This is a genomic window from Streptomyces sp. NPDC001393, assembly GCF_053597455.1.
In genome coordinates, this window is the sequence record NZ_JBSFIH010000020.1 from 1 (window position 1) to 56695 (window position 56695).

44 protein-coding genes and 8 pseudogenes (1 of these 52 cut by a window edge) are annotated in these 56695 nt (G+C 71.9%); 21 read left to right on the forward strand and 31 right to left on the reverse strand.

Annotated elements, in window-relative coordinates; genetic code table 11:
* Window positions 1-635: 635 nt before the first annotated feature.
* Window positions 636-803 (reverse strand): hypothetical protein, encoded by a 168-nt coding sequence (locus tag ACWC2T_RS21845; RefSeq protein WP_450672006.1) that lies wholly within the window; start codon window positions 801-803, stop codon window positions 636-638.
* Window positions 804-900: 97 nt separating this feature from the next.
* Between ACWC2T_RS21845 and ACWC2T_RS21850 the strand changes: the two genes are divergently transcribed.
* Window positions 901-1233, forward strand: coding sequence for a hypothetical protein (locus tag ACWC2T_RS21850; protein ID WP_450672007.1), 333 nt, complete (start codon window positions 901-903; stop codon window positions 1231-1233).
* Here the strand turns inward: ACWC2T_RS21850 and ACWC2T_RS21855 are convergent.
* A complete protein-coding gene (locus ACWC2T_RS21855) occupies window positions 1230-1667 on the reverse strand; it encodes a hypothetical protein (protein WP_450672008.1) in 438 nt (145 codons plus the stop codon). The two genes, ACWC2T_RS21850 and ACWC2T_RS21855, sit on opposite strands and share 4 nt — an antisense overlap.
* A gap of 85 nt (window positions 1668-1752) precedes the next feature.
* Here ACWC2T_RS21855 and ACWC2T_RS21860 point away from each other — a divergent pair, with 85 nt between their 5' ends.
* Together ACWC2T_RS21860 and ACWC2T_RS21865 are read left to right on the forward strand one after the other, a co-directional pair.
* Window positions 1753-2526 carry an MBL fold metallo-hydrolase gene (locus tag ACWC2T_RS21860; RefSeq protein ID WP_450672111.1) on the forward strand — a complete coding sequence of 258 codons (774 nt, stop codon included), beginning with the start codon at window positions 1753-1755 and terminating at the stop codon, window positions 2524-2526.
* The gene (locus tag ACWC2T_RS21865) at window positions 2523-3134 is read left to right on the forward strand and encodes a DedA family protein (protein ID WP_450672009.1); all 612 of its coding nucleotides are present in this window, start codon (window positions 2523-2525) and stop codon (window positions 3132-3134) included. The genes ACWC2T_RS21860 and ACWC2T_RS21865 overlap by 4 nt, the downstream gene beginning before the upstream one ends.
* A 91-nt stretch (window positions 3135-3225) precedes the next feature.
* Here the strand turns inward: ACWC2T_RS21865 and ACWC2T_RS21870 are convergent, their stop codons facing one another.
* The 3 genes from ACWC2T_RS21870 to ACWC2T_RS21880 all read right to left on the reverse strand — a co-directional run bounded on the left by ACWC2T_RS21870 (window position 3226) and on the right by ACWC2T_RS21880 (window position 6653).
* Window positions 3226-4509: an MBL fold metallo-hydrolase gene (locus ACWC2T_RS21870; protein WP_450672010.1), complete on the reverse strand. Its 1284-nt coding sequence runs from the start codon at window positions 4507-4509 to the stop codon at window positions 3226-3228.
* Window positions 4392-5648, reverse strand: coding sequence for an aminotransferase class I/II-fold pyridoxal phosphate-dependent enzyme (locus tag ACWC2T_RS21875; protein ID WP_450672011.1), 1257 nt, complete (start codon window positions 5646-5648; stop codon window positions 4392-4394). The genes ACWC2T_RS21870 and ACWC2T_RS21875 overlap by 118 nt, the downstream gene beginning before the upstream one ends.
* 189 nt (window positions 5649-5837) lie before the next feature.
* A complete protein-coding gene (locus ACWC2T_RS21880; protein ID WP_450672012.1) occupies window positions 5838-6653 on the reverse strand; it encodes a hypothetical protein in 816 nt (271 codons plus the stop codon).
* A gap of 529 nt (window positions 6654-7182) precedes the next feature.
* Here ACWC2T_RS21880 and ACWC2T_RS21885 point away from each other — a divergent pair.
* Both ACWC2T_RS21885 and ACWC2T_RS21890 read left to right on the forward strand, forming a co-directional pair.
* Window positions 7183-8979: pseudogene (locus ACWC2T_RS21885) on the forward strand (thiamine pyrophosphate-requiring protein).
* A 9-nt stretch (window positions 8980-8988) separates the two neighbouring features.
* Window positions 8989-9225 (forward strand): annotated as a pseudogene (locus ACWC2T_RS21890) (IS630 family transposase); the annotation flags it as partial.
* A 221-nt stretch (window positions 9226-9446) separates the two neighbouring features.
* Here ACWC2T_RS21890 and ACWC2T_RS21895 read toward each other — a convergent pair.
* Window positions 9447-9590: a hypothetical protein gene (locus tag ACWC2T_RS21895; protein WP_450672013.1), complete on the reverse strand. Its 144-nt coding sequence runs from the start codon at window positions 9588-9590 to the stop codon at window positions 9447-9449.
* 67 nt (window positions 9591-9657) lie between these two features.
* Between ACWC2T_RS21895 and ACWC2T_RS21900 the strand changes: the two genes are divergently transcribed.
* On the forward strand, window positions 9658-9957 hold the full coding sequence (locus tag ACWC2T_RS21900; protein WP_450672119.1) for a hypothetical protein: 300 nt from the start codon (window positions 9658-9660) through the stop codon (window positions 9955-9957).
* Between the two features lie 147 nt (window positions 9958-10104).
* On the opposite strand, the pseudogene ACWC2T_RS21905 reads toward ACWC2T_RS21900, so the two are convergent.
* Window positions 10105-10287: pseudogene (locus ACWC2T_RS21905) on the reverse strand (PAS domain-containing protein); the annotation flags it as partial.
* A 242-nt stretch (window positions 10288-10529) separates the two neighbouring features.
* On the opposite strand from ACWC2T_RS21905, the gene ACWC2T_RS21910 reads away from it, so the two are divergent.
* Complete coding sequence (locus ACWC2T_RS21910) at window positions 10530-11579, forward strand: alpha/beta fold hydrolase (protein WP_450672014.1); 1050 nt, start codon at window positions 10530-10532, stop codon at window positions 11577-11579.
* A gap of 451 nt (window positions 11580-12030) precedes the next feature.
* On the opposite strand, the gene ACWC2T_RS21915 is transcribed toward ACWC2T_RS21910, so the two are convergent.
* Both ACWC2T_RS21915 and ACWC2T_RS21920 read right to left on the reverse strand, forming a co-directional pair.
* The gene (locus tag ACWC2T_RS21915) at window positions 12031-12795 is read right to left on the reverse strand and encodes an SDR family NAD(P)-dependent oxidoreductase (protein ID WP_450672015.1); all 765 of its coding nucleotides are present in this window, start codon (window positions 12793-12795) and stop codon (window positions 12031-12033) included.
* A gap of 366 nt (window positions 12796-13161) precedes the next feature.
* Window positions 13162-14121 carry an SDR family NAD(P)-dependent oxidoreductase gene (locus ACWC2T_RS21920; RefSeq protein ID WP_450672016.1) on the reverse strand — a complete coding sequence of 320 codons (960 nt, stop codon included), beginning with the start codon at window positions 14119-14121 and terminating at the stop codon, window positions 13162-13164.
* A gap of 161 nt (window positions 14122-14282) precedes the next feature.
* Between ACWC2T_RS21920 and ACWC2T_RS21925 the strand changes: the two genes are divergently transcribed.
* The 5 genes from ACWC2T_RS21925 (at window position 14283) to ACWC2T_RS21945 (ending at window position 20058) form a co-directional block, all read left to right on the forward strand.
* Window positions 14283-14867: a TetR/AcrR family transcriptional regulator gene (locus ACWC2T_RS21925; protein WP_450672017.1), complete on the forward strand. Its 585-nt coding sequence runs from the start codon at window positions 14283-14285 to the stop codon at window positions 14865-14867.
* 648 nt (window positions 14868-15515) lie between these two features.
* Window positions 15516-17189 carry an NAD-dependent malic enzyme gene (locus tag ACWC2T_RS21930; protein ID WP_450672018.1) on the forward strand — a complete coding sequence of 558 codons (1674 nt, stop codon included), beginning with the start codon at window positions 15516-15518 and terminating at the stop codon, window positions 17187-17189.
* Window positions 17186-18667, forward strand: coding sequence for a class II fumarate hydratase (gene fumC / locus ACWC2T_RS21935; RefSeq protein ID WP_450672019.1), 1482 nt, complete (start codon window positions 17186-17188; stop codon window positions 18665-18667). Before ACWC2T_RS21930 ends, fumC begins: the two co-directional genes overlap by 4 nt.
* A 255-nt stretch (window positions 18668-18922) precedes the next feature.
* Window positions 18923-19300 carry a DUF2795 domain-containing protein gene (locus ACWC2T_RS21940; protein ID WP_450672020.1) on the forward strand — a complete coding sequence of 126 codons (378 nt, stop codon included), beginning with the start codon at window positions 18923-18925 and terminating at the stop codon, window positions 19298-19300.
* A gap of 215 nt (window positions 19301-19515) precedes the next feature.
* Window positions 19516-20058, forward strand: a complete 543-nt coding sequence (locus ACWC2T_RS21945; RefSeq protein WP_450672021.1) for a type 1 glutamine amidotransferase domain-containing protein — start codon at window positions 19516-19518, stop codon at window positions 20056-20058.
* Window positions 20059-20122: 64 nt separating this feature from the next.
* On the opposite strand, the pseudogene ACWC2T_RS21950 reads toward ACWC2T_RS21945, so the two are convergent.
* Together ACWC2T_RS21950 and ACWC2T_RS21955 are read right to left on the reverse strand one after the other, a co-directional pair.
* Window positions 20123-20466 (reverse strand): annotated as a pseudogene (locus tag ACWC2T_RS21950) (DUF6158 family protein).
* Between the two features lie 357 nt (window positions 20467-20823).
* Window positions 20824-21462: a hypothetical protein gene (locus ACWC2T_RS21955; RefSeq protein WP_450672022.1), complete on the reverse strand. Its 639-nt coding sequence runs from the start codon at window positions 21460-21462 to the stop codon at window positions 20824-20826.
* 141 nt (window positions 21463-21603) lie between these two features.
* On the opposite strand from ACWC2T_RS21955, the pseudogene ACWC2T_RS21960 reads away from it, so the two are divergent.
* Window positions 21604-21954: pseudogene (locus ACWC2T_RS21960) on the forward strand (transposase); the annotation flags it as partial.
* Window positions 21955-21983: 29 nt separating this feature from the next.
* On the opposite strand, the pseudogene ACWC2T_RS21965 reads toward ACWC2T_RS21960, so the two are convergent.
* A pseudogene (locus ACWC2T_RS21965) lies at window positions 21984-23145 on the reverse strand (IS3 family transposase).
* A gap of 375 nt (window positions 23146-23520) precedes the next feature.
* Here ACWC2T_RS21965 and ACWC2T_RS21970 point away from each other — a divergent pair.
* On the forward strand, window positions 23521-24189 hold the full coding sequence (locus ACWC2T_RS21970; protein WP_450672023.1) for a hypothetical protein: 669 nt from the start codon (window positions 23521-23523) through the stop codon (window positions 24187-24189).
* A 291-nt stretch (window positions 24190-24480) separates the two neighbouring features.
* Here ACWC2T_RS21970 and ACWC2T_RS21975 read toward each other — a convergent pair.
* Together ACWC2T_RS21975 and ACWC2T_RS21980 are read right to left on the reverse strand one after the other, a co-directional pair.
* Window positions 24481-24881, reverse strand: a pseudogene (locus tag ACWC2T_RS21975) (transposase family protein); the annotation flags it as partial.
* Window positions 24882-25081: 200 nt separating this feature from the next.
* Window positions 25082-26701 (reverse strand): ABC-F family ATP-binding cassette domain-containing protein, encoded by a 1620-nt coding sequence (locus ACWC2T_RS21980; RefSeq protein WP_450672024.1) that lies wholly within the window; start codon window positions 26699-26701, stop codon window positions 25082-25084.
* Window positions 26702-26797: 96 nt separating this feature from the next.
* Between ACWC2T_RS21980 and ACWC2T_RS21985 the strand changes: the two genes are divergently transcribed.
* Window positions 26798-27583, forward strand: a complete 786-nt coding sequence (locus ACWC2T_RS21985) for an alpha/beta fold hydrolase (RefSeq protein WP_450672025.1) — start codon at window positions 26798-26800, stop codon at window positions 27581-27583.
* 30 nt (window positions 27584-27613) lie between these two features.
* Here the strand turns inward: ACWC2T_RS21985 and ACWC2T_RS21990 are convergent, their stop codons facing one another.
* Window positions 27614-28270, reverse strand: a complete 657-nt coding sequence (locus tag ACWC2T_RS21990) for a histidine phosphatase family protein (RefSeq protein WP_450672026.1) — start codon at window positions 28268-28270, stop codon at window positions 27614-27616.
* Window positions 28271-28352: 82 nt separating this feature from the next.
* On the opposite strand from ACWC2T_RS21990, the gene ACWC2T_RS21995 reads away from it, so the two are divergent.
* The 3 genes from ACWC2T_RS21995 to ACWC2T_RS22005 all read left to right on the forward strand — a co-directional run bounded on the left by ACWC2T_RS21995 (window position 28353) and on the right by ACWC2T_RS22005 (window position 31048).
* The gene (locus ACWC2T_RS21995; protein WP_450672027.1) at window positions 28353-29882 is read left to right on the forward strand and encodes a phosphatase PAP2 family protein; all 1530 of its coding nucleotides are present in this window, start codon (window positions 28353-28355) and stop codon (window positions 29880-29882) included.
* A gap of 131 nt (window positions 29883-30013) precedes the next feature.
* The gene (locus tag ACWC2T_RS22000) at window positions 30014-30835 is read left to right on the forward strand and encodes a class I SAM-dependent methyltransferase (RefSeq protein ID WP_450672028.1); all 822 of its coding nucleotides are present in this window, start codon (window positions 30014-30016) and stop codon (window positions 30833-30835) included.
* A gap of 42 nt (window positions 30836-30877) precedes the next feature.
* A complete protein-coding gene (locus ACWC2T_RS22005; protein WP_450672029.1) occupies window positions 30878-31048 on the forward strand; it encodes a hydrophobic protein in 171 nt (56 codons plus the stop codon).
* 79 nt (window positions 31049-31127) lie between these two features.
* Here ACWC2T_RS22005 and ACWC2T_RS22010 read toward each other — a convergent pair whose 3' ends face one another.
* From ACWC2T_RS22010 to ACWC2T_RS22030, 5 genes are all read right to left on the reverse strand, one after another.
* Window positions 31128-31889 (reverse strand): GvpL/GvpF family gas vesicle protein, encoded by a 762-nt coding sequence (locus ACWC2T_RS22010; RefSeq protein ID WP_450672030.1) that lies wholly within the window; start codon window positions 31887-31889, stop codon window positions 31128-31130.
* Window positions 31886-32062, reverse strand: a complete 177-nt coding sequence (locus ACWC2T_RS22015; RefSeq protein ID WP_450672031.1) for a hypothetical protein — start codon at window positions 32060-32062, stop codon at window positions 31886-31888. Before ACWC2T_RS22015 ends, ACWC2T_RS22010 begins: the two co-directional genes overlap by 4 nt.
* A 228-nt stretch (window positions 32063-32290) precedes the next feature.
* Window positions 32291-33226 (reverse strand): non-homologous end-joining DNA ligase, encoded by a 936-nt coding sequence (ligD, locus tag ACWC2T_RS22020; RefSeq protein WP_450672032.1) that lies wholly within the window; start codon window positions 33224-33226, stop codon window positions 32291-32293.
* Window positions 33223-35070, reverse strand: a complete 1848-nt coding sequence (locus ACWC2T_RS22025; protein WP_450672033.1) for a transketolase — start codon at window positions 35068-35070, stop codon at window positions 33223-33225. Before ACWC2T_RS22025 ends, ligD begins: the two co-directional genes overlap by 4 nt.
* Window positions 35071-35110: 40 nt before the next feature.
* Window positions 35111-36559 (reverse strand): NAD(P)/FAD-dependent oxidoreductase, encoded by a 1449-nt coding sequence (locus ACWC2T_RS22030; RefSeq protein WP_450672034.1) that lies wholly within the window; start codon window positions 36557-36559, stop codon window positions 35111-35113.
* Between the two features lie 487 nt (window positions 36560-37046).
* Here ACWC2T_RS22030 and ACWC2T_RS22035 point away from each other — a divergent pair, with 487 nt between their 5' ends.
* Window positions 37047-37394, forward strand: coding sequence for a VOC family protein (locus ACWC2T_RS22035; RefSeq protein WP_388765936.1), 348 nt, complete (start codon window positions 37047-37049; stop codon window positions 37392-37394).
* 5 nt (window positions 37395-37399) lie between these two features.
* Here the strand turns inward: ACWC2T_RS22035 and ACWC2T_RS22040 are convergent, their stop codons facing one another.
* From ACWC2T_RS22040 to ACWC2T_RS22090, 11 genes and pseudogenes are all read right to left on the reverse strand, one after another.
* On the reverse strand, window positions 37400-39352 hold the full coding sequence (locus tag ACWC2T_RS22040; protein WP_450672035.1) for a DUF5107 domain-containing protein: 1953 nt from the start codon (window positions 39350-39352) through the stop codon (window positions 37400-37402).
* 73 nt (window positions 39353-39425) lie between these two features.
* A complete protein-coding gene (locus tag ACWC2T_RS22045; protein WP_450672036.1) occupies window positions 39426-39980 on the reverse strand; it encodes a GNAT family N-acetyltransferase in 555 nt (184 codons plus the stop codon).
* Between the two features lie 391 nt (window positions 39981-40371).
* The gene (locus ACWC2T_RS22050) at window positions 40372-42156 is read right to left on the reverse strand and encodes a CocE/NonD family hydrolase (RefSeq protein ID WP_450672112.1); all 1785 of its coding nucleotides are present in this window, start codon (window positions 42154-42156) and stop codon (window positions 40372-40374) included.
* Window positions 42157-42309: 153 nt separating this feature from the next.
* Window positions 42310-43233 carry a S66 peptidase family protein gene (locus ACWC2T_RS22055; protein WP_450672037.1) on the reverse strand — a complete coding sequence of 308 codons (924 nt, stop codon included), beginning with the start codon at window positions 43231-43233 and terminating at the stop codon, window positions 42310-42312.
* Window positions 43230-45193 (reverse strand): annotated as a pseudogene (locus ACWC2T_RS22060) (dipeptidyl-peptidase 5). Before ACWC2T_RS22060 ends, ACWC2T_RS22055 begins: the two are co-directional and overlap by 4 nt.
* Window positions 45194-45196: 3 nt before the next feature.
* Complete coding sequence (locus ACWC2T_RS22065) at window positions 45197-46501, reverse strand: M20/M25/M40 family metallo-hydrolase (protein WP_450672038.1); 1305 nt, start codon at window positions 46499-46501, stop codon at window positions 45197-45199.
* Window positions 46494-47327 carry a M55 family metallopeptidase gene (locus ACWC2T_RS22070; RefSeq protein WP_450672039.1) on the reverse strand — a complete coding sequence of 278 codons (834 nt, stop codon included), beginning with the start codon at window positions 47325-47327 and terminating at the stop codon, window positions 46494-46496. The genes ACWC2T_RS22065 and ACWC2T_RS22070 overlap by 8 nt, the downstream gene beginning before the upstream one ends.
* A gap of 186 nt (window positions 47328-47513) precedes the next feature.
* Complete coding sequence (locus ACWC2T_RS22075) at window positions 47514-48233, reverse strand: class I SAM-dependent methyltransferase (RefSeq protein ID WP_450672040.1); 720 nt, start codon at window positions 48231-48233, stop codon at window positions 47514-47516.
* 142 nt (window positions 48234-48375) lie between these two features.
* Window positions 48376-50826, reverse strand: coding sequence for a SpoIIE family protein phosphatase (locus ACWC2T_RS22080; protein ID WP_450672041.1), 2451 nt, complete (start codon window positions 50824-50826; stop codon window positions 48376-48378).
* A gap of 166 nt (window positions 50827-50992) precedes the next feature.
* A complete protein-coding gene (locus tag ACWC2T_RS22085) occupies window positions 50993-53380 on the reverse strand; it encodes an MFS transporter (protein WP_450672042.1) in 2388 nt (795 codons plus the stop codon).
* A gap of 175 nt (window positions 53381-53555) precedes the next feature.
* Window positions 53556-53999, reverse strand: coding sequence for an SRPBCC family protein (locus tag ACWC2T_RS22090; protein WP_450672043.1), 444 nt, complete (start codon window positions 53997-53999; stop codon window positions 53556-53558).
* A 190-nt stretch (window positions 54000-54189) separates the two neighbouring features.
* Between ACWC2T_RS22090 and ACWC2T_RS22095 the strand changes: the two genes are divergently transcribed.
* Window positions 54190-55233, forward strand: a complete 1044-nt coding sequence (locus ACWC2T_RS22095) for an Rv2578c family radical SAM protein (RefSeq protein ID WP_450672044.1) — start codon at window positions 54190-54192, stop codon at window positions 55231-55233.
* A gap of 116 nt (window positions 55234-55349) precedes the next feature.
* A protein-coding gene (locus tag ACWC2T_RS22100; protein WP_450672045.1) for an alpha/beta hydrolase crosses the window boundary here: on the forward strand, window positions 55350-56695 show its 5' portion. Its footprint extends 214 nt past the window's final position; the window shows 1346 of its 1560 coding nt (coding positions 1-1346); the start codon lies at window positions 55350-55352; its stop codon lies beyond the right edge, outside the window.

Below are 56695 nucleotides of genomic sequence, written 5' to 3' on the forward strand. Positions count from 1 at the left end.
ATCGCCAGTCCGACCCGAAAGCAGCGGGCGCCCAGCCACTTCCACGCCCTCTGCACCGCCACCAGCTGACCCTCACAAGATCGCCAACAGAGTCCCGGTATTGAGGCTAGTACAGCCCCGTCCCGGACTCCGGTGCGCATCCTTGCCGTGCTGGGTCCTCCCAGGGGCCGTAGCGCTTCAGGGCCGTCTGTTCTGGTAGCCCGAGCCGCTTGGACGCCCAGCATCGCTCCCGGACTTCTGCAGTCGACCGCGGCCGGTAGCAGGGACCGCCGCAACCGCATGAGTGGAAGGTGAAGCCCGCCCGCAGCGTGGCCCCAAGTGCTTCCCAAGCGTTCTTGTCTCTACGGCGAGGGATGGCAAGGTCGAACCCAGCGTTGATCATCGGGGTGCAGCAGCGCGGGCACGGATGCGCTCGCGGCGGTAGCGGGCTCTGCTTGAACGACGACCGGCAGGCCAGACACACGAAGTGCGGCTTGTAAGGGGTCGCACTATCGGCACATGCCGACAGAGTAGAGAGGGGCCCCGACACGACCACTGCTTTAGGAGTTCGATCAGCAACCGCTCCGCTGGCTGCTGTCCTGTGACTCGAACTGATGCACGCCGCCGTCCGGCCTTGTTGATGTCAGCCGTGGATGTCAGAAGTCGCCCGGTGAGCGCCGGCCGGCGTTGGTGGCGTCGCCGCCTTCCAGCAGCGCTTTCAATGCGGCCAGGTCCTTGACGTTCGCTCGCCGCACAGCCGCGGACATCATCGGAGCACTCACTTTGGCAAAGCCCGATGGCTCGCTGCGGTTGCACAGCGTCATCCGGGTATGGTCGGCGTCCACCAGGGGCAAGCGACTTTAGAGCCACACCCCACTCTTCCGGACCGCCAAACATCTTACGGAGCGGCTTTTCCGGTCCATGGGCCCCATCGTCGCGGACGAGATGGCCGTCCTCGCCGGCCTCACCGTCACCGAACGCACACCGCTGAACGGGATCGGCCGCGGTCACCCGTCCATCGCGCCGCCCCCGCACGCATGGCGCACGCCGGCGGAGAACCCGGCCTACGTGGCGTTCGCGCGTCACGCGCTGGTCTGGGAGCGCCAGGCCGAGATCGCCGAACGCGCCTTCGCGGCCAACGGGTTCTTCGTGCCGGCCGACGCTCGCCAGGTCGAGGAACTCGACAAGGTCGTGGATCTCACCGTCGATCCCGACCTGGTCTTCATCAAGCTGGTCGCCCTGGTGGGCGGCTAGCGGCCGTCGTAGCCGGCCGTCGGCATGGACAGCCGGCGATGCACGCGGGCTTTCATCTGCGCGTCGTACGACGGCTCGGCCCGCCCGACGGTCTCCACGCGCACGCCCCGGCGCGCGCACTCGGCGGTGAACGCCTCGACCGAGGAGAGGGCGCGCCGGAGCACGCGCAGGCTGGGCGCGACGAACACGTCCACTCCCGGCCGGACACCGTCCCACAGCGCGCCGTGGTCGAAGCGCACTCCGCCGACGAGGAGTTCGCGGGCGATGACGTATCCGCGTTCGGCGGCCCAGCGGGCGCACATGGCGTGCTGGCTGCGGGAGTCGACGAGGAAGGGGTCCTTCTCCAGTTCCTCCAGCGGGGCCAGGCTGGCGATCGCGATGACCCGCACCGGCGCGGGCGCAGGCGTGTCGGAGGTACCCCGCAGCTGTCCCATGGCGTCCCCCCTCACCTCCGGGTTTCGCCGCCGACCCTACTCCTGCCCGTAGGCTTCGGGGAGTCGCGTGAAGGAGGCGAAGAGGGTGCCGGTGGAGATCACCTGGTGGGGTCACGCCACCTGCACGATCCAGGACGCGAACATACGGGTGCTCACCGATCCCCTGTTCGCCCGCCGGCTGGCGCATCTGCGGCGGCGCCGGGGTGCCCCGCCGCCGGCCGAGGCCCGCCGGGCGGACGTGGTGCTCGTCTCCCATCTGCACGCCGACCATCTCCATCCGCCCTCGCTCGCGGAGCTCGCCCCGGGCACGCGCCTGCTCGTGCCCCGGGGCGCACCTCGGGCGGTGCCCGCTCTGCGCCGGCTGCGCGGGCCGCGGGTCATGGAGGTGGTGCCCGGGGACGTGGTGCGGCTCGGTGAGCTGCTGGTGCGGGTGGTGCCGGCGCTGCACGACGGTCGGCGGCTGCCGGTGGGTCCGCACCGCTCGCCCGCGCTCGGCTACGTGGTGGAGGGCGAGGCGCGGACGTACTTCGCCGGGGACACCGGGTTGTTCGACGCGATGGCCGAGCGGGTCGGTCCGGTGGACGTGGCGCTGCTGCCGGTGGGCGGCTGGGGGCCGTATCTCGGTGCGGGGCATCTGGACGCGGCACGGGCGGCGCGGGCGCTGGCCCGGCTGGCGCCGCGGGCGGCCGTGCCGGTGCACTACGGGACGTACTGGCCGATCGGGATGGACGCGGTGCGCCCACACGAGTTCCATGCGCCGGGGGACGAGTTCGTGCGGCTGGCGGCCGTGGCGGCGCCGGGGGTGGCGGTGCACAAGCTGGGGCACGGCGAGAGCGTGCGGCTGGAGGTCGCGCGGTGACGTGGCTCGCCGATGCGTCGAGAGCCGTGACGACCGAGTCCACCCAGCAGGCGGTGGGCTATCCGTCGCTGTTTCTGCTGGTGCTGATCGGGGCGTTGGTGCCGGTGGTGCCGACGGGCGCGCTGGTGAGTTCGGCCGCGGTGGTGGCCTTCCACCAGTCCGCGCCGTTCGCGCTCGCCTGGGTGTTCCTGACGGCCTCCTTGGCCGCGTTCCTGGGCGATGCGGCGCTGTACTGGCTGGGGCGGCGCGGGATGCGGTCGCGGAACGGGTCGCGGTGGCTGGAGGCGATACGGTCGCGGGCGCCGGAGGAACGGGCCGCGCGGGCGCGGGGGAAGCTGGCCGAGCACGGGGTCACGGTGCTGGTGTTGTCCCGGCTGGTGCCGGCGGGTCGCATACCGGTGATGTTGGCCTGTCTGATGGCGGATTGGCCGCTCAGGCGGTTCTCGCAGGGGAACCTGCCTGCGTGTCTGGCCTGGGCGGCCACGTATCAGGTCATCGGGATTCTGGGTGGGTCGTTGTTCAAGGAGCCGTGGGAGGGGGTCGTGGTGGCGGTGGGGCTGACCGTGGCAATCAGCGCGACGCCGAGCGTGGTGCGGTGGTTTCGGTAGCGGGTGGTTTCGGTAGCGTCGTCGGGGTCGGTCGAGGGGCATTGGAGGGGGTCGGTCGAGGGGGGTCGGTCGAGGGGGCAGTCAAGGGGGGTCAGTCGAGCACCTTTGAAGCACCGATCGGCAGATCCCACAGGTCGTCTCGCTCCAACCCCGCCTTCTCCCACGCCGCCCGCACCCTCGTGAGCGGTTCCAGGACCGGCTCGGCCGAGAGGATGAAGGTGCCCCAGTGCATGGGGGCCATGCGGCGCGCCCCCAGATCCACGGTGGCCTGTACGGCCTCCTCGGGGTCGCAGTGGACGTCGCTGAGCCACCAGCGGGGGTCGTAGGCGCCGATGGGCATGAGGGCGACGTCGATGCCGGGGTAGCGGCGGCCGATGCGGGAGAACCAGTGGCCGTACCCGGTGTCGCCGGCGAAGTAGAGGCGCTGTCCGTGGGCGTCGGTCAGCACCCAGCCGCCCCACAGGCTGTGACAGGTGTCGGTGAGGGTGCGCTTGGACCAGTGGTGGGCGGGGACGAAGTCGAAGCGGACGCCGCGCAGTTCGGCGCCCTCCCACCAGTCCAGCTCGGTGACGCAGGTGAAGCGGCGCCGGCGGAACCAGCGGCCGAGGCCGGCCGGTGCGAACACCGGTACGGTCCGCGGGAGTTGGCGCAGGGTGGGGGCGTCGAGGTGGTCGTAGTGGTTGTGGCTGATGACGACGGCGTCGACGCCGGGCAGGGCGTCCCAGGGCACGCCGACGGGGGTGATGCGGGCCGGGGTGCCGAGGATGCGACGCGACCAGACGGGGTCGGTGAGCACGGTCAGGCCGCCGATCCGCACGACCCAGCTCGCGTGTCCGGCCCAGGTGACGGCGAGGGTGCGGGTGTCGACGCGGGGCAGCGGGGCGGGGGCGCAGGGCAGGCGGGGGACGTCTGCGAGGCCGTCGGATCCTGGCCGTACGGTGCCTTCGCGGGCGAAGCGGGCGAGGGCCTTGAGGCCGGGCAGGGGCGCGGTGAGCCGGTCGTGGAAGGTGCGTGGCCACACGCGGTGTTCGCCGAGGGGGCGGGGCTCGGCCAGCGGGGGGAACGGGGGTGCCAGGAGGGCGGCTGCGGCGGTGTGGCGAGTGGGTGCGGTCGTCGGGTGCGCGGTGGTGGCCGTGGTCGTCGTGGTCGTGGTGGCCGATCCGCACTCGTGCGTGTCGTGCTCGTGCGTGTCGTGCTCGTGCGTGTCGTGCTCGTGCGTTTCGGGCTCATGCGTCTCGGGCTCGTGCGTCTGCTGCGTCATCGATGAGGCTCCCATCGCTGAGCGTCGTCGCGGAGATCGTCGAGGACCGACGTCAAGGAGATCAACGCGCGTTGCACATGCGGCAGTTCCAACGGCTCGGGTGTGGTGAGGCATTCCGCGCGTTCCTCGTCGGTGCCGCCCAGCAGGGGGCCCGTGCTGAGTCGTACGCGCAGCGCCCCGAGGTCGTCGCCGAAACGGTGGCCGCCGGGCGCGGGCATGCCGAGCCGGGCGGTGAGCAGGTCCTCCAACTCCTGTGCGTCGCCGACGCCTCGTTCGGCGAGAGGTTCGCGCAGCGGGCCGAGGTCGGCGTACAGGTGGCGGCCGGCCTGCGGGGGGCGGACGAGCGCACCGGCGGCGACGACGGCGGCGTGCGCGGCGGCGGCCACGCGCGCGTGCAGCCGTACGACGGCCTCGCGGCGCTCGGTGACGGGCGGGGGTTCGTCGAGGGCGTAGCAGGCCGCAGCGGCGACGGGCGCGGCGATGCGGGCGTCGAGCCCGGTGAGGATGTCGAGCACGCGCGCGTGGAGGTGCCGTCCGGGTTCGCCGGCCGGGAAGCGGGCGACGGCGGCGGGCCAGCCGGCCGGCAGCAGGGATCCGGCGAGGTCGGTGACGACGGTGACCCGGTCGGGCTGCATCTCGGCGGGGCTGAGCAGCACGGTGTCGTGGGGGTGGTGCAGGGTGTCGCGCCAGGTCTCGTCGCTGACCAGGTGCAGTCCTTCGGCGGTGGCGGCCTCGATGGTCTCGTGCAGCAGTTCCGGCGGGGCGACGGTGGCGGTCGGGTCGTCGGCGACGGACAGCACGAGCAGCCGCGGGTCACCGCCTTCGGCGCGGACCCGGCGGACCGTCTCCAGAAAGGCGTAGGGGTCGGGCACGCCACCGCTCTCGGCGGGGGTGGGCACGTGGTAGGCGGGCCGGCCGAGCACCCGGGCGTACGGCGCCCACCAGGCGGCGCAGGGGCGCGGTACGAGGACGTCGGCGCCGTCGCCGGCGAGTGCGGCGGTCAGGGCGAGCAGCAGCGCGGGGGCACCGGGTCCGGCGGCCACCTGATCGGGGACGGTGGGCAGTCCGCGCCGGGTCCAGTAGCCGCAGGCCGCTTCGAGGAGGGCGGGGGCGCCGCCGACGGGCTGGGCATCGGCGCGGCTCGCCGCCGCGGCGAGTACGGCGGTGAGTTCGGGGAGCACCGGGAGGCCGTCGCCCGGCAGGGGCGGGCCGTAGCGGACGGGGCCGTGGCCCTCGGGGTCCGTCCGCCGCATGTCCGCCTCCGCGCGGTCCTGGTGCCGGGTGCCGCCGGTCCGGGCCGGGTGGCCGGGACGGGCGGGCTGTGTCGTCGTGGGCTGCTGGGTGGGGCGTGGGGAGTGGTTGGGGTCAGGTGCGTCTGGGGCTGCCGTGTCGTTTGCGTTGCCCGAGGCTCGTGTTTTCGATCGTTCCCGCCATGAAGGTGACTACACGTCCGTGGACCGGCCCGCCGCGGGGCGCAGGCGGCCGTACAGCCGGTAGCCGGCTCCGCCGCAGGCCGCGGCGATGAGGGTGGCGCCGGCGGCGAGGGCCGGGACCGAGTCGGTGAAGCTGCCTCCCGCGCCGGCCTCGACGCCGTGCTGGACGGTGGCCGGGTCGCAGCCGTCGGTGTAGGAAGCCGGCCGGCCGTCGGGGTTGCCACAGGCGTGACCGGCGAGGCAGGGCTCGTCGCGCGCCTGTGTGCACCGCCGACCGTCGTCGGCACACGCTCCGGCGGCGGGGCAGTCACCCCCGTCACCGCGACACTGACCGGCGTCACGGCACGGCGTCGGTCCGGGGCACGCTTCCCCCGGCTTACACGCGGCCCCGCCGCCCTGACATGCCTCTCCCGGCTTACACGTCGCGCCGCTCTGGCACGCCTCCCCCGGCTTACACGTCGCGCCGCTCTGGCACGCCTCCCCCGGCTTACAAGTCGCACCGCCCGTGCACGCCTCCCCCGGCTTGCACGTCGCGCCACCCTGGCACGCCTCCCCCGGCTTGCAGGCCGTGGCGTCGGGGCGCGGGCAGGACTCGAGGCTGTGGCAGCCGCCGCTGTCCTGGCAGGGGCCGCCGGACCAGCAGGGGGCGGGGCTGTCGTGGGAGTCGCCGCACTGCTGTGGTGCGGCGCACGGGCTGGGGACGGCTGTCGGCGCGACGGTGCGGGTCGGGGACGGGGGGTCGGCTGCGGAGGCGGCGGGCCCGGCCAGGGCGAGCACGGCACCGGCGAAGAAGGCGACGGACAGGGCACGAGCGGTGCGGCGCATGGAACGGACTCCTCGGCGGGCACGGCGGATCGGTCGGTGACGGTGGTACGCCGGATGCCGGTACGGCGGTACGTCGGGCACCGGTACTGCGGCGCGGGGCGCTGCCCCCACGGCGTCACGGGTACGCGGCGCGGGTCGTGCCCTCGCTGCCATGACAGCCCGCGCGGCGGCGCGGCGCGCGCGGCCGGACCCCATTCGCGGGACGGGAACGCCCGGCCGGGTGACAAACAGCGGACGCGTGGTTTCCGGCACCGCCTGCTGCGCCCGGCTTCGCGCACGCCACTGCGGCGGCCATATCCATACCCTCGGCCCCTGACCGTCCGACGGCCCTCCAGCACCCCATCGGACGGCACCCCGCCTGTCCGCCACCGGCCCCGCACCCGCCACCCCGGCGGCCACGCGTCCACTCCCCAGGAGGTTTTCCGTCCCCTGTGCAGGTGACTCGGTATGCGCTGACCGGAGCGTCCGCGTCGTACGCACCGGATTCGTACGCATCGCCTGCGTACTCACCGCACCGGGGAGGTCATCCATGAGCACCAAGGTCGCCGACCACGTCCTCGAGCGCCTGCGCGCCTGGGGTGTGGAAGAGGTCTTCGGCTAGCCGGGCGACGGCATCAACGGGCTGCTCGCCGCGTGGGGCCGGGCCGAGGACAGGCTGCGGTTCATCCAGTCCCGGCACGAGGAGATGTCCGCGTTCGAGGCGGTCGGGTACGCGAAGTTCGGCGGCCGTGTCGGGGTGTGCGCGGCGACGTCGGGACCGGGTGCCATCCACCTGCTCAACGGTCTGTACGACGCCAAGCTCGACCACGTGCCGGTGCTGGCGGTCGTCGGCCAGACCAACCGGTCCGCGATGGGCGGCTCCTACAAGCAGGAAGTCGATCTGCACACGCTGTTCAAGGACGTCGCCTCGGACTTCCTGGAGACGGTCACGGTGCCCGAGCAGCTGCCGAACGTGCTGGACCGGGCGATGCGCACCGCCTACGCCCGGCGCTGCCCGACCGCCCTGATCATCCCCGCCGACGTCCAGGACCTGGACTACTCGCCGCCGACGCACGAGTTCAAGATGGTGCCCTCCAGCATGGGCATGAGCGAGTACACCATGACCCCGACCGATGAGGCGCTGCGCCGGGCGGCGGACGTGCTGAACGCGGGCGAGAAGGTGGCGATCCTGGTGGGCCAGGGCGCGGCCGGCGCGGTCGCCGAGGTGCAGGAGATCGCCGAGCTGCTCGGCGCGGGCGTGGCGAAGGCGCTGCTCGGCAAGGACGTGCTCAGCGACGAACTGCCGTACGTCACCGGGCCGATCGGGCTGCTGGGGAGCCGGCCGTCGTACGAACTGATGCGGGACTGCGACACCCTGCTCACGATCGGGTCGTCGTTCCCGTACACGCAGTTCATGCCGGACTTCGGCAAGGCGCGCGGGGTGCAGATCGACATAGACGCGCACATGATCGGGATGCGCTTCCCGTACGAGGTGAACCTCGTCGGGGACGCGCAGGCGACGCTGCGCCGGCTGATCCCGCTGCTGGACGGCGGCCGGGGCGGGCGCGAGTGGCACGACACGGTGTGCGCGAACGTACGGCGCTGGCGCGAGGTGATGGAGCGGCGGGCCGGTCTGTCGGCCGATCCGATCAATCCGGAGTACGTGGCCCGGGCGCTGGACCCGCTGCTGCCGGAGAACGCGATCCTGACCTCCGACTCCGGTTCGGTCGCCAACTGGTACGCGCGGCACATCACGATGCGGCCCGGCATGCGCGGTTCGCTGTCCGGGACGCTGGCGACGATGGGGCCGGGCGTGCCGTACGCGATCGGCGCGAAGTTCGCGCATCCGGACCGGCCCGTGTTCGCGCTGGTCGGCGATGGCGCGATGCAGATGAACGGCCTGGCGGAGATGATCACCGCGGCCAAGTACCGGGACCGCTGGTCGGATCCGCGGCTGGTGGTGGGCGTGTGGAACAACCAGGACCTGAACCAGGTGACCTGGGAGATGCGCGCCATGGAAGGCGCCCCGTCGTTCCTGCCGTCGCAGGCGATCCCGGACGTGCAGTACGCGGCGTTCGCCCGCTCGCTGGGTCTGACCGGCGTCCGGGTGGAGAAGCCGGGGGAGGTGGAGGCGGGCTGGCGTGCGGCTCTGGAGGCCGACGGGCCGAGCGTGATCGAGTTCCTCACCGATCCCGCCGTACCGCCGATCCCGCCGCACGCGACCTGGGAGCAGATGGAGGCGACGGCGGCGTCGATCCTGAAGGGGGATGCCGACCGTGGATCGATGGTCAAGCAGGGCCTGAAGGCGAAGGTGCAGGAGTTCCTGCCCGGCAGGGACAAGAGCTAGCCCCCTGTGGACCTGATCGAAGCCGGGGCCAGTGGCCGGGAGGGGCCCGGCGGTTCGGGGTGGCCCGGATGCCGGCGAACCGGTGGCGGCGGGCGATGGCTTCAGGAGGGTGACGGGCCCCGCTTCCAGGGGCACCGGCGGTGCCGTTGCACGCTCGACGCGGGACGACTGCGTGCGTTGGAGGCGGTGTCGCATGCCGGCCCGGCCGCCTCCTGCTCGCCTGACCGGTGCCGGACGGTGGCGAGGACGCCGCCTGGAGGGCCGAGCAATGGCCGGCGTACCACCCGGTCGACAGCCTCTCGGGCTCACCCGGTACGGCTGTCGGGCCGTGGCTTGAGGACTTGTTCCGTCCAGACGGTCTTGCCGTCGGCGCTGTAGCGAGTTCCCCAGCGCTGCGCGAGTTGCGAGCAGATGAGGAGGCCGCGTCCGCCTTCGTCCACGGTGCGCGCGTGGCGCAGGTGCGGTGCCTAGCTGCTGCTGTCGTGGACCTCGCAGGTGAGGGCGCGGTCCTTGATGATCGGCAGGAGTAGGGGCGGGGCTCCGTACCGTACGGCGTTGGTGACCAGTTCACTGACGATCACTTCGGTGGCGTAGGCGGTGTCGTCGTCCACTTCCCATGCGCTGAGCCGGCGTTGAGCATGTGCGCGCGGTCCCGGCCGCTGACCGGTGGTGGTCGAGATGCCAGGTACCGACGTGGTCGGCGGCCAGGCCGTAGGTGCGTGCGAGGAGGAGGACGCGGTCGCCCGGGCGCGGATGGTCATGGAGCCGGTAGAGGACGTCGTGGCATATCTCCTCCAGGGGCCGGCCGGAGGCGGTGAGTCCCTGCCCGAGCGGGCCGGGGTCGCCGGGGAGAACAGCGCGGGAGCCGGGCAGCAGGGAGTTGGTGTGGAAGGCCAGGACACTGCTCTCGGCCAGCGGGAGGGTGCCCTGGGCGAAAGGTGGCCCCTCGGCGCTGCCCAGAGGCGGTCCGTCGGTTAGTCCGGCAACCCCGTCGTGTCGCAGCAGTGGCCGAACCCGCAGGTCGCCAGTGGCCACGCGGCCGCTGGCGTCGTGAAGCACCATCTCCTCGGGCAATGGCCCTGTAGCCGGAGCAGTCGCATCTGCAAGCCGGGACAACAGTGACGTGACCGACCTCCCGACCACCTCATCCGCCGGCCGCCCCAGCAACGTCTCCGCCTGGCTGCTCCACCGCAGCATGACGCCCGCACCGTCCACGACCATCAGCGGAACGCCTGCCATCCCAACCACCTCCACCTCCCAGCCTGCCCCTGCCAGCAGGGGCCCGCCTCGGCGGGACAGCCGTGTCATCCGCACCAAGCGTTGCCGCCGGTACGACCGGGAGGTCGCGCATCTTCGGCTCCGGTTCCCGTGGTTCGGCTCCGTGGTCGGGCACTGACGTGCCGGGGGCTCGTATCACTCCGGCGGAGCAGTGCGTGATGCGCCACCACTGTGGCGCGTGTTGCATGGCAGGGAGGAAGCGTCAGTACGAGGGTGCCGCCGTGAGGACCCTGGGTGGCCTGCCAGCGCCGCCTCAACGAGGAGATGCGTCGATGGAGATACCCGGGCTCACCCACAGTCGTCGCCACTTTCTTGGCGCCGCTGCCGCCGCCGCTGCGGCGACGGCGCAGTTCGGAATGGCCGGCAGCGCGCGGTCCGATTCGGAAGGACACGTGACTCACCCCGCAGACAACTCCGCCACACGCACATCATTCGGTCCCGTGAAACAGATCAACGCCGGCGATCTGAACGTGGGGTATGTCGAGGCCGGACCTGCGCACGGGCAGCCGGTCATACTTCTGCATGGCTGGCCCTACGACATTCACAGCTACGTCGCGGTCGCGCCTTTGCTCGCGGCGAAGGGATACAGGGTGGTTGTCCCTTATCTGCGAGGTCACGGCACGACGCGATTCCTTTCAAGCAGCACGCCCAGGAATGCCCAACAGTCGGCGTTCGCCGTTGACATCATCGCCCTGATGGACGCGCTCAGGATCGAGAGGGCCATCCTCGCCGGATATGACTGGGGATCACGGACTGGTGACATCATCGCGGCCCTCTGGCCAGAGCGTTGCAAGGCACTGATATCCGTGACCGGCTACCTGATCGTGAATGTCCAAGCCAATAAGATGCCGTCGCCGCCGAAGAGCGAATGGGCCTGGTGGTATCAATACTACTTCGCCACCGAAAGAGGCGTGCTCGGCCTCGAGAAGTACCGACACGACTTGGCCGAACTGGTGTGGCGGTTCAACTCTCCGACATGGAATTTCAGCGAAGCCACCTTCGACCGCACGGCAGCGGCCTTCCAGAACCCGGATTACGTCAGCATCGTGATCGACAATTATCGCTGGCGGCTTGGCCTCACAAAAGGTGAGCCCCGGTACGACGCCCTCGAAAAGCGTCTTGCCATCGCACCTGTCATCGGGGTGCCTACGATCACCATTGACGGAGCGCACGACCCGTTCACCCCGCCGGGAAACGGATCGGCTTATCGTAAGAAATTCACGGGAAAGTACGCACACCGGACCCTGCCCGTAGGACACAACGTTCCACAGGAGGCCCCGCAGGCCTTCGCGGCGGCTGTCGTAGAAGTCGATGGATTGTGAGCGCGTTGACGCCGAAGTCCAGGCGCCCCGAGGTACCGACGGCCACCTGGGCGGCGCGTGCGACCGAATCCTCGTCGCCGACGTCACACTGGACGTAGCGGGACGCACCGCCGGCCTGGTCGATCACGCGTACGGTCTCTTCGAGTGTCGCCACCGTACGTCCGCGACGGTCACGGTGCAGCCCGCTGCGGCCAGGGCGAGTGCGCAGGCCCGGCCGATTCCTGTGCCGCCGTCGGTGACAGGTGCCGTAGTGCTTTCGAATTCCTGTTCCATATGTCTGTCTGTTCCTTCCGACGGGCCGCCCTGATCTCCTCAAGGGCGGCCCGTCGCCGGGTCGTTCGGTGGGAGGAATGGTGGGGCGGCGCCGTCGGACGGCTGTCGCGGCGGTCGCGGGCACGCCGAGGGAGATCTGCCGCCCGGGGGGGGGTGCGCCGTAACGGGTTTCACCATTTCACCAGGTCTGATCGGCAGCGCGTACGAGGACCTCGTTGACCGACACCCGGCGGTCGCGCGTGACGACGAAGGCGACCGCGTCGGCGATGTCCTCGGGACGCAGCATCTCCATCCCGGCCAGCTGCTGGTCCAGTGACGCCCTGATCTCGTCCCGCGTGTGGGTGACGAACTCGGTGTCCACCGTCCCCGGTTCGACCACGCTCACGCGCACTCGCTGTCGCATGACCTCCTGGCGCAGGGCCTCGGTGAACCCGTTCACGCCGAACTTCGTCATGCTGTAGACCGCCGTGCCCGGCCGGGCCACACGCCCGGCGGTGGAGCTGATGTTGACCAGGTCGGCGACGCGGCGGGGGGAGTCCTCGGCGGCGCGCAGCAGATGCGGCAGCGCCGCGTGGGTGACATGCAGCAGGCCCCGCAGGTTCACCGTCAGCATGCGCTCCCATTCCTCGGCCGGGGCGTTCAGGACCGGTCCGGGCATGCCCACTCCGGCGTTGTTCACCAGGACGTCCAGGCGGCCGAGTTGTGCCACCACACGTTCAACCGCGGCCGCCGCCCGGTCCTGTTCCGTGATGTCGGCCTCCACCGCGAGCGCCGTCCCGCCCTCGGCGCGGATCTTCTCGGCGAGCTCTTCGAGCCGGTCACGGCGCCGGGCGACGAGCGCGACGGCAGCGCCCTCCGCGGCCAGGCTCAGGGCGGTCGCCGCGCCGATGCCGCTGCTGGCGCCGGTCACCAGAGCAACGGTGTCCTGCAGACTTGTGGACATGACTGTCTCCTTGGTTCAGGTCGAGTTGATGCGAACCGAGTCGGATCGGAACGAGTTGAACGGGGTCGGAACGGATTCGAGCCGGTGACTTCACGGACGGAAGATCCGGGCAAGCGGTGGCTCGGGCATGAAGGGCCACGCGGCGGTGTCACGGACGTGGTCGGTCAGGGTGCTGCGGCGAGCACCGAGGGCCTCACTCGGCCCGCTGCGGCGCCGAACGGTCCCTGCGGACACTGTGCTCGGTGCCGGGGTCGAGGGGTGGAGTCGCGACGGGCTCGTAGGTCCGGCCGGAAGGCGTGGTGGGGGATCGCCCGGGAAGCATGCCAGGCGCGGCGGTGCTCGTGGTGGTGGCGGGTGACGGCGTCGTCAGACCTTCGCGGCGGCGGCCTCGACCATGTCGAGGGAGATCCGCCACAGGCGGGCCGCGCTCCGCGGGTCCACGGCGTGAGCGGCCACTCCCCGGCGCACACCGGGCCGGTGCGGGCCGGCCTCGTTGCAGTCCTCGAAGTACCGGCCGGTCACACCCTCGACCAACGGGGAGGCGGCGAGCAGCACCGAGGTCGCCGCACCCTGCTCGATGTCCTTCCAGGACACGTCGGTGCTGGTGGCATCGAACGAGGACGGGCTGTTGGAGATGTCCCCGATGTGGCGGCCGAGCCGGGTGCTGGTGATGCGGCCCGGATTCAGGGCGTTGACCGTGATCGAGTCGGACGCCCAGCGGCTGCCCGCCTCGACCGCGAACAGAACGTTGGCGGTCTTGGACTGACTGTAGGCCGCCCAGGGGTCGTAAGGGTGCTGTTCGAAGTGGATGTCGTCGAAGAGCACGTCGCCGTTGACGTGGCCGACCGAGCTCACGGCGACCACGCGTGCGCCGCGGGCCGCCGCCAGGGCGCCGTGCAGGCCGGTGGCGAGGGCGAAGTGGCCGAGGTGGTTGGTGGCGAACTGCGTCTCCCAGCCCTCCTTCGTCCGCTCCAGCGGCGAAGCCATCACGCCGGCGTTGAGGACCAGGATGTGCAGTGGTCCTTGCCATGCTTCCAGGAAGGCGCGCACGGAGGCCTGGTCGGCGAGGTCGAGCAGCGCGGCGCGCACCGTTCCCGGGCCGCCTGCCGGCGTGATCTCCTCGGCGGCCGTCGCGCCCGTGGCCAGGTCGCGTACGCCGATGGTCACCTCGGCGCCGGCGGCGGCGAGGATGCGCGCGGTCTCCCGTCCGATACCGGAGGCGCCCCCGGTGACGATGGCTCGCCGGCCGCTCAGGTCGATGCCGGCCAGTATCTCGGCGGCTGTCGTCTGTGCGCCGAACGGGGTCGTGACGAGGTTGTCGGGCATGGGATTCTCCAGCAAGAGGGTGGAATGGTGCGTTCGAGTACACGGCCGGTGGCGCGGGGGCAGGGGCCGTCATACCCTCATATCCGGAACTGGTTCCGGTTCGCCTTCGAGGCTAAGCGGAACCGGTTCCGGTTGCAAGTGTGGCAGGAAGGGAGTCGAAAGTGACTGGCCACGAGGGGGACACGGTGCGGCCCCGCAGGCCGCTGCGCGCGGACGCGCAGCGCAATGAGGACCGGCTGCTGGAGGCGGCAGCGGCCGCCTTCGCCCGCGAGGGGGCCGGCGCTTCGGTCAAGGACATCGCCCGCGTGGCCGGCGTCGGCGTCGGCACGCTCTACCGCCGGTTCCCGTCCAAGGAACTGCTGATCGAGGCGGTCTATCGGCAAGAAGTACAGCGCCTGTGCGAGGTGGCACCGCACCTCACCGCCACGCGGTCACCGGTGGACGCTCTGCGGACCTGGATGGAGCGATTCATCGACTTCATGGCTGCCAAGCAGGGCATGGCCGACGCGCTGGCCGTGGTGCTGACCGACGAGAGCGAGCGTCTGCAGACCCGGGCCCTGCTCGCCGACGCCATCGCCCACCTCCTCGCCGCCGCACAAGCCGAGTCCGCGGCGCGGCCGGGCGTCGATGCCCGGGATGTACTGATGGCCCTCGGCGGAATCAGCCTCATGGCCGCCACTGAGGAGCAGCGCGACCTGGCCACCAGGCTCATCGACCTGCTCCTGCACGGCATCGTGAGGAACTGACGCGATCAGGCGGCCGCCGGGCAGGTCGCCCCCAGATTCGCCAGGCGTGGAGCGCGCCTCTCGGCCGCTGCCCTTTCGCGGGATCGCCCGTCGCCCCATTCCCGCCTTCGGCCGATGCAGCCGGTCCTGGTCCGGGCATACGACGCCTCTCCTTCGCGCACACGGGCACGCGAGATCGCTGCGCGGGGGAGGCGGTGGTGGGGGTCATGGCGGCGGCATCCGGGCTGAGGCCCGCGACGGCCGGCGGTGCTCTCACCGTTGCCTTCCAGTTCAACTACCCACGGGAAGTCGCGCAGTCCGTCGGCCGGTAGTTAGCCTGAACTCAGACCCTGGCACCCACGAGGCGTCTATCGCGATGTGCGGCGAGCCCGCCGGGCGGCGCAGGTGCCGGCACCGCCCGGGTGGGGACGCCAGCCTCAGACCTCCATATTCCGCCGGCCCGGAGCCATTCAGACCTCCGCTGGTTCCGATCGAGGCGCGCTCTCGCCTGACTTTCGTGGCGATGGCCGCACCTGCTGTCTGTGTGACGGGCTTCGCACGTCCGCGTCCCCGGCCCCTCTTCGACCCGCCGGTGGCCGCGGCATGGAGCGTGTCGACGCAGTCACCCCGGTCAGAACCGGCTCGGCATGCGCACACAGGGAGCTTCCCATGACCGAGAGCCACGTGCAGACCCCGGCGACGCCGAGCGTCCTCGTCGATCCGCTGCGCAATCGCGGCGTGGCCTTCACGCCCGAGGAAAGGGACGCGCTCGGCCTCACCGGGCGCCTGCCCTCGGGAGTACTCACGCTCGAGCGGCAGGCACAACGTGCCTACCAGCAGATGCGGGCTCAGGACAGCGATCTCGCCAAGAACGTGTATCTGGAACAGCTGCATGATCGCAACGAAACCCTGTACTTCAAGGTTCTCGCCGAGCACCTCGCCGAGTTGTTGCCGATCGTGTACGACCCCACTGTGGGCGAGGCGATCGAGAAGTACTCACACGAGTACCGGCGCCCACGGGGCATTTTCCTGTCCATCGACCGGCCCGACGACATGGAGAGGGCCTTTGCCACGCTCCAACTCGGGCCCGAAGACGTGGACTTGATCGTGTGCACCGACGCGGAGGAGATCCTGGGCATCGGCGACTGGGGCGTGAACGGGATCCAGATCTCGGTCGGGAAGCTCGCGGTGTACACAGCGGCCGCGGGCATCGACCCGCGCCGGGTCGTACCCGTGTCACTGGATGTGGGCACGGACCGCACATCGCTGCGGGAGGACCCGCTGTATCTGGGCAACCGGCACCCTCGCGTCCGCGGCGCCGACTACGACGCGTTCATCGAGACGTACCTGGAGACGGCATCGTCCACGTTTCCCGATGCGCTGCTGCACTTCGAGGACTTCGGCCCCAGCAACGCACGGCGGATCCTGGAGCAGTACGGCGGCCGCTACCGCATCTTCAACGACGACATGCAGGGCACCGGAGCCATCACGCTGGCCGCCGCCCTGTCCGCCGTCAGAGTCAGTGGTGTGCGCATGCGGGACCAGAAGCTCGTCGTCTTCGGCGCCGGAACCGCCGGGGTGGGCATCGCCGACCAACTGCGGGACGCGATGATCCGCGACGGCGCGGCTCCGGAGCAGGCCGCCGCCCAGGTATGGCTGATCGACAAACAGGGCCTGCTCACCCGGGACATGACCGATCTGCGCGACTTCCAGCAGACCTACGCGCGCGAACCGTCGGAGGTCGCGGAGTGGGCCCGCAGCGATGGCGCGATCTCACTGCTGGAAGCGGTTCGCAGGGTCAAGCCCACGATCCTGCTGGGCACTTCCACCGTGCACGGCGCGTTCACCCGCGAGGTCGTCGAGGCCATGTCCGAGGGGACCGAGCGGCCGGTCATCTTCCCGATCTCCAACCCCACCTCCCGGATCGAGGCCATGCCCGCCGACGTCATCGCCTGGTCGAGAGGCAAGGCGCTCGTCGCGACCGGCATACCCGTCGCACCCGTGGAGTACGAGGGCGTGACCTATCGGATCGGGCAGGCCAACAACGCGCTGTTGTACCCGGGCCTGGGGCTGGGCACGATCGTCTCCGGGGCGTCCCAGGTGACCGCGGGCATGCTGCTCGCGGCCGCGCAGGCCGTCGCGAACCAGGTCGACCCCTCGGGGCCGGGCGCCTCCCTGCTGCCGCCCGTGGACAACCTCCGGGAGTCCTCCGCGATCACCGCGACCGCGGTGGTCAAGGCGGCGCTCGACGACGGCGTGGCCACCTCCAAGCCGGTCGACACCGCAGAGGCTGTCCGGGAGGCCATGTGGCAGCCGGTCTACACCGACGGAGCCGCAGCATGAACACGCGACACTCCCCTGCCGACCGGTCCGGGTCGTCCGGCCGGGACGAGGCCCCGAAGATCCGCGACATCCCCATCGGACTGCACGCGGCCGGCACCCGGCGGGAGACCGACTCCATGGGGGCCGTCGACGTCCCCGCGGACCGCTACTGGGGCGCCCAGACCCAGCGCTCCCTGATCCACTTCTCCATCGGGGACGACCGGATGCCCAAAGCGGTCTACCACGCCTACGGCTACGTCAAGCAGGCGGCCGCCTCCGTCAACGGGCGCGCCGGACGCCTCCCCCGCTGGAAGGCCGACCTGATCAAGCGGGTGGCCGACGAAGTCATCGCGGGTGAACTGGACGCCCACTTCCCGCTGTACGTGTGGCAGACGGGCTCGGGGACACAGTCCAACATGAACACCAACGAGGTGATCAGCAACCGCGCCATCCAACTGGCCGGCGGGGAACTGGGCAGCAAATCCCCGGTCCATCCCAACGACCACGTCAACATGGGGCAGTCCTCCAACGACACCTTCCCCACCGCCATGCACATCGCCGCGGTCAAGGAGATCCACGAGCACCTGTTGCCCAGCGTGCGGGCCCTGCAGCGCGCCATCGACGACAAGGCCCGGCAATGGCACGACGTGGTGAAGATCGGCCGCACCCACCTGGAGGACGCCGTCCCCCTCACCGTGGGGCAGGAATGGTCCGGCTACGCCCACCAACTGCAACAAGCCATCGACCGGGTCACCGCATCCGCCGAGGGCCTCTACGAGCTCGCCATGGGCGGCACCGCAGTGGGAACGGGTCTCAACGCCCCACCCGGATTCGGTAAACAGGTCGCGGCGGAGATCGCCGAGGCGACGGGCTACCCGTTCACCACCGCGCAGAACAAATTCGCCGCCCAGGGCGGCCTGGACGCCATGGCCGGCGCCTCCGCCGGGCTGCGCGCCCTGGCCGTGCCCCTGATGAAGATCGCCAACGACATCCGCTGGCTGGCCTCCGGACCCCGCTGCGGACTCGACGAACTCATCCTCCCGGCGAACGAGCCCGGTTCCTCGATCATGCCGGGCAAGGTCAACCCCACCCAGTGCGAGGCCATGGTCATGGTCTGCATCCAGGTGCTGTCCGAGGACGAGGCCATCGCCTTCGCCGGCACCCAGGGCAACTTCGAACTCAACGCCATGCGCCCGGTCATCATCAACAACTTTCTGCACGCGGCCGGCATCCTCGCCGACGCCTGCACCAAGATGCGCGAATACTGCGTTGAGGGCATCCAGCTGAACCGGGACCAGATCGACGCCTACGTCGACCGGTCCCTCATGCTGGTCACCGCGCTCTCGCCCGTGATCGGCTACGACAAGGCCTCCGCGATCGCCCACAGGGCCGACAAAGAGGACACCACCCTGCGCGCGGCGGCGGTGGCCTCCGGCTACATCAGCGCGGAGGACTTCGACCGCATCGTCCGGCCCGCCACCATGGTCGGCCGGACATAGCGCAGCCGCCAGAGCCCCCGACGGAGGCCGGAGCCGGACCACGGCGTCGGCCATCTCGCCGGCCTGAGCAATCCGTCCATTGCCGTACCTGGCCGGCCCCGGCTGTTACGCGACGGCCCATCCGGGTACGCGTCTGCGCACTGAACGGATAAGTGCGCGGACAGGCACTCACGAGAGCGCGGGAAAGGGTTCAGTCCCCAGGTCACGGACTCGGCAACTGAACTCTTTCGGTCCTCCGACACTGTGGAGGTTGACATGCAGCGAGGCAGTGACCGGCTGAGCGTCCACCGGGACGACGAGATGAAGCACGAGCTGAGGGGCCTGCTGAGGTCCGGACACCCGACGCGCGTGGAGGAGTGGCACGATCCGGAGCCGGCCGCGGACGACGACCCGGAGGTGTGGAGCGGACCCGTCGGCGGCCTGGGCTCACCGGCGTCGCTGGAGCGGATGCGGTCCGAGCTGGCCCGCACCCTGAGCCGCGGCTCGTTCCCGGCGACCGCCCGTGACCTGGCCCGCACGCTGCGCCGGCAGAGCGCGCCGACCCCACTGGTCGACGCGGTGGCCGCCCTGCCGCACTCGGCGCGCTACGAGAACGTGCAGCAGCTGGCCAAGGCGCTGGCGGGAGGGGCCTGAGGCGGGGCCAGGCAGCCGATGTCGCGATGGGGCCGGCGTCGACGTGGCGACCAGACCGGGACGCCTGGTGGGGCGCCCGGCGGCTGCGACGGCGCCGGCGCCCGCTGTCGCCCGGCTGTCCGGCCGCGGCTGTCCGGCCGGGATCGGCTGCCGTACGGCGAGGAGGTGGTGCGGTGTCGGCGGGCGGCCCGGGAACGGAAAGGAGAGCGAGGATCATGCGGATCGCGTTTTTGGTGGCACCGCAGGGCGCCGAGCAGGTCGAGCTGACCGAGCCCTGGAAGGCGGCCTCCGACGCCGGGCACGAGCCGGTGCTGGTGTCCACGAAACCGGGAAAGGTCCAGGCGTTCGACCATCTCGACAAGGGCGACACGTTCGACGTGGACGAGGTGGTGGGCGAGGCGTCGGTGAACTCCTTCGGCGCCCTGGTGCTGCCGGGCGGGGTGGCCAACCCGGACTTCCTGCGGATGGACGACAAGGCCGTGGCGTTCGTGAAGGACTTCTTCGAGCAGGGCAAGCCGGTCGCGGCGATCTGCCACGCGCCCTGGACGCTGGTGGAGGCGGACGTCGTACGGGGCCGGGTGCTGACCTCGTGGCCCAGCCTCAGCACGGACATCCGCAACGCCGGCGGCACCTGGGTGGACGAGCAGGTGAAGATCTGCGACCACGGCTCCAACCAGCTGGTGACCAGCCGCAAGCCGGACGATCTCAAGGCGTTCTGCGACGCGTTCCTGCACGTGTTCGCCGGCGAGCCCGGCTGAACCGCCCGTTCCCGTGGACGGCCGGCCCGCGCAGGCCGGCCGTTCCGTGGGCCTGCCCGGCTGCTCAGGTGCCGGATGCCTCCGGAGTCGCCGCCTCGCCGCACCGCCGTTCCCGGGCACCCTCGCGGGTGCGGCCCGCGCTGACCAGGCGGCGCGGGTTGCGGCGCAGATACTCGCCCTCCAGCTGTGCCATGCGCTCGTTGTGGGTCCGCAGCGCGTCGTTCGAGCCGTACAGGAGGGTGTCGTGGCGCGTGCGGTGGATCGTCTCCAGCTCCTTCATGAGCTGCTGGTAGTCCAGTCGGCTGGGGTCGACTCCGGTCATGTGGTGCCCCGCTCGTCGTGTCCGTGCCCCCGAGGAGTTTCGGGAGGAATACATGCTGCTCGCTCCTGAATCCACTGTACGAACATCCGGGGGCCTGGGCCCGGCAGGGGGCGGAGGTGCCGCTGACGCGGGGTCCGCAGGACGGCGAGGCGTACTGGGGTGCGCTGTCGCGGGCGAGCACGCATCGAGCTGCACAGCGCGCTGCTGCACGAGGGGGCCGCGCAGGTGACGGGCAGCCGGCAGTGGCCGACGCACCGGGCGAAGCGGACGACGGGAGTCTGCCACCGGGATCTAGCCTCGCGCTTTCACGAGACTGGCCACCCGGTAGATGTCAGCTATCTGGAGGGTGCCTTTGAGCAGCGAGGAAGGGGCTGACGAGGTTCTGCTCTCTGCAGCAGCCGGAGGCACTTCTCAGGTGAGTAGCCGCCAGGGCTTCCGCACCGTCAGAACGGCGGCGACCACCGACCGGCCCAGGCCGGCGGATCCCCAGCCGGAGGCCAGACACGAAGCTCTGGGAACGACGGGTGGGGCCACACGCGGCCGACCCATTCAGATTCGGGGATCCCGCCTTCCCAGTCATCGGTGCAGCGGTCGGCCCAGTCGCGGCCTACCAGCACCGGCCGAGTCGCCAGTCCGCTCGGAGTGTCCTGCACTCGCAGGACCAGGCCGAGGTCGTTGATCCCAGGGTTTCCGCGCGGCCCGTAGCACACGCCGCCCATCGAGCCGGGGAGATCGATCAGCCATTGCTCCAGCTCGGCCGGATCGCCACCAACCAGTGCCACCTCGTCCAGCGTCACCTGCGGCCCGTGAACAGCATCGACCGCCACGCAGAACAGCCGGCCGGAGTCGTCGAAGTATTCATATACGGCAGGTTCCGCCGGGCTGCGCCCCAGTTGGACACCCACGACCTCTGGAAACCAGGGTTCGGCCTGGAACCGTTGCAGCTCAGGAGCCTCCGGCAGCGCCAGCGCTGCCTCATCTACGCTCATGCCGAACCGCAACGGCCCGACGCCCTCCAGCGGCGTCAGCGCCCACACCGACCGAGCCCCCGTGCTGGCTTCTTGAGAGCCGAGCGACGTCATCGGCTTATCCTTTCCGCCCGCTCCAGGCTTCGGCCAGGTGAACCGTCCGATAGATGATCAGTTATGCAAAAATGCCTCTAAACAGCGAGAATAGTGATTGTCGAGGTCCCTGTTCCCGCGCCGTCCGGAGGCACTCTTCAGGTGAGCAAGCGTATCGGCTACTACCCGCGCTTGCGGGTGTCGGGTGGTGGCAGCGGGGTGGTCTCGCAGGCCGGTGGGGTGCTGCTCGTGGAGACGGCTCGCCGGACCGGGCTGGCGGACGCACTGTCGGCGGCGCTCGCGCCGTGGCGCAAGCCCAGGGCAGTGCACGATCCGGGCAAGATCCTTCTGGACGTGGCGCTCGCAGTCGCGCTGGGCGGGGACTGCCTGGCCGATGTCGCGATGCTGCGGGCCGAGCCCGCCGTGTTCGGCCCGGTGGCCTCCGACCCGACCGTCTCCCGCCTGGTCGACGCCCTGGCCACGGCCGGGCCTCGTGTCCTGGCGGCGACCCGGCGGGATGCAGGTTCGGGTGACAGGTGCGGTCACGCGGCCTGGAGGGCCGGTGTGGTCATGACGGTCTCGAATTCGACGGGGGTCAGTCGGCCGAGTGAGGTTTGTCTGCGACGTCGGTGATAGGTCCGCTCGATCCAGGTCACGATCGCGATCCGAAGTTCTTCGCGAGTGGCCCAGACACGGCGGTCGAGGACGTTCTTCTGCAGCAGGCTGAAGAAGGACTCCATGGCCGCGTTGTCGCCGGCAGCTCCGACCCTCCCTATCGACCCGGCCATTCGGTGCCGGTCGAGCGCCCGGACGAACTTCCTGGAGCGGAACTGCGATCCGCGATCGCTGTGCAGAATGCACCCGTCGACGTCTCCACGCCGGGCCACGGCGTTGTCCAGGGCGGCCACGGCCAGGCGGGACTTCATCCGCTCGTCGATGGAGTAGCCCACGATCCTGTTGCTGAAGGCGTCCTTGATCGCGCAGAGATAGAGCTTGCCTTCGCGGTGGCGTGTTCGGTGATGTCGGCGAGCCACACCCGGTTCGCGCAGGCCGCGGTGAAGTCACGGCGGACCAGGTCGTCGTGCACCGGCGGGCCGGCCTTCTTGCCCTTGCCGCGCTTCTTGCCGAACACGCTCCACCAGCGGTTGTCCCGGCAGATCCGCCATGCAGTGCGGTCCGCCATCACGGCCCCGGCGCCGCGCCCTTCGTCGGCCAGGAAGCGGTAGCCGAACTCAGGGTCGTCACGGTGCGCGTCGAACAGCGCGTTCGCGCGATACGCCTCCTCCAGCACGGCGTCGGCAACCGGCTTGCCCAGCCAGTGGTAGTAGGGCTGTCTGGCGAGCTTCAGCACCCGGCACGCAACCGTGACGGGCACCCCGTCCCCGGCCAGCTCCTTCACGAGCGGGTAGATCCTTTTCCCGGCAGATGCGCCTGCGACAGATAGGCCGCGGCCCGCCGCAGGACCTCGTTCTCCTGCTCCAGCAGCTTGATCCGCCGACGCGCTTCCCGAAGCTCTGCGCTCTCCTGACTGGTCGTTCCGGGCTTGGTCCCGCCGTCGACGTCCGCGCGACGCATCCACTTCCACAACGTCATGGGATGGACCCCGAAGTCGGTGGCCACCTGCTCCACCGTCACCCCCGGCCCGCGGTTCCTCGCGACCCGCACGACGTCCTGGCGGAACTCCTCCGGATAAGGCTTGGGCACAGCGACATCCTTCCCACCCGCCCCACAGGGCAAGCCAGTTCAGACGTCACCCGATCGTGCGGCAGACCCCATGTCGCATGCGCTCATGTGAAAGGAGTGCGCAAGGACGGACCTAGGACGGATCTAGGACGGCAGCTCTTAGCCTCGATCCTGCATGACGGCCCCGCAATGAGCCGTCATGCACTAAAGCGCGTCACGGGGGCTCGCACGCCTCTCGGCGACGCTGCTTGCATGGGAGACAACTCACCAAGCACACATCGTCAGGGGGACCATGTGAATCTCGCCCGGAAGCTGGCAGCCGGAGCCATCGCGGCCGGCCTCACCACCGCTGGCGTCGTCACTGCAACCCCGGCCAGCGCCACGAGGGAGAGGTCCGTGAGGGCACCACGCAGTAAACTGCGCGCATTCGCAGTCATCAGTCTGCTGTTCACCGGGACGGTGATCGCAGCCGCGCCGGCTTCGGCGACACCACAGGCTCCAATCGTCACCAACGTCTCCGTCAAGGTGACCTCCGCGAAGGGTTCGGTACTACCCTGCGTGCAGCAGATTAAGGCGCAGGCGCCAAAATCCTGGTCACCCAACGCTGTCGCCAAGGCAGTCGCAACACTTTGCGACTTCAAACTCAGCCACGTCGAAACGACTCGCCCGGCAACGATGCATCCGCTATCGACGGGGCCTGGCAGTTTCTGCACAAAAGCAGACGACGGCATTCCCACCATCGCTAACGTGAGAATCAGTTGGTGCTTTAGCGTGTACGCCGGCGTTCCAGGATATGCGCAGCCAACCAGCCTGAAATGCGCCCAGTCTGCGACCGGGTTCTCGATCGATCTGCATGGCCCGTGCCAATGGTATGGGCAGAACCCGGCTTATGGAAATGGAGACCAAGCCTTCGGCGCAACCGAGAACTTCACTAGTAACGCCAAGGTTTTTGGGGTTGGGTTTAGCGCTGATCACTATCTGAACATAGCGACACACTGGGACGGCACGAGTTGCCTGAGTAACGACGAAGATACCGCCGGTAAGTGCTGGACGCCCCAGCATTAGCCTCTTGTGGCCCCCATCGCGAGATGGGGGCCACTTGGGCGGATCCAGAGCTCTGCTCAGAAGAGTTCAGCGCGAAGCGGGAAATTGAGGAGTCCGATGACGGCGTCAAGGGTCTCGGCGAGCTTCTCAAATTGGGGGACGGAAGCGCCCGCCCTCCTCGGAGAGGATCCGCCAACACTTGAAGCGGGCCATCGTGTGCTCGACGTCCGCCGGAGGCCGCCCGGTCTGCCCGTAGCCCAACGGGATCTGCACATCGGGGAAACCACGGGGCACACTGAGGCATTTTCAACCTCAGCTCGAGGTTGCTATGTGGAGGGCAAGGACGGCCTTGACCAGGTCGGTGATGCGGGTGGTGCTGCAACGGCGCTTGCGCAGGGGGCGCCAGGACTTCAGGGTGGCCATTACCTGTTCACCGACCGCACGGATCCTGGCGGGGGAGACGCTGACGGCCTTCTGGCCTTCGGAGAGCTTCTCCCAGCGGCCGGGGTAGGGACGCGCAGGGTGCTGCCGGCGCCCTGATACCCCTTATCGGCCCAGCAGCGCACGCCGACCTCCGTCAGCGCCGCCATCACGCCGTGGGTGCGGGCGGCTTTGACGTCGTGTGTCGCGCCGGGCAAAGCGGCGGAAGCCCACAGCAGCCTCCCGAATGGATCGGCGAGGACTTGAACGTTCATGCCGTGCTTCTTGTGCTTATCTGCCGACTCCCTAACCTCCCTATACGCGTAAGGGGTTTAGGTGAACGCCACCCGTGCTCAAGCGCCCAGACGGCACCTCCATCCCGAGGCGGGCCTGCCGCAACCAGAACGAACCCGGTGACAACAAGCCCGCCTCGGGGACAGCTATCGTGCTTCGGCTCAGCGACACAACGAGGCCAACGTTGCTTGATGCGGCACTAGCGGACCCGCTCCACCCGGCGCTCGTCCCAGACCGGTTCCGGCGTCTCGCGCACGCGACCGTCCGCGCCGAAGACCAGGTAGCGGTCGAAGGAGCGGGCGAACCAGCGGTCGTGGGTGACCGCGAGGACCGTGCCCTCGAAGGCCTCCAGGCCCTCCTGCAGGGCCTCGGCCGACTCCAGGTCGAGGTTGTCGGTCGGCTCGTCCAGCAGCAGCGCGGTGGCACCCGCCAGCTCCAGCAGCAGGATCTGGAAGCGGGCCTGCTGGCCGCCGGAGAGCCGGTCGAAGGCCTGTTCCGCCTGCTGGGTCAGCTCGTAGCGGCGCAGCCGGGACATGGCGGCGCCGCGGTCCTGGGAGTGCTCCTTCCAGAGGATGTCGAGGAGGGTACGGCCCGCGAGCTCGGGGTGGGCGTGGGTCTGTGCGAAGTGCCCGGGTACGACCCGTGCGCCGAGCTTCCACTCCCCCGTGTACGCGACGTCCTCACCGGCCAGCAGGCGCAGGAAGTGCGACTTGCCGGAGCCGTTGGAGCCGAGGACGGCGACCCGTTCGCCGTAGAAGACCTCCAGGTCGAACGGCCGCATGAGGCCGGACAGTTCGAGTCCCTTGCAGGTGACGGACCGCACGCCGGTGCGGCCGCCCTTCAGGCGCATGGTGATGTCCTGCTCGCGCGGCGGCTCCGGGGGCGGTCCGGCCTCCTCGAACTTGCGCAGGCGGGTCTGGGCGGCGGCGTACCGGGAGGCCAGCTCGTGGCTGACGGAGGCGGCCTGTCGGAGGTTGAGGACCAGCTTCTTCAGCTGGGCGTGCTTCTCGTCCCAGCGGCGGCGCAACTCCTCGAAGCGGGCGAAGCGTTCGCGGCGGGCCTCGTGGTAGGTGGCGAAGCCGCCGCCGTGCACCCAGGCGTCGGCGCCGGCCGGACCGGGCTCCACGGAGACGATCTTCTCGGCGGCGCGGGCGAGGAGTTCACGGTCGTGGGAGACGAACAGGACCGTCTTGCGGGTCTCCCTGAGCTGCTCCTCCAGCCAGCGTTTGCCGGGCACGTCGAGGTAGTTGTCCGGCTCGTCCAGCAGCAGCACCTCGTCGGTGCCGCGCAGCAGCGCCTCCAGCACCAGGCGCTTCTGCTCGCCGCCGGAGAGGGTGCGCACCTGGCGCCACTGGGCGCGCTCGTAGGGCATACCGAGGGCCGCGGTGGTGCACATGTCCCACAGGGTCTCGGCCTCGTAGCCGCGTACCTCGGCCCAGTCGGCGAGGGCCTGCGCGTAGGCCAGCTGGGCGGCCTCGTCGTCGACGGTCATGATGGCGTGCTCGGCCTCGTCTACCGCCTTGGCCGCAGCGCGGATGCGGGGCGGGGCGACGGACACGAGCAGGTCCCGTACGGTCGTCTCGTCCCGCACGGAGCCCACGAACTGGCGCATCACACCGAGGCCGCCGCTGACGGTGACGGTGCCGCCGTGCGGCTTCAGCTCGCCGGAGACCAGCTTGAGCAGGGTGGTCTTGCCCGCGCCGTTCGGGCCGACCAGGGCGACGGCGGCGCCTTCCCCGACCCGGAAGGACACGTCCCCGAGCAGGGTCCTCCCGTCGGGGAGGTGGTACTCGAGGTGCGCGGCTTCCAGATGTCCCATGGGGAGGCATTCTGCGGGCCGGTCCCCACCCCGGGCAAACGCTTATCCAACGGTTATCGAGTGGCCCTTGCACCGGCGTTCGATGATCATCGGCGGATGCTGACTCTCTCCGATGACCGCGGTCACCTCTCCTACGACGTCGCCGGCGACGGGCCTCCCGTCGTCCTCGTGCACGCCGGCGTCGCCGACCACCGTATGTGGGACGGCGTCGTGCCGGGCCTCGCCGAGCGGCACACCGTCATCCGCTACGACCTGCGCGGCTTCGGTGAGTCCGCGGCCCCCACCGGCCCGTACAGCGACGCCGACGATCTGCGCCGTCTGCTGGACCACCTCGGCCACGAACGTGCCCGGCTCGTCGGCGCCTCCTGGGGCGGCCGCGTGGCTCTGGACCTCGCCCTCACCGCCCCGGACCGGGTGCAGTCCCTGGCCCTGCTCGCACCGCCCTGGCCGGGGTACCACTGGTCCGCGGAGATGGTCGCGTACGACGAGGCGGAGACGGCGGCGCTGGCTTCCGGCGACCTGGACGCCGCCGTCCGCATCAATCTCGACATGTGGCTGCGCGGGCCGGCCCGGACCTGGGAGGACGTCACGGCCGGCCTCGCCGACCGGCTCCGCGGCCCGATACGGGCATCGCTGGTGAACCAGGACGTCGTGGCGGAGCATTCCCAGGGCCCCGTGACCGGCGACCTGGCCGCCGTCCGCGTCCCCACACTGGTCGGGATCGGCAGGCTGGACATCGCCGACTTCCAGGACATCGGCCGGCGGTACGCCGCCGGGATCACCGGTGCCGCCCTGGTCGAGTTCCCCTCCGCCGGTCACCTGATCGCGCTGGACGCGCCCACCGACCTTGTCTCGGTATTGGTCCCGTTCCTCAGCCGTTAGCGTCTCACCACCGGCGCGCCCCCTGTCCGGCTATCCGGCCGTGTCCACCGGCTCCCCTGTCGGCCCGGCCTCTCCCCTCGGCTCCACCATGGCGCCCTCCCAGGACAGGGCCTTCCAGCCGTCGGACGGGGAGCCCTCGAGGACGACCACGCCGGTGTTGCCCAGGGGGCGGGCGGCGGCGAAGGGGACGTCGACGTTGTGGGCGCGGGCGGCGGTCCACAGGCGGATCGCGGCGCCGTGGCTGACCATGGCGACGGTGCCGGCGCCGCTCGCGGCGGCCTCGGCGATCACGGCGTCGTACCGGGCCAGGGCCTCCTCGCCGCTCTCCCCGCCGGGGATGCGCGGCGCGGTGTCGCCGGCCGCCCAGGCGAAGATCGTTCGCATGTACTCCCGGCCCTCGGCGGACTCGCCGGGCAGCATCTCCAGGTCGCCGGCGGACACCTCGCGGATGCCGTCGCGGACGATCACCTCAAGGCCCCCGGCGGCGGCCAGCGGGGCGGCGGTGAGCTGGGTGCGCAGCAGCGTGGAGGCGTACACGGCCTCGATGTCCTCGCCGGCGAGCGCCTCGGGCAGTGCGGCGGCCTGCGCCTCACCCAGCGGGGTCAGGGCGGGCCCGGGCACGCCGGTGTCCAGCAGGTGGTGCACGTTGGACGGGGTCTCGCCGTGGCGGACGAGAAGGAGGCGCATCCGGGGGCATCTCCTCACGCGCCGGCCGGGCGCCCGGCGCAGACAGGCACAAGAAACGGGCACTTCAGGGTAACCGGACCCCATGAGCCCGAACCCGGACCTGGACCTGACCGGCCTGGACCCGACCGACCCGGACCCCACCGCCCGCTCGGCCGGCCGGAGCGCGCTGTGCCGGCTGCTGGATCTGGACGGCCGGCTCTTCGAGGCGGCCGCCGCCTGGCACTGGCCCGGCGCCGAGCGAGTGCTGCCCCGCCTCAGCCACAGCGCGAACCACGGCGTGCTGTGGTTCGCGACGGCCGCCGCGATGGCCGCGAGCCGCACCCCGAGGGCCCGCCGGGCGGCGACCCGGGGCCTGGCGTCCCTCAGCGTGGCCTCGCTGGCCATCAACACGATCGGCAAGCGCTCGGTGCGCCGGGCCCGTCCGGTACTGGACCCGGTGCCACTGGCGCGGCAGCTCAGGCGGCAGCCGATCACCACGTCGTTCCCGTCCGGGCACGCCGCGTCGGCCGCCGCATTCGCGACCGGGGTGGCGCTGGAGTCCCCGGCGTGGGGCGCGGCGGTGGCGCCGGTGGCGTTCTCGGTGGCGGCATCCCGGGTGTACACGGGCGTGCACTTCCCGAGTGACGTGCTGGCCGGGGCGGCGCTCGGCGCGGGCGCGGCCTTCCTGGTACGGCGGCTGGTGCCGACCCGCGCCCAGGTGCGGCGGCGGTCCCGGCCGCGTGCCGCGGCACCTGCGCTGCCCGAGGGCGACGGTCTGGTCGTGGTCGCCAACCGGGCCGCGGGGACGGCCGACCGGATCCGGGCGCTGCACAGCGCGCTGCCGCGGGCGGAGATCGTCGCGTGCGCGCCGGAGGAGGTCGGCGACGAACTGGCGAAGGCGGCGGTACGTGCCCGGGTGCTCGGTGTGTGCGGCGGCGACGGCACCGTGAACGCGGCTGCGAGGATCGCGCTCAGGTACGGGCTGCCGCTCGCGGTGCTGCCGGGAGGCACCCTCAACCACTTCGCCCTCGACCTGGGCGTGGAGGACGAGCGCGATCTGGCCCGCGCGGTCCGGCACGGCGAGGCGGTGCGGGTGGACGCGGTCCGCTATGTCACGGGCGGGAGCGAGGGCCTGTTCCTGAACACGCTGAGCCTGGGCGTCTACCCGGAGTTGGTGACCGTGCGGGACGGCTGGCGGCACCGGATCGGCGACTGGCCGGCCGGACTGCTGGGCGCGCTGCGGGTGTTGCGCGCGGACCGGCATCCGCTGGAGGTGGAGCTGGGCGGTGAACGGCGGCCGCTGTGGCTGCTGTTCGTGGGCAACGGCGTCTACCACCGCATGGGGCTCGCGCCCGGCCGCCGTACCGATCTCGCGGACGGACTGCTGGACGTGCGGGTGGTGCACGGCAACCGCCGGCCCGCCCTGCGGCTGCTGGCGGCTGCCGCCGCCGGTCCGCTGACCCGTTCCCCGGCGCACGCGGCGGTGCAGGTCGACCGGCTCCGGGTGACCGGTGTCGCGCCGGGCACCCCGATGGCGTACGACGGCGAGGTGACGGCCGTGTCGGGCGAGCTGATCCTGGAGAAGCTCCCCGAGGCCCTGACGGTCTACCGGCCACTGCGCACTGCTTTCTGACGAGCAGTCAGAGAGACGCCCGGCCGCCCCCTGTCCGCCGCCGTCCATTATGTGAAACGTCAGTCTCATCATCCGGCCTGCGCGCGTACCGTGATGCGTACCAGCGGTGACGAGGGTGAAGGGAAACAGCCATGCCGAAAGCGCAGGAGACCGCCGTCTACACGCACGGGCACCACGAGTCGGTGCTGCGGTCGCACACCTGGCGGACCGCCGAGAACTCGGCGGCCTATCTGCTCGGTTCCCTGAAGCCCCACATGAAGATCCTCGACATCGGCTGCGGGCCCGGCACCATCACGGCCGACCTGGCGGCCCTGGTCCCGGACGGCCACGTCACCGGCGTCGACCACGCGCCCGGCATCCTGGAGCAGGCCCGGGCCACCGCCGCCGGGCGGGGCCTGACCAACGTGGACTTCGCGGTCGCCGACGTCCACGCCCTGGACCACCCGGACGACACCTTCTGCGTCGTCCACGCCCACCAGGTGCTGCAGCACGTCGGCGACCCGGTGCAGGCGCTGCGCGAGATGCGCCGGGTGACCAAGCCGGGCGGGTTCATCGCCGTACGCGACGCGGACTACGCGGCGATGACCTGGTACCCGGCCGTGCCGGGGCTGGCGGACTGGCTGGACCTGTACGAGCGGGTGGCCCGGGCCAACGGCGGTGAGCCCGACGCCGGGCGCCGGCTGAAGGCCTGGGCGCTGGCCGCGGGCCTCACGGACATCACCGCCACGTCCAGCACCTGGACCTTCGCCGCACCCGAGGAGCGGGCCTGGTGGAGCGGGCTGTGGGCGGACCGCACCCTGGCCTCCTCCTATGCGGAACGGGCCACCGGGGGCGGTCACGCGACGGAGGACCAACTGCGGGCCGCCTCCGCGGCGTGGCGGGAGTGGGGCCGGCGGGAGGACGGCTGGTTCGCGGTCCTGCACGGGGAGATTCTGTGCCGCAAGGAAGCCTGATCCGCGCATTCCGGGAAACCCGGACCGCAGGAGGTACACATTATGGTTCCCATCCTGCTGGTACTGCTTCTGGCGCTCCTTCTTTTCGGCGTCGGATTCGCGGTGAAGATTCTCTGGTGGATTGCCCTGGCCGTGCTGGTCGTCTGGCTGCTGGGTTTCCTGGTCCGCAGCACGACCGCCGGCGGCGGCAGGGGCCGCTGGTACCGGTGGTGAGGTGAGCTGGTCCCGGGGAAGCAGCGGCCCGAGCGGCCCGAGGTCCAGATCGAGGTCCTCGGGCCGCAGTCCACGACGGTCACGGTGCGGTCTCCCCGACGAACGAATAGGCGGCCCACGGGCCGGTGAGTTCCACCCGGATTCCGGGTGCCTCGACCTTCGTATGGTCCACCAGCTCCACGAATTCCTCGCAATGCCACCGGGGCACCAGATAGGCCGCGTCGAGGACGTTCCGGCCGGGCTCCGCGGAAAGCGCGGAATTCTGCGGGGCGTGCAGCCGGGAATCCTCGGCGTACCGGGAAAGCAGCTCGTGCAGCGACCGGGCGAACGCATCGGCCTGCTGCCACCGCTCCTCGTGCGCGTGCCGGCTCTCGCGGCGCCGGCGCAGATGGTCCGGGCCGCTCGCGGGACCCGGGGCCATCGCGGGGGCGGATTCGGCGGGCTCGTGCTCCAGGTACAGCTTCACACCCCACTCCACCCGCCCCTCCAGCCGGTCGAGGGTGCGCCGGAAGTCGTCCTCGCGGGCCTCGATCATGGTGCGCACCGCGCTGTCGTCCTGGAAGACGGTCGCGAGGCGGAGCGGCAGCGGGGTGGTGACCGTGGTGAGCGCGTCGATCACGCCCTGGTGCGCACGGGCGGTCGTGGCCAGCCAGTCCAGGTCCTCCAGATGGGCCTTCAGGGCCTCCTCGCAGAAGTCGGCGGCCGGGACCTGGCTGACGACGGCGATGAGGCCGTGATGGTGCAGCAGCGCCGGCGGGGCGCCCGCGACGCCCGTGAGCTGGAACTGCAGGGGTTTGTCGAAGGGGCGGCAGACGGCGTAGACGTAGCGCAGTCCGGTCATGGTGCCTCCTTCGGTGGGCGGCCCGGCGCCGGCTCCTCCAGCCGGGCCAGTCGTTCTCTCAGCTCGGCGTTCTCCCACCAGTCGATACCCATCTCCTTCGCCCGGTCGACCGAGGCGAGGTCGGCTCCGCCGCCCTGGCCGTACGGCTCGGGAAACCGGCCGGGCGCCGTCATCCGCTGTTCCTCAGGTCCAGCCTGGCCCGCCGGCCCCGGGCGCGCCACAGTTCACCCGTCTCCTCCGCTGCCTGGAGCGCCATGGGCACCCTCCGCTGTCCCCTCGGTACCCTCCGACGCCATCGTCATCCTCCCTCACCCGTGACCTCGCCGCAGCGGGGCCCGGCCGGTCACCCGGGCGCTGCCGCGCACTGGTGCGAACGGCAGCAGCACCTCGCGACCAAACCTTCAGGGACCGATGTCCGCGAGACGCCGCCGGGCCGGCCCCAGGGCGCGGCCCCGGCCCGGCAGTGCGGACCAGGGGTCGGTGGCGGCCTGGTCGACGGCGTCGGCGATGGTCCAGCGGCGGGCGTCGAGTCCGGGGTCGTCCAGCTGCTCCCAGGCGAGGGGTACGGCGACGGGGGCGCCGGGGCGGGCGCGCACGGTGTAGGGGGCGACGGCGGTCTGCGCGTAGGCGTTGCGCTGCACGTCGAGGTAGAGACGGTCGCCGCGGTCCTCCTTGCGGGCCGCGGTGGTGAGCCGGTCCGGGTGCCGGGAGGTCAGCAACTCGGCCACGTCGCGGGCGAATTCGCGGACCTCGTCGAAGTCGCAGCGGCCGTCGAGACGGACGACGAGATGGACCCCGCGAGAGCCGGTGGTCATGGGGGCGGCGGGCAGCCCCAGTTCGTCCAGCAGCTCGCGCAACCAGTGGGCCCCTTCGCGCACTCGGGCGAAGTCGTCGCCGGGGGGATCGAGGTCGAAGACCAGCTGGTCGGGGTGGTCCGGGCCGCCCGCCCGGTCGGTGCGGGAGAGCCAGCGGTGCAGGGTGAGGCAGGCCTGGTCGGCGAGGTAGACAAGGGTGGCGGTGTCGTCGCAGACGGCATGGGTGACCGTGCCGCCCTCCTTGGGGACGTCGACGCGGGTGATCCAGTCCGGATAGTGCTCCGGGACGTTCTTCTGCATGAAGCGCTCCCCGTCCAGCCCGTCCGGATACCGCTCCAGCATCAGCGGACGGCCCCGCAGGTGCGGCAGCATGTGCGGCGCGACGGACCGGTAGTAGTCGGCGAGATCGCCCTTGGTGTACTCACCGGCGCCGGCGCCGCCCGGGAAGAGCACCTTCCCGGGCCGCTTGATCTCCACCGTGCGGCGGCCCGCCCGTACGGTCCGGGCGTCCGCGTCGTTCATCGCACGACCGCCTCCTCCACCAGCAGCCTGGCCGCCGCCGCGATGCCCGCGGCGTCGATGCCGGCCGCGTGCAGCTGCTCGTCGGGCGCGGCCGAGCCCGGCATGGTGCGCACCGCGAGCCGGACCAGCCGGGGCACGGGCCGGCCGTCGCCGAAGGCCTCCGCGACGGCGTCGCCGAGGCCGCCCTCGGCGCGGTGGTCCTCCACGGTGAGCAGACAGCCGGTCTCCTCGGCGGCCCGGTGCAGCGTCGCCGCGTCGACGGGCTTGACGGAGTACAGGTCGATCACCCGCACCGCGATGCCGTCCTCGGCGAGCCGGTCCGCCGCGGCGAGCGCCTCGGGCACGGTGACCCCGGCCGCGACGACCGTCAGCCGGTCCTCCTCACCGGAGACCAGCGTCTTGCTGCCGCCCACCGGGAACTCCTCCTCGGGCCCGTAGATCACCGGCGTCTTGCCGCGCGAGGTGCGCAGATAGCGGATCCCGTCGAGGCCGGCCATGGCCGCGACCAGCCGGGCGGTCTGGTTGGCGTCGCACGGATACAGCACGGTCGAGCCGTACAGGGCACGGAACATCGCCAGGTCCTCCAGGCCCATCTGGGAGGGCCCGTCCTGGCCGATCGCGACACCGGCGTGCGAGCCGACCAGGTTGATGCCGGAGCCGCTGATGGAGGCCATCCGCACGAAGTCGTGGGCGCGGGTGAGGAACGCGGCGAACGTCGAGGCGTACGGCAGCCAGCCCCGCACGGCCATCCCGACGGCCGCAGCGACCAGCTGCTGTTCGGCGATGTAGCACTCGAAGAACCGGTCGGGGTGGACCTTGGCGAACTCCTCGGTGCGGGTGGAGTCGCCGACCTCGCCGTCCAGGGCGACGACATCGCCGCGTGCGCTGCCGAGCGCGGCGAGGGCCGCGCCGAAGGCGTCCCGGGTCGCGACCTCGTCACCCTCGTCGTAGCGCGGGAGCTGCAGCACCTCGGTGGTCAGGTCGCGCAGCGCGGCGGCGGCCGGCGGCTCGTTGACCCGGACGTGCAGCCGGCGTGGTCCGCCGAGCTCGGCGACCGCCTCCTCGGCGTCGGCGAGCGGCTTTCCGTGGTGGCCCTCCAGGTCCTCCACGGCGGCGACGCCCTTGCCCTTGAGGGTGCGGGCGAGGATCGCCACGGGCTGCCCGGCCGTGGACAGTGCCTCGCCGTAGGCCCGGTCGATCTCGTCGACGTCGTGGCCGTCGATCTCGACGGTGTGCCAGCCGAAGGCCTGGAAGCGGCGGGCGTAGGCGTCCAGATGGTGGCCGTGCCGGGTGGGGCCGCGCTGGCCGAGCCGGTTGACGTCCACGACCGCGATCAGGTTGTCCAGGTGCTCGTGCCCGGCGTGTTCGGCGGCCTCCCACACCGAGCCCTCCGCCAGCTCGCTGTCTCCGCACAGCACCCACACCCGGTAGCCGGTGCGTTCCAGGCGCTTGCCGGCGAGGGCGATACCGACCCCGACCGGCAGGCCCTGGCCGAGGGATCCGGTGGCCGTCTCCACCCAGGGCAGCCGCCGGGGCGTCGGGTGCCCCTCGAGCCGGCTGCCGAGCCTGCGGAAGGTGAGCAGCTCGCCGTCCTCGATGGCACCGGCCGCCTTGTACGCGGCGTACAGCAGGGGCGAGGCGTGCCCCTTGGACAGCACGAAACGGTCGTTGGCGGGGTGCTCGGGACGTTCGAAGTCGTAGCGCAGATGGTGGGCGAGCAGCACGGCCATCAGATCGGCCGCGGACATCGAGGACGTGGGGTGCCCGGATCCCGCGGCGGCGGACGCCCGCACGCTGTCCACGCGCAACTGCTGTCCCAGCTCGGCGAGTTCGGCGGTGTTCATGTGTCTCCTTGGAGTCGTTCGAGGGGGCGCGGCCGCGGGGTCAGTCGGCGGCGGGGTCCGCAGGGCCGGTGCGCTTGGCCGGGCGGGGGTCGGTGCGCTTGACCGGGCCGGGGGCGGGGTGGTCGCCGGGCTCGTGGGCGGGGGGTTCGCTCGCGCGTTGCGGTGCGTCCGCGTGGCCCGGTCCGCCCGGTACGCGTGGCAGCTCCGGGGAGGCCGTGTCCAGGGGGACCGACCAGGACCGTACGAGGCCCAACTGCACGCCCTGGCGTGGCAGTACGGCGTCCAGCAGCCAGTCGGCGGCCACCCGGACGCGGTTGCCGGGCAGCGCGGCCAGGTGGTAGGCGCGGGTGACCGCACCGGCCGCCGGTCCGGACAGCGGGATGCCGAACGGGTTCGCGGCGGCCCGGATCCCGCCGAGGTCGACGGCGAAACCCAGGTCGCGATGGCGGTAGACCCGCCGGCGCCGGCCGAGGGCGAGCGAGGCGGCCACGTTCTCCCCGGCCACCCGGCCCTGCCGCCACGCGTGCTGGGCCGTCATCGGCGTGAAGGACCCCGGCCGCTCCAGGTCCGGTACGGCGGCCGCGTCCCCGCAGCCGAACACGTCCGGCCGGCCCGGCACCTGCAGATACGGGTCGACGATCAGCCGGCCCCGCTCCAGCGGCTGCCCGAGCGCCTCCACCAGCGGATCCGGCCGTACCCCGACGCACCACACCAGCGTCCGGGACGCGACGAACTCGCCGTCGGTGAGCAGCACCCCGTCATGGGCGGCCTCCTTCACCGACGTCCCCATCCGCACGTCGACACCCCGCGACCGCAGCACCCGGTCCGCCGTACGGGACAGCCGCTCGGCCAGCTCCGGCAGCACCCGCGGCGCCACGTCGAGCAGGATCCAGCGCGGCCGGACCCCGGCGGGCAGCGGATGCCGGCGGGCCAGCCGGTCGGTGAGCAGCTGCATCTGCGCGGCCACCTCGGTGCCGGTGTAGCCGGCGCCGACCACGACGAAGGTGCAGCGGGCCGCGCAGGTCTTCGGGTCGTCCTCCGTGGCCGCCAGCTCCACCTGCCGGGTCACGTGGTCGCGCAGGTACAGCGCCTCGGGCAGCCCGCGGAAGCCGTGCGCGTGCTCGGCGACCCCGGGGATGGGCAGCAGCTTGTTGACGCTGCCGACGCTCAGCACCAACCGGTCGTAACCGACGGTGCCGATGCCGCCCTCGGGGTCGGAGTAATGGACCGTACGGCCGCCGAGGTCGAGATGGTCCGCCTCGCCGAGCACTATGCGCACCCCGTGCAGGGTGCCCGGCAGCGACACGGTGACCCTGCGGGCCTCCAGGATGCCGGCGGCGACCTGGGGCAGCAGCGGCAGGTACAGGAAGTAGTCGGTCGGGTTCAGCAGGGTGATGTCGGCCCGGTTCCGGGTCAGCCGGGCCAGCGTGCGGGCAGCCCGGTACCCGGCGAAACCGGCGCCGACGATCACGACGTGAGGTCGGCTCACGGTGCGCCTCCGGCGGTGTGGCTCGTCCGAGGTTTTCCGCGTAACCGGAGCGGGGGCACCCAAACGCCGGGCGGGTCACCCGTACGCCGGTCGGAGCACCCGAACGCCGCGCCGCGCCTGAGGCGTTTCGCCCGTCTGGCACCGGTCACCCGGCCGGGGACCGAATCACACCGCAGCAGCACGGCGCATCGGCGCCGCCCGCGCGGAGGCCGAGACGGCGGTGACCTGTCCGACCGTGCGCATGCATCCGGCGGTGACGGCGCAGGCTGCCCAGGTGCTGCCGCGGCTCGGCGGGTGAGGCGGGAGTGGCTCCGGTGCGTTTCCGTGTGCGGGTGGTCGTGGATGACTCGCGCAGTTCCCCGCGCCCCTTCGGGTTGGCCGGCCCCGACCCGTTTCACGAGTACCCAGCCCTCCGGGTACCCGGCGGGCACGGCCGGTGAAGCGGGCGCCCTGCACGGGCCCGGCCGCCCCAACTAGGCTCGGGAGCATGGAGATTCTGGGCGCCTCGCTGCGCATCTGCGTCGATGACCTCGAGACCGCGATCCCCTTCTACGAGCGTCTGGCCGGCGGCAGAGCCCTGCGCTTCGGGCGCGGCGGGGTCCAGGTCGCCGCGATCGGCTCCTTCCTGCTGATGAGCGGCCCGGAGGAGGAACTGGAGGTGCTGCGCAGGGTGGCGGCGACCATCGCGGTCAAGGACGTGGACGAGGCGCACCGGCTGCTGACCGAGCTCGGCGCCCGGATCATCGCGGGGCCGGTGCCGACTCCGGTGGGCCGGAACCTGATCGCGATGCATCCGGACGGGTCGGTGTTCGAGTACGTCGACCAGCGCGGCTGAGCCGGTCAGGCGGGGTCGGGCCGCATCCGGAAGTCGTACCGGGCGGGGAGGGGTTCGTCGGTGAGGCGGGCCCACAGGCGGCCGAGCGCCTCCTCCCCCTCCCGCAGGTCGGCGACCTCGAAGCCCGCGTCGAAGACGGCCCGCGCCTCGGCGGGCCGGCCCTCGGCGAGCAGCAGTTCCCCCTCCAGGAGGCGGAACCGGCCGCGGCGGCGGACGGCGGGCAGCAACCGGTCCCAGACCGCCCGGGCGTCCGCCGTCCGCCGCACCCGGAGCAGTGCCTCGAGGGCTTCCCGGCCGAGCGCGGCCACGGCCGCGGTCCAGGTCTCACCGTCGTCGCGCCGCTCGCGGCACAGGTCGTCGAAGGCGTCCGCGTACCGGTCGGCGGCCCGTTCGTGGTGACCGGACTCCTGGTCGGCGACGGCGAGGCAGCGCAGCGACGGCCAGAGCGACGGGGCGAGTTCGAGGGCGCGTTCCCAGCTGCGGACGGCCTGGGCGCGGTCGCCGGCGTGCCACTGGGCGACGCCGAGGTGGTATTCGGTGTGCGGGGTGGTGGGCGCGGTCTCCAGCATGTCCCGCCAGTGCGGGGCGACGAGGGTCTCGCCGGGCGGCCGTACCCGGCGCGGCTCGGGCAGGGAGCCGGTGCGCAGCAGTTCCCGCCAGGGTGCCTGGGCCGCGCCGAGGGTGGACTCGGGGAACGGGGTGCCGGGCAGTTTCCAGTCGGCGCGCAGCACTTCGAGGGCGCCCCAGCCGGATCCGGCGGCCAGGATCTCGCCGGGTTCGGTGTCGGCGCACGGCAGCCAGGCCGCGTACGCCTCCTCCACCCGGGCGCGCGGCAGTGCGGACTCCAGCCGTTCCCCGGCGTCCTGGACGGCCCGGGTCCACTCCCCCTCGGGCGGTGCGTCGAGCGGGCCGTAGGCCTCCAGCCAGGACACCTCGCTCTCGGCCTCCAGCCGGACGTGTTCCAGCTGGGTGCGGGCGAGCCCGGCCTGGATCTCGCAGTAGCCGCCGGTGCCGGGTTCGGTCAGCCACTCCTGCCAGCGCCGGCCGCCGGGGCGGTTGCCCCACACGAAGAGCTTGCGGCCGCGCAGCACGTCGGTGGAGGTCTGCACCAGCCCGTGGCCGTCGGCGTCCAGCGCGGCGATCCAGCGGCGGCGGCCGTCCGGCACCACGTAGAAGTAGTCGGCGGCGTAGGGGCTGTTGAGGGGGTGGGTGCGGTCGATGCCGTCGTACGACGGCACGGGGACACGGCGCAGCCGACGCTCGTAGCCGAAGTGCCAGGCCTCCTCGGCGGGGGCCAGGACCCGGCGCTCCTCCGGCACGGCGATGTTGGACCACCAGTACGTCGGAACGGGCCGCTCGTGCGGGTTGCGGACGCGGACGCCGACGTGGAGGAAGTCGGAGCCGTCGGGCAGCCACAGGTCGACCTGGAAGGGCAGGTCGCGCAGCCGCTCCCACTCCCACAGGCGCAGCATCTCGCCGCCGTCCGGGGCGGGGACGCGGGCGGCGTGCAGGGGTGCGCAGGAGAGGGTGGTGTGGCCGGTGGCGCCGATGTTCCATTCGATGCCGCCGGAGTACCAGGCGCCGTTGAGGGCGAAGTTGGCGGGCTGGAACACGGGGTTGCGGTAGAGGAGTTCGCGCCCGGTGGGCAGGTGGAGCAGGGAGGCGATGCGGCCGCCGAGGCCGGGCAGGACGGTGGCGCGCAGCCGGTCGTTCTCGATCACCAGGGCGTCGAGGGCGCGGGGCTCGCGGACCCTGTCGTAGCCGTCGCGGACGCGGACCGGCAGCAGGCTGCGCAGCGGCTCGTACCCGAGCTGGCGGGCCATGTCCCGGGGCAGGCCGGCCCGGTCGCGGTCGTCGATGCGGTGAAGCTCGTCGAGGGGGCGCAGCGGGGGCAGGGGGTTGTCGGGGCCCAACTGCGCGGCGGGCAGCGTCAGTACCTCACGTCGGATCCTCGTCACGAGTCCCCATGGAACCCGGCGCCGGCCCGGTCGGCCAGGGGATGTGCCGGTCAGGATTGCGCAAAGGGTGTGTTCAGGCGGTGGGCTCGCGCATCTCGGCGGTGAGCGCCCAGCGTTCGTGGTCGCGCCAGGCGCCGTCGATGTGGAGCATGGCCGGGGAGAACCCCTCGAGCCGGAAACCGGCGCCGCGCGCCATCGCGATGGAGGCGGTGTTCTCGGGCTGCACGTTGATCTCCAGCCGGTGCAGCCCGAGCGGCCCGAAGGCGTACCCGATGACCAGGTCGAGGCCCTCGCGCATCAGACCGCGCCCGGCGGCGTGCGCGAAGGCCCCGTAGCCGAGGGCACCGCACTGGAAGCCGCCGCGCACGATGTTGTTGATGTTGATGAACCCGGCGATGTCCCCGCTGTCCTTCTCGCACACCAGGAAGCCGGCCTTCGTCGGGTCCTCGATCAGCGGGCGCACGTAGGCGGCGTAGGCCTCGTCGTTGTCCGGCGGGAAGAGCCAGGGCCGGTGCAGGTCCTTGCTCTCGCGGGTCCGCGCGGTGAACTCGGGACCGTCCTCGAGGGTGAAGTGACGGATGGCCACGCGGGGGCCCTCGGCGAGGTAGTGGGGTGCGGTGTGCGGCATCGGGCCAGCGTACGGCGTCCCTGCCCGCGCCGCCTGCAGCCCATCCGCCTGCACCGGTTTCCGGGCATCCGCGCACACCGCCTGCGGGAATCCGCGGCCGAGCCGGCTCCAGAAGCCCGCGCGCCGGGCCCGGCACCAGAAGCCCGAGCGCCAGGGCCGACTCCAGGAACCCGCACGCCTGGCCCGACCCCAGCAACCCGCGCACCCGGGCCAGCTCCAGGAACCCCGCGCACCCGGCCCGGCATCAGGAAGCCGAGCGCCAGGGCCGACTCCAGAAGCCCGGACCCGCCCCGGCACCAGAAACCCGCGCACCCGGCCCGACTCCAGAAACCCGCACAAGGCCGGCTCCTCAAGCCTCCCCTGCCGCGGCTCCTGGATTCCGCGCCGGACCTCAGCCGCCGACGACCGGGAGCCGCAGCACCCCGGTGTCCCCGCGCGCGCTGACCACGGTCACCGGCTTGATCCCCCGGTTGCCGAAGTAGGCGTCGTCGCTCGCCGCGATCACGAACCGCAGCCGGTGCCCGGGTGCGTACCGGTGCACGATGCCCGGCAGGGTCACGGTGAAGCTCCTGGTCACGTCCGGCACCCGGACCGGTGCGACCAGCCGGTGGACGAGCGTCTGGGTGCCGTCGGGTGCGACGTCGTACAGCTTGGCGAACAGCACCAGTCTGTCGGCGGCGTCGCCGGAGTTCTGGGTGCGCTCGGCCTTCGGGGAGACGACCCTGAGGGTGACCTGCGGGGCGCCGACGACGTCGAGGTTCCCGGTGAGGGGCGCGCCGGTCCACGCGAGGTAGGTGCCCCTGGTGTCGTACGGCGCCGGGTCGGGCACGCCGATGGCACCGGCCAGGGAGCTTTCCGAATGGCTCGTCGGAACCAGCCAGTTAGTGTAGCCGCGGCTGCCGCGCACGACCTTCCCACGGTTGTCGACGAGTCTGCCGTCCCCGGAGAGGTAGAGGGTTCGGCTGACGGCGGGCACCCGGTCGGCGGTGGCGTAGGTGCGGCCGGGATCGGTGATCCAGTCCCGGTAGTAGGCGAAGGCGGGGCCCGTGAGTGTGCTCCTGTCCTTGTTCAGATAGCGGTGGAACCAGGCGAGGATGCGCCGGCCGACGTAGCTGGTCTCCAGGTTGCCCTGGGTGAGGTTGAGTTCACCGGCGGCGGGGTCGGTGAGGCCGCCGCTGTGGCCCCAGGACTGCCAGATCAGCGCGGCCGGGGTGCCCTGGGCCCGGAGCGTGCGGTAACTGGCCGTCGCCTCGTTGAGGTTGAACAGCGTGTCGGCCTGGCCCTGGACGAGCAGGGTGGGTGCCTGGACGCGGGAGAGGTAGCTCGCCGGGGAGACGCTGCGGGCGTAGGCGAGCATCCGGGCGGTGCGGCCGGCCGGGTAGCTGCCGGAATCGAGGGTGTGCACGGTGTCGCAGGCGTCGCGGACGAAGTGCAGACAGGCCAGCGAGTTGATCCGCGACGGGTCGAGGCTCGGGGTGGTCAGCGGCTGGCTCTCGCCGACCAGGTAGAAGCCGTTGGTCCACTGCCACTTGAAGGCCCCGGGCACGTCGCGGGCGCCGACGGCGTTGTTCGGGTCCAGGGAGTAGGCGAGGTCGTTCCAGGTGATGAGCGGGACTAGGGCGTCGACCCGGTGGTCGACGGAAGCGGTGGCGAGCTGGATGGCGCCGCCGTAGGAGCCGCCGATCATGCCGACGCGCGGGTCGCCGGGGGCGTCGAGGGTGACGAAGTCGGCGCGGGTGCCGTCGTCGGCGGGGCGTGTTCCGCCGAGGAAGTCAACCAGCCGGGAGGCGGCCCGGGCGTCGATGCCGGGGGCGTCGAGGGAGATCAGGCAGCCGCTGTGGCCGAAGCCGAGGCCGGAGTAGACGAGGGAGACGTAACCGCGCTCGGCGAAGGCCTTGCCGACGGCGTCGGTGGAGCCGTCGGACTTGCTGCCGCCGAAGCCGTTGGTGGTGAGCACGGCGGGCGCGGGGTGGGCGTGGTCCACTCCGGCCGGCCGGTACAGGTCGGCGTCGACGGCACACCTGCGGTCGCCGGCCCGAACGGTGAACGTCAGCGGGGTGACGGTGTACCGGCCGCCCGCGTGGGCCGGGCCTGCGGTGAGCGTGAGGGGCGCGGTGAGCGCCGCGCCGAGGAGGGCGGCGAGGGCGGTACGGGAACGGGACACACGTCGGGACAGGCGCCGGGGCGCACGTCGGAGCACGGGGACCTCCACACTGAGGCACGCGAGTACCGACCAGTAGGTCTGGCCGAAGAGAATGCTGTGACACGTGTCAGGCAGGGGTCAATCCCCTGCGCGTGTGGTTTATTGACGAGGATTCAGTAGAGGTGGTCAGCGCAGCGCGGGCTGGTCCAGCGTCAACGTGCCCGTTTCCGCGTCGAGTTCCGCCGACACGCCGAAGGGTATGGTCAGCGCGCCCGCGCAGTGCCCGAAGCCGAACTCCTCCGCCACGGGCACCCCGAGGCCGCCGAGGCGGTCGGCGAGCAGGGGCCCCACCTCGGCGTAGTCCGGGCAGCGCGCCCACGAGCCGAGCAGCACCCCGCGCACCCCCTCCAGCCATCCCCCGCGCAGGAGTTGGGTGAGGTACCGGTCCAGCCGGTAGGTCTTCTCGCCCACATCCTCCAGGCACAGCAGCCCGCCTGCCGCCGAGGTACGGGCGTGCGGGGTGCCGAGCTCCGCGGCGAGCAGGCTCAGACAGCCACCGAGGGTGACCCCTCGGGCCCGGCCGGGCACCATGGCCCGGCCGCCGGAGACGATGGTCCGGACCCTTTCCGGGGCGAACAGCGTGTCCCGAAGGTGTTCCTGTGCCCGGGCGTTCTTGATGAAGTCGACGCCGGCCGCCACCGGCCCGTGGAGCGTGGCGAGCCCGAGACGGGTGGCGAAGGCCTCGTGCAGGACGGTGATGTCGCTGAACCCCACGAAGACCTTCGGCCCCGCCGCCCGCAGGGCGTCCCAGTCCAGCAGGTCGATCATGCGCTGCGCCCCGTAGCCCCCGCGGGCGCACAGCACCGCCGCCACGGACGGATCGCACCAGGCGTTCTGGAAGTCGGCGGCGCGGTCGGCGTCCCGGCCGGCCAGATAGTCGAACTCCCCGTGCCGGTCCAGCACATGCGGGGCCACGACCGGATCCAGGTCCCACCCGCGCAGCACGTCGAGCCCCGCCTGGAGCCGTTCCTCCGGCACCGGCCCGCTGGGGGCGACGACGGCCACCCGGGCGCCCGGCGCCAGCCGCTCCGGGCGCGTCAGTTCCTTCATGTGTGCAGCTCCAGCCTCGGCACATCGGGCACGTCCAGCTTGAACACCTGGGCGTACAGGGAGAGTTCCGCCTGCAGGGCGCGCACCAGGGTCTCCGCCCGCCGGAACCCGTGCCCCTCTCCTTCGAAGGTGAGGTAGGCGTGCGGCACGTCCCGGCCCGCGATCCGGGCGAGGAAGCGTTCGCACTGGGCGGGCGGGCAGATCACGTCGTCCAGGCCCTGGAGGAGCAGGAACGGCGCGGTCACCCGGTCAGCGTGGGTGCTCGGCGAGCGCTCGGTGTACCGGGCCGGCACCTCGGCGTGCGGGCCGATCAGCGACTCCAGGTAGCGGGACTCGAAGTCGTGGGTGTCCTCCGGTCCCCAGGTGGCCAGGTCCAGGACGGGGTAGCGGATGGTGCCGCAGGCGTAGACGTCGGTCGTGGTCAGGGAGGCGGCGGCGGTCCAGCCTCCGGCACTGCCGCCCCGGATCGCGAGCCGGGCGGGGTCGGCGGTGCCCTCGTCGGCGAGGGCCCGGGCGACGGCCGCGCAGTCCTCGACGTCGACCACGCCCCACTGCCCGCGCAGCCGCTCGCGGTAGGCCCGGCCGTACCCGGTCGAGCCGCCGTAGTTCACCTCCGCGACGCCGATGCCGCGCGAGGTGAAGTAGGCGATCTCCAGGTCCAGCACGAGCGGCGCCCGGCCGGTGGGGCCGCCGTGCACCCAGATGACGTAGGGCGGCAACTCGCCGTCGGGGCGGTGTGTTCGGGATGGTGGGGCGGGTAGACGTGGGCGTGCACCTCGCGGCCGTCCGGTCCGGTGAAGACCCGGGTCCGCGGTTCGGGGTAGTACGCCGGGTCGACGGCGTCCCGGTGCCCGGCGCCGATCGCGCGGGCCCGCCCCGTGGCGGTGTCCAGCTCGACCACTTCGTACGCGGTGCGCGGGCCGGCGCCGACCGCGACCACCCGCGTGCCGTGGGCGGCGAGGGTGGCGCCGTACTCGGTCCACGGCCCGGCGGCGTCGACGATCTCCCCGGATACCGGATCCAGTATCCCGAGCACGCCCGGCCCTCGACCGTGGACGACCGCGATCAGCCCGTTGTCGAGCGGCGCGAACCAGCGCAGCCCGAGCTGCCACAGGGGCCCGCCGAACTCCTCGTCGCGCGGGCACAGCGGGGTGCCGTCGCGGTAGAGGTTCCACCAGCCACTGCGGTCGCTCGTATACAGAATGCTGCCGTCCGCGGACCACTCGACCTGCGCGACGGCCTCGTCCGGTCCACCGGCGACTGTATGCACGTCCCGCAGCGTGCCGTCGTCGCCGACATCGGCGACGAGCAGTTCCGTGCCGTCCCACGGCATGCGGGGATGGTCCCAGGCGAGCCAGGCCGCGCGCCGGCCGTCGGGGGCGAGGCGCGCCCCGGTGACGAACCGGTGCCGGCCGTCGGTGAGTTCCCGGACGGCGCCGCGGTCCTCGGCGGCCGAGCCGTCCAGCGGTACGGCGGCGAGCACGCGCCGCACGTCACCGGGTCCGTCGCCGGTGAACTCCTCCAGCACGCACCACACTTCGCCGCGCTCCGGGTCCACGCGCGGTTCGGCCCAGCGCAGCCCGCCGCCCACGGCGGACACCGGGGTCAGCGGGCGCGGCTCGCCGCCGGGTTCGTACCGGTAGAGCCGCTGGTCGGTGAAGTACACGAAGACGACCAGGGGTTGACCGTCCAGGAGCACCCCGGCCCAGGGCCGGCCACCGTATTCGATGACCCGGCTGCGCACGTTCCAGGGTGCGGGCAGCACCGACTCCTCGCTGCCGTCGGTCCGTCGTCGTACCAGGGCTCGGCGGCCGCCCTCGGCAGGCCGGGGTTCGGTCCACCAGGTCTCGTCGCCGACGAAGCCCGTCCACTCCGGACGGCCGTCGTGCGCGGCGGCCAGGGCCGCGTGGATGGGCGACGGCCAGGACCCGTACGGTGTCTTGAGCACCCTGTCCCCCATCCCCTAGGCCGTCCGCAGGAAGCGGTCCAGCACCCGGACGCCGAAGTGCAGCGCCTCGACCGGCACGCGCTCGTCCACACCGTGGAACAGTGCCTGGTAGTCCAGGCCCTCGGGCAGCTTCAGCGGGGTGAAACCATATCCGGTGATGCCGAGCCGGGAGAACTGCTTGGCGTCCGTGCCGCCGGACATGCAGTACGGCACCACGTGCCCGTCCGGGGCGAACGCCTCGACGGCGGCCCGCATCTTCGCGTACGTCGGCGAGTCCACGGGCGCCTGGAGGGCCACCTCCCGGTGCGCGAACTCCCAGTCCACGTCCGGGCCGGTCAGCATGTCGAGGGTGGCGGTGAACTCCTCCTCGGCGCCCGCCAGACAGCGCCCGTCCACGTAGGCGACCGCCTCGCCGGGAATCACGTTCAGCTTGTAACCGGCGTCCAGCATGGTCGGGTTGGCGCTGTTGCGGACGGTCGCCTCGACCAGCGCGGCCGCGGGGCCGAGCTTCTCCAGCAGCCGGTCCACGTCCGTGAAGTCGGGCTCGATGCCGTACACACCGGCCAGTTCGGTGAGCGCGGCCCGTACGGTCGGGGTGAGCCTCGGGCGCCACTCGTGCTCGCCGATGCGGGCGACGGCGGCGGCGAGCCGGGTCACCGCGTTCTCCCTGTTCACCTTGGAGCCGTGCCCGGCCCGGCCGCGCGCGGTGAGCTTCAGCCAGCCGGTGCCCCGCTCCCCCGCCGCGATGGGGTAGAACTGCCGGCCGGCGCCGTCGTGGAAGGTGAAGGCGCCGGACTCGCTGATGCCCTCGGTGCAGCCCTCGAACAGCTCCGGATGCCGGTCGGCGAGGAACCCGGAGCCGTCCTCGGCGCTGGCCTCCTCGTCGGCGGTGAACGCGATGACGAGGTCCCGGCGGGGCCGTACGCCCTGCCGGGCCCAGGAGCGGACGACCGCGAGGATCATCGCGTCCATGTTCTTCATGTCGACGGCGCCCCGCCCCCACACCACCCCGTCCCGGATCTCGCCCGAGAACGGGTGCACGCTCCAGTCGGCGGCCTGCGCCGGCACCACGTCGAGGTGACCGTGCACCAGCAGCGCGTCGGCGGACGGGTCGGTGCCCTCGATCCGCGCGACGACGTTGGTGCGCCCCGGCGTCCGCTCCAGCAGCACCGGTTCCAGTCCGGCCCCGGCCAGCCGCTCGGCCGCGTACTCCGCGGCGGGCCGCTCCCGGCAGTCCCCGCCGCCCCGGTTGGTGGTGTCGATGCGGATGAGCCCGGAGGTGAACTCCACCACTTCATCGAGCGCCTGCCGGTCAGCCATACTGCTCCTCCACCGCGGCGGAGACGATCGTCGTGACCGCCTTGAACGTCCGGATCCCCTCGTACATCGTGGCGCTGGTGTACGCCACCTTCCGCTCCCCGATCCGCGCGACCCCGGGCACGACGGTCGCGGCCATCGCCAGGTGCTCGGCGTCGAACTCCACGGCGAGTGTGAACGGGCCCGCCTCGACGGGCTCGTGCCGCACCGCCAGCCGGGCGGCCCCCTTGGCGGCGGCACGGATGTCGGCCGCCGTGCGCGCCGGGGTCCGGCACACCGCGGCATACCGCGACACATGGTCCTTGACGGCGACCTTCAGCGCCTCAGGCGCGTAGCCGAGTGCGTCCTCGCAGGCCACGTCGTCCCCGGTGACGAGGACGACGGGGACGCCGTACTCGGCGACGACGTGCGCGTTGAGCAGTCCCTCGCTGGCGCGGACGTCGTTCAGCCACACCCCGGTGATCTGGTTGGCGAGGTAGGTGTGGGCGAGGACGCCCTCCATGCCGGCGCCCGCGTGGTAGCCGACGAACGCGATGCCGTCGACGTCGCCGTGCTGCACGCCCTCCACCATGGACAGCGTCTTGTGCCGCCCGGTCAGCATCTCGGTCCGCTCGTCGAGCCGCTCCAGCAGCAGGTTGCGCATGCTCCAGTGGGCCTCGTTGACGACCACCTGGTCGGCGCCGCCGTCGAAGAAGCCCTCCACCGCGGCGTTCACGTCCGAGGTGAACATCGACCGGCACCGCTCCCACTGCGGCGTCCCCGGCAGCACATCGCCCGGCCAGGTGACGCCCGTGGCGCCCTCCATGTCGGCACTGATGAGGATCTTCATACTGCGCACGTTACGCGCCGAGCGGGGACCGGGCCACGGGCCGCGCTGGCGGGTCGTGGTCCCTGCGGCTCCGGGTGAACCCTTCGAACCCTTCAGAAGCAGACCGGGCCCCGCCACTTGCCCAAGGAGCGGCGGGGCCCGTGCGTTTCCCCGGTCGTGGGCCGTCCGGCCCGGCGTCCGGGGCCGTTATGCGCCGACGAGGACGAACCAGCGGGCCGGCAGGTCGATGCGGGTGCCGTCGGCCAGGTCCTCGGTCTGCGGCAGGAACGTCTCGCCCTCGGCGAGGACCTTCAGACCGGCCTCGCCGAGCAGGCGCGGGATCTCCGGGTCGTCGGCGTCGGCCGGCTTGAGCCCGTGATGGAAGACGCGCTGCAGCTTGGGCCCCGGGCCGCCCGCCTGGGTTGCGGCGCGCCTGAGCACGTCGCGGGAGCCCGAGGTGAGTTCGACGACGAACGCGCGGCCCTCGCTGCCGATGAGCTCGGCGACGGCGGCGGCGACCGCGGGCCGTGCCTCGGGTTCGCTCTGGTGGATGACGGCCCGCATATAGACGTTGACGTCGCCGAGGCGCTCGTGCAGGGCGCGTACGGCGGCTGTGTCGGTGAGGTCGAGCTGCTGGAACTCCACGGTGTCGTCCCGGGTGGCCCGGCGGGCGTGCTCGACGGCGGCGTGCGAGAGGTCGACGCCGACGGCGCGGGCGAACCGGGTGGCGAGGTAGCGGGTCTGGGTGCCGTTGCCGCAGCCGAGGTCGACGATGGTGCGGGCCGGGTCCGCGTGGGGCAGTAGGAGGGCGGTGTGCGGCTCGGCGGACAGGGCGGGATCGCAGTCCCAGATCGCCTCGCCCGCCTCGCCGGAGGTCTCTCTCCAGTAACTCTCCCAGTTGCTGCGGTATTTGTCCGAGACGTTCATGCGCATCTCCCCACGGTTCGGTTCCGTGATCGGGATATCGCGAGGGCCCGGAGCGGGGCAAGGGGCTGAAGGCACCTTCACCGGATGTACGAACTCCGGACAACCTTCGGGGGCGCGCGCCGGAGGTCCGCGCGCCCCCTGGTCATCCTCGTCCGGCGAGAGCCTGTTCGAACCAGACGGTCTTGCGGTGTCCGGTGGCGCTGGCACCCCACTCCCGGGCCAGTCGGCTGACCACCCGCAGGCCGCGACCCGACTCGTCGCAGGGATCGGCGCCGAGCATCTCGGGCAGCCCCGGTTCGTCGTCCGTGACCTCGAACAGCAGCGCGTCGGTACGGACCACGCGCAGCCCGACCGGCTCCCTCACGGCATGCCGTACGGCGTTGGTGACGACCTCGCTGACCAGCAGCTCCGCGATCTCCACAGCCTGCGGCAGACCCCACTCGAGGAGCCGTTCGCGGACCAGGCGGCGGGCCCGGGCGACCTCGCGCGGGTCGGCGTCGAGGCGCCATTCGGCGACGTGGTCGCCGGGGATGCCGTTGAGGCGGGCCATGAGCAGGGCGACGTCGTCCTTGCGGCCACCGCGCGTGTTCAGGGCGCGGATGATGGTGTCGCAGGCGTCGTCCATGGAGGCGGCGGGGTGGGCGGCGGATTCGCAGAGCGCGGCGAGGCCCTCGCCGATGTCGCAGCCGCGCACCTCGACCAGGCCGTCGGTGCACAGCACCAGCCGGTCGCCGGGCGAGACCTTGACCCGGGTCGCCTCGAACGCCACGCCGCCGACGCCTATGGGGGCGCCGGTGGGCAGGTCGAGGAGTTCACTGCTGCCGTCCTCGGCGCGGACCAGCACGGGCGGGATGTGTCCGGCGTTGGCCAGGTGCAACTCGCCGCGGATCGGGTCGTAGACCGCGTACAGACAGGTGGCGAGGTAGTTGTCGCCGAGCCGGCGGGCCAGGTCGTCGAGGTTGCGCAGGAGCTGGGCGGGCGGGGTCTCCATGGTGGCCATGGTCTGCACGGCGGTGCGCAACTGGCCCATCATCGCGGCCGAGTTGAGACCGTGGCCCATGACGTCGCCGACCACGAGGGCGGTGCGCGAGCCGGGCAGTTTGATGGTGTCGAACCAGTCGCCGCCGATCCGCCCGAGCCGGGTGCCCGGCAGATAGCGGGTGGCGATGTCACAGCCGGCCATCCGCGGCGTGACCTGCGGGAGCATGCTGTCCTGCAGGGTGTCGGCGACGTTCTCCTGGTAGGTGTACATGCGGGCGTTGTCGAGCACGAGGCCCGCGCGGGCGGCGAGTTCGGCGCCGGTGGTGCGGTCCATGTCGTCGAACCCCGGGCGGTCGGGGCGGCGCATCAGCACCATGAAGCCGAGGACGACGTTGCGCGCCTTGAGCGGGACGATCAGCAGGGAGCGGCCGCCGATGAGCGGCCTGAGGTCACGCTTCTCGAACTCGCCGGAGATGCGGTTGGACAGCTCCTCGGTGACCCGTGGGATGAGCACCGGTTCGCCCGTGACCATGCACTTGTAGAACGGGGTGTGCTCGGGGAAGGCGAAGGCCTCGCCGACCGGCACGGTGTCGTCCCAGCGGCCCGGTTCGTCGTTGTGCTCGACCCACACGCGGAACATCACGGTCTGCGCGTCCGGCGGGCCGTCCGGGAAGCCCTCACCGGCCAGGACGGCCGCGCGCAGGTGGGTGCCGGCGAAGTCGGCGAACCGGGGTACGGCGGCGCTGGTGACCTCCCGGATGGTCTCGCCGAGGTCGAGGGAGGAGCCGATGCGGGAGCTGACCTCGTTCAGGAACTCCAGCCGCTCGCGCACGGCGGCGTACTCGAGATCCTGCTCGGCTCCGGCCGGGACGACGACCGGGGCCACCCGCTGCTGGGGGACGACGGCCTCGGCGCGGGTGCGTCCCGGGCGGCGGGGCACGCCCCAGTACGGAGTGACGGGCACCCGGTCGGACTGGCTGAACTCCAGGACCGGATAGCCCAGTTCCAGCACCTGGGAGACGATACGGCCGCTCAGCCCCGGACCCATGTTGGGCAGGATCTCGGGCAGCCGGCGTTCGAGTTCGTCGGAGGCGGGCAGCTCGGTGTGGCGGGCGAAGCCGGGCGAGATGCGTTCGGCGGTCTCGTCGTCGTAGCCGCGTTCCTCGCGCAGCCGGCCGGCGTCGGCGGCGAGCACCAGCAGCCGGGACGGTCCGGGGCCGACCAGCGGATAGGCCCACCACAGCACGTCGAGCCGCTCGCCGTCGGGCTGCCGGCCGTGCGGGATCAGGCGGGCGCGGCCGGCGGTGGCGTAGGCGGTGTGCCCGCCGAGGGAGGCCTCCAGGTCGGGGCCGAGTCCGTCGTACTCCTCGTAGGCGTCCGGCATCGCGCCGCCCTGCAGATCCTCGGAGAGGGCGCCGGAGACGGGCAGCAGGTCGGCCGCGGCACGCCCCACGGCGTCCTCCCGGCCGACGCCGAACAAACGGCGCGCGCCGCTGCTCCAGTGGGACACCAGGCCGTCGCGGTCGACGACGACCACGGCCAGCGGAATCCGACCCGCCGTACCGTCGACGCCGCGCCCGGGAGGTGTGTCCCGCTCGCTGCCACGGTCCATGGCCCCGGCCCTCTCTCCCCACGGCTGTACGCAAACGATCTGTGCCGCCCGTCACTACGGTACGGCGACGGCCGGTCGCGATGTGTGGCAATCCTGGAATTGGCTCCACCGGATCGCACCGGCGCGCAGCTCAGCGCCCCGCGTGCGCCCAGGCCCTGACGCCCGCTCAGTCCTCGTGGCCGAGCTGCAGGTCGCGTTCGGTGCGGCCGCCGCCCGCGACCTGCAGCACGGTGGCGACCGGCGGGTATCCGGCGGCGATGACGGTGTACTCGCCGGAGGAGAGGTCGACGAACCGGAACGTTCCGTCCGCCGAGGTGGTGAGGGTGTCGACGACGTTGCCGGCGGCGTCCAGGAGCGTCACGCGCGCGTCCTCCACGGGCCGTCCGCCGCTCGCCCGGACCGTGCCCCGCAGCACGGCGCCGCCCGCGAGCTCGACGTCCTGCCGGGTCTCCCGGGCGGCCTGCACGGTGACCGGGAGCGCGGCCGGGCGGAAGGCGGGGGCGCTGGCGGCGAGGGTGTACTCGCCGGCGACCAGTTCGGTGATGACGTAGCCGCCCTCGCGGCCGCTGCGGGTGGCGGCGACGACCTCGCCGTGCACGTTGGTGAGGGTGACGGTGGCGTCGCGCACGGGGCTGCCGTCGGCGGTGAGCACGCTGCCGGCGAGGCGTCCGGCGCCGCCGAGGACCACGTCGAGTTCGACGGGCCGCTCGCCGACGGTGACGGTGACGGCCTGCGGCTGATGACCGCCGGCGGCGGCGATCAGCACGTACGACCCCGAGCCCGGCGTGCTGAGCGCGTAGCGTCCGTCCTCGCCGCTCGCACCGCGCCCGATCTGCTGCCCGGCGACGTCGATGAGGGTGAGCGCCGCGCGGGGCACCACGGTGCCGTCGGGGTGCTGGACCGTGCCGCAGACGGGGATGCCGGCCGCGGCATGCGGCGAACGGGCCTGCGGGATCGGGGTGTTCACGGTATCGGGCTCTGTTTCGGCGGTGTGGTGGGACACCAGAGGTTTCTCCTTGAGGAAGAAGGCGATGAGCAGGCCGAGGACGAGCACCGGGACGAGATAGAGGAAGATCCGGGGCATCGCGTCGGCGTAGGCGCGGATGTAGGCGTCGCGCAGGGCCGGGGGCAGCGCGTGCACGAGCTGCGGGGTGAGGGACTCGGGGTCGGGCAGCGCCGCGCCCGCGTGCGGGGGCAGCTCCCTGTGCAGCGAGGAGGTCAGCCGGTTGGCGAAGAGGGTGCCGAAGACCGCGGCGCCGACGCTGCCGCCGATCTGCCGGAAGTAGTTGTTGGCGCTGGTGGCGGTGCCGAGGTCGGCGGGCCGTACGGAGTTCTGCACGGCGAGGACGAGCACGGGCATCACCAGGCCGATGCCGGCGCCGAGGACGGCCATCCAGATGCTGTAGTGCAGCCGGGGGGTGTCCACTTCGAGCCGGGACAGCAGCCACATGCCGACGGCGGAGACGGCGCCGCCGAGCACGGGGAAGATCTTGTAGCGGCCGGTGTGGCTGATGAGCTGCCCGCCGATGATCGAGGCGCCGACGATCCCGGCCATCATGGGCAGCATCAGCAGCCCGGACCCGGTGGCGCTGGCCCCGTCGACCATCTGCAGGAAGGTCGGCAGATAGCTGGCGGCGCCGAACAGGGCGACGCCGATCACGAGACCCACCAGGGCGCTGACGTCGAAGACGGAGTCGCGGAACAGCCTGAGCGGGATGAGGGGTTCGGCGGCGAAACGCTCGGCGACGAGGAAGAGGACGACGGCGGCGAGCGCGCCGGCGCCGAGTCCGAGGATCTGCCGTGAGCCCCAGGCGTACTCGGTGCCGCCCCAACTGGTCAGCAGGACCAGGCAGGTGGAGGCGGCGGCGAGCAGCAGCGCGCCGAGGACGTCGAAGCGCCCGCGGCCGGCCGGCTTGGGCAGCTTCAGCACGACGGTGACGACGGCGAGGGTGACCAGGCCGAAGGGGACGTTGACGTAGAAGCACCAGCGCCAGGAGAGATGGTCTGTGAAGTACCCGCCGAGCAGCGGCCCGGCGACGGAGGCGAGGCCGAAGGCGGCGCCGATCAGGCCCATGTAGCGGCCGCGCTGCCGGGGCGGCACGATGTCGGCGATGATCGCCTGCACGCCGATCATGAGCCCGCCCGCGCCCACGCCCTGGATCGCGCGGAAGGCGATCAGCTGGTCCATGGTCTGCGCCCGGCCGGCGAGTGCGGAGCCGAGGACGAAGACGGCGATGGCGAACTGGAAGACGCCCTTGCGGCCGACGAGGTCGCCGAGCTTGCCGTAGAGCGGCAGGCCGATGGTGGAGGTGAGCAGATAGGCGGTGATCGCCCAGGACATCCGGTCCAGGCCGTGCAGTTCACCGACGATCTTGGGCAGCGCGGTCGCGACGATCATCTGGTCGAGCGCCGCGAGGAGCAGGGCGAGCATCAGCCCGAAGAACACCAGCCGCACGCGGCGCGCGCCGGGTCCGGCGCTCTCGGCGGGTGGGGCCGCGGGGGCCCCGGGGGGCGCCGTGAGCGGCTCGTCCCGCATCAGAGTCGTCCCGCCCACGTACCGCTCCCCTCGTCGCACCTGTCACATTTCCCGCGTTAAGCGTCAACTGTGAACAACTGCGGTGAGTTACGGCATCGTTCCGGACGGGATGGATATCCACTCGAACCGGTGAAGGGGGCGAGCCGCCGGGCTACCGGAGGGCCAACACCCCTTCACCGTGCGGGGTTTGGCCCTACTTCTCGACCTCGGCGGCGAGCTTGGCGAGCACGGCGTCATAGATCCGGCCGAGGCCCTTGGGCGCGAAGGTCTTCTCGAAGAAGCCGCCGATGCCGCCGGCGCCCTTCCAGGTGGTGGTGACGACGACCCGGGACTTGCCCTCGCCGGCGGGGGTGACGCGCCAGGTGGTGACCATGGAGGAGTTGCGGTCCTTCTCGACCAGCTCGCCGTCGGTGGGCTCGCTGACCTCCAGGAGGCAGTCGCGCACCCGCTTGCTGGTGGCCTGGAGCTTCCAGTGCACGAGGGTGCCCTCGCCGTCGCCGCCCTCGCGGACCTCGTACTCGCTGAAGTGCTCGGGCAGCAGCTTCTGCCGCGTGCCGCGGTAGTCGGCGAGGGCGTCGAACACCTTCTCCGCGTCCGCCGCGACGACCCGCTCCGTAGTGGCCTCGACCTGCGCCATTGCGTTCCTCCAGGACAGTGTTTCTCGGGGTTTCTCGGGGTTCTCGGGGGTTTCTCGGGGTTGGGGAAAGCCAACCACCCCGGTGCCCGGCCGCCAAATCCGGGGTCGTCGCCGAGCTTCCTCACCAGGGCTCACACGATCATGGGAACACATGTTCTATTGTGTGCTGCAGTGCTACCGAGGAGGCGTCATGCGCTGGGAGAACCTCACGGGCGAGAGCGAACACGGCCGGGCCGCGGAGGCGGCGCTGTTCGGCGCCGACGCGGTGACGACCCGCACGTTCGACACGCCCGAGTTCCGCGGGATCACCTTCCACGAGGTCCGGGCGCGCTCGGTGCTCAACCGGGTGCCGGGCGCCTCGCGCATGCCGTTCGAGTGGACCGTCAACCCCTACCGGGGCTGCACGCACGCGTGCGTCTACTGTTTCGCCAGGAAGACGCACAGTTATCTGGACCTCGACACCGGCATCGGCTTCGACACCCAGATCGTGGTCAAGGTCAACGCCCCCGAGGTGCTGCGCCGCCAGCTCGCCTCCCGCCGCTGGCAGGGAGACCACGTGGCGATGGGCACGAACGTCGACTGCTACCAGCGCGCGGAGGGCCGCTACCGCCTGATGCCGGGCATCATCTCCGCCCTCACCGAGCACGCCAACCCGTTCTCGATCCTCACCAAGGGCACCCTGATCCTGCGCGACCTGGACCTGCTGGTCCGGGCGGCCGAGGTGACGGACATCGGCATCTCCGTCTCCGTCGGCTTCCTCGACCCCGAGCTGTGGCGCACGGTGGAGCCGGGCACGCCCGCGCCGGAACGCCGCCTGGAAGTGGTGCGCGCCCTGGGCGAGCACGGCATCGGCTGCGGGGTGCTGATGGCGCCGGTCATCCCGTTCCTGAGCGACCATCCGGAGCGGCTGCGGGCCACGGTACGGGCGATCGCGGCGGCCGGGGCCACCTCTGTCACCCCCCTGGTGCTGCATCTGCGGCCCGGCGCGCGGGAGTGGTTCATGGCCTGGCTCGCACAGCACCATCCGCACCTGGTGCGGCGCTACGAACGGCTGTACGCGGAGGGCGCCTACGCGCCCAAGTGGTACCAGCGCCGGATCACCCGTCAGGTGCACGAGCTGGCACAGGAGTACGGCATCGGGCCCACCCGCCCGGGCCTGGCCCGCCGGATCCGCCCGGCCGAGCCGGCCGAGCGCCCGGCCGCGGCCGCACCGACCCAGCTCACACTCCTGTGAGAACCCAAACGGGTCAACTATGCCTATAACGCGGTCTTCAGAGCGCCGATTCCGGGACGATCCGGCGAAAGATGTGACCCTCGCGGTCCGTCGACACCTCCGTCCCGGGAGAACGCATGAGAACACGCGCAGCCGTGCTGTGCGCAGCCGCCGCCGTGCTGGCGGGCTCGGTCACCGCCGTTCCCGCGGGAGCCGCGCCGTCGGCACACCTCAACTGGAAGAAGTGCGGCACCGGCGACTATCCGACGCTCCAGTGCGCCTCACTGAAGGTCCCGTTGGACCACGCGCACCCATCGGGCCGGCAGATCACGCTCGCCCTCTCCCGCGTCCCGCACACCGCGAAGACCTCCCAGGGGCCGCTGCTGGTCAACCCCGGAGGGCCCGGCGGCAGCGGACTGAGCCTCGCCGGTTTCGTCGCCTCGGCCCTGCCCCGTGAGGTGGCCGCCCAGTACGACGTCATCGGCTTCGACCCGCGCGGGGTGGGCAGGAGCAGCCCGGCCCTGAACTGCGCACCGGGCCACTTCAGGACGGTGCGTCCGGACACCGTTCCCGCCACGGCCGCGCTGGAGCGGACCAACCTGGCACGCGCCCAGTCCTTCGCCGCCGCCTGCGGCCGCAAGTACGCCGACGTACTGCCGCACCTGGACACGGTCAGCGCCGCGCGGGACATGGACGCCGTCCGCCGGGCGCTCGGCGCGCCGAGGATCAGCTACTTCGGCTACTCCTACGGCACCTACCTCGGCGCGGTCTACGCGAAGCTGTATCCGCGGCGGGTGCGCCGCCTGGTCCTGGACTCGATCGTCGACCCGACCGGGGTCTGGTACCAGGACAACCTCGGCCAGGAATACGCCTTCAACGACCGTCATCGCGCGCTGATGGCCTGGATCGCCCGGTACGACTCCGCCTACCACCTCGGCAAGGATCCCGCGGAGATCGAGGCCGAGTGGTACGCGATGCGGGCGGCGCTGGCGAAGAAACCGGCCGAAGGCAAGGTGGGCGCCGCCGAGTTGGAGGACACCTTCATCCCCGGCGGCTACTACGACGGTTACTGGCCCTACCTCGCCGAGGCGTTCGCGGCATACGTGCGCGAGGGCAGGACCGGGCCGCTGGTGGAGGCGTACGAGAACTTCGGTGCCGTGGGCGGCTCGGGGGACAACGGGTACAGCATCTATACGGCGGTGCAGTGCCGCGACGCCTCCTGGCCCGGCAACTGGAACCGTTGGCGCGCCGACACCTGGCGGGTCTACGGCAAGGCGCCCTTCATGGCCTGGAACAACGCCTGGTACAACGCGCCGTGCGCGTTCTGGCCCGCCGCCAGGCGCCGACCGGTGAACATCGCCAACGCCGGGCTGCCGCCGGCACTGCTCTTCCAGGCGACGGACGACGCGGCCACGCCGTACCCCGGCGGGGTCGCGGTACACCGGCTGCTCGCCCGCTCCAGCCTGGTGGTCGAGGAGGGCGG

Bases quoted from the DNA above. Each gene is read 5' to 3' on its own strand.
- ACWC2T_RS21945 (WP_450672021.1), top strand. From the start codon at position 19,516: ATGCGGATCGCGTTTTTGGTGGCACCGCAGGGCGCCGAGCAGGTCGAG.
- ACWC2T_RS21845 (WP_450672006.1), bottom strand. From the start codon at position 803: ATGACGCTGTGCAACCGCAGCGAGCCATCGGGCTTTGCCAAAGTGAGT.
- ACWC2T_RS22000 (WP_450672028.1), top strand. From the start codon at position 30,014: ATGCCGAAAGCGCAGGAGACCGCCGTCTACACGCACGGGCACCACGAG.
- ACWC2T_RS22095 (WP_450672044.1), top strand. From the start codon at position 54,190: ATGCGCTGGGAGAACCTCACGGGCGAGAGCGAACACGGCCGGGCCGCG.
- ACWC2T_RS21880 (WP_450672012.1), bottom strand. From the start codon at position 6,653: ATGCGCCGCACCGCTCGTGCCCTGTCCGTCGCCTTCTTCGCCGGTGCC.
- ACWC2T_RS21940 (WP_450672020.1), top strand. From the start codon at position 18,923: ATGCAGCGAGGCAGTGACCGGCTGAGCGTCCACCGGGACGACGAGATG.
- ligD (WP_450672032.1), bottom strand. From the start codon at position 33,226: ATGAACGACGCGGACGCCCGGACCGTACGGGCGGGCCGCCGCACGGTG.
- ACWC2T_RS21920 (WP_450672016.1), bottom strand. From the start codon at position 14,121: ATGCCCGACAACCTCGTCACGACCCCGTTCGGCGCACAGACGACAGCC.
- fumC (WP_450672019.1), top strand. From the start codon at position 17,186: ATGAACACGCGACACTCCCCTGCCGACCGGTCCGGGTCGTCCGGCCGG.
- ACWC2T_RS22080 (WP_450672041.1), bottom strand. From the start codon at position 50,826: ATGGACCGTGGCAGCGAGCGGGACACACCTCCCGGGCGCGGCGTCGAC.
- ACWC2T_RS22015 (WP_450672031.1), bottom strand. From the start codon at position 32,062: ATGACGGCGCCCGGCCGGTTTCCCGAGCCGTACGGCCAGGGCGGCGGA.
- ACWC2T_RS21955 (WP_450672022.1), bottom strand. From the start codon at position 21,462: ATGACGTCGCTCGGCTCTCAAGAAGCCAGCACGGGGGCTCGGTCGGTG.
- ACWC2T_RS21850 (WP_450672007.1), top strand. From the start codon at position 901: ATGGGCCCCATCGTCGCGGACGAGATGGCCGTCCTCGCCGGCCTCACC.
- ACWC2T_RS22045 (WP_450672036.1), bottom strand. From the start codon at position 39,980: ATGCCGCACACCGCACCCCACTACCTCGCCGAGGGCCCCCGCGTGGCC.
- ACWC2T_RS21875 (WP_450672011.1), bottom strand. From the start codon at position 5,648: ATGCGGCGGACGGACCCCGAGGGCCACGGCCCCGTCCGCTACGGCCCG.
- ACWC2T_RS22025 (WP_450672033.1), bottom strand. From the start codon at position 35,070: ATGAACACCGCCGAACTCGCCGAGCTGGGACAGCAGTTGCGCGTGGAC.
- ACWC2T_RS22065 (WP_450672038.1), bottom strand. From the start codon at position 46,501: ATGGCTGACCGGCAGGCGCTCGATGAAGTGGTGGAGTTCACCTCCGGG.
- ACWC2T_RS21855 (WP_450672008.1), bottom strand. From the start codon at position 1,667: ATGGGACAGCTGCGGGGTACCTCCGACACGCCTGCGCCCGCGCCGGTG.
- ACWC2T_RS21995 (WP_450672027.1), top strand. From the start codon at position 28,353: ATGAGCCCGAACCCGGACCTGGACCTGACCGGCCTGGACCCGACCGAC.
- ACWC2T_RS22005 (WP_450672029.1), top strand. From the start codon at position 30,878: ATGGTTCCCATCCTGCTGGTACTGCTTCTGGCGCTCCTTCTTTTCGGC.
- ACWC2T_RS21900 (WP_450672119.1), top strand. From the start codon at position 9,658: ATGCCAGGTACCGACGTGGTCGGCGGCCAGGCCGTAGGTGCGTGCGAG.
- ACWC2T_RS22070 (WP_450672039.1), bottom strand. From the start codon at position 47,327: ATGAAGATCCTCATCAGTGCCGACATGGAGGGCGCCACGGGCGTCACC.
- ACWC2T_RS22055 (WP_450672037.1), bottom strand. From the start codon at position 43,233: ATGAAGGAACTGACGCGCCCGGAGCGGCTGGCGCCGGGCGCCCGGGTG.
- ACWC2T_RS21985 (WP_450672025.1), top strand. From the start codon at position 26,798: ATGCTGACTCTCTCCGATGACCGCGGTCACCTCTCCTACGACGTCGCC.
- ACWC2T_RS21930 (WP_450672018.1), top strand. From the start codon at position 15,516: ATGACCGAGAGCCACGTGCAGACCCCGGCGACGCCGAGCGTCCTCGTC.
- ACWC2T_RS21980 (WP_450672024.1), bottom strand. From the start codon at position 26,701: ATGGGACATCTGGAAGCCGCGCACCTCGAGTACCACCTCCCCGACGGG.
- ACWC2T_RS22090 (WP_450672043.1), bottom strand. From the start codon at position 53,999: ATGGCGCAGGTCGAGGCCACTACGGAGCGGGTCGTCGCGGCGGACGCG.
- ACWC2T_RS22010 (WP_450672030.1), bottom strand. From the start codon at position 31,889: ATGACCGGACTGCGCTACGTCTACGCCGTCTGCCGCCCCTTCGACAAA.
- ACWC2T_RS22075 (WP_450672040.1), bottom strand. From the start codon at position 48,233: ATGAACGTCTCGGACAAATACCGCAGCAACTGGGAGAGTTACTGGAGA.
- ACWC2T_RS21915 (WP_450672015.1), bottom strand. From the start codon at position 12,795: ATGTCCACAAGTCTGCAGGACACCGTTGCTCTGGTGACCGGCGCCAGC.
- ACWC2T_RS21990 (WP_450672026.1), bottom strand. From the start codon at position 28,270: ATGCGCCTCCTTCTCGTCCGCCACGGCGAGACCCCGTCCAACGTGCAC.
- ACWC2T_RS21910 (WP_450672014.1), top strand. From the start codon at position 10,530: ATGGAGATACCCGGGCTCACCCACAGTCGTCGCCACTTTCTTGGCGCC.
- ACWC2T_RS21870 (WP_450672010.1), bottom strand. From the start codon at position 4,509: ATGCCTCACCACACCCGAGCCGTTGGAACTGCCGCATGTGCAACGCGC.
- ACWC2T_RS22035 (WP_388765936.1), top strand. From the start codon at position 37,047: ATGGAGATTCTGGGCGCCTCGCTGCGCATCTGCGTCGATGACCTCGAG.